Origin of the sequence: Kitasatospora sp. NPDC089797 (assembly GCF_040684795.1) — a bacterium.
Taxonomy (GTDB): domain Bacteria; phylum Actinomycetota; class Actinomycetes; order Streptomycetales; family Streptomycetaceae; genus Kitasatospora.
In genome coordinates, this window is sequence record NZ_JBFBGS010000017.1 from 43,218 (window position 1) to 99,490 (window position 56,273).

45 protein-coding genes and 2 pseudogenes (1 of these 47 only partly in view) are annotated in these 56,273 nt (G+C 74.2%); 18 read left to right on the forward strand and 29 right to left on the reverse strand.

The window, feature by feature from the left end; all coding sequences use genetic code 11:
- Nucleotides 1-169: 169 nt before the first annotated feature.
- The 3 genes from AB0O91_RS15615 to AB0O91_RS15625 all read right to left on the reverse strand — a co-directional run bounded on the left by AB0O91_RS15615 (nucleotide 170) and on the right by AB0O91_RS15625 (nucleotide 3,486).
- A complete protein-coding gene (locus AB0O91_RS15615; protein ID WP_363432507.1) occupies nucleotides 170-1,948 on the reverse strand; it encodes a glycoside hydrolase family 3 N-terminal domain-containing protein in 1,779 nt (592 codons plus the stop codon).
- Nucleotides 1,945-2,721, reverse strand: coding sequence for a tyrosine-protein phosphatase (locus AB0O91_RS15620; protein WP_363432509.1), 777 nt, complete (start codon nucleotides 2,719-2,721; stop codon nucleotides 1,945-1,947). Before AB0O91_RS15620 ends, AB0O91_RS15615 begins: the two co-directional genes overlap by 4 nt.
- Before the next feature lie 153 nt (nucleotides 2,722-2,874).
- Nucleotides 2,875-3,486 carry a TetR family transcriptional regulator gene (locus AB0O91_RS15625; protein WP_363432511.1) on the reverse strand — a complete coding sequence of 204 codons (612 nt, stop codon included), beginning with the start codon at nucleotides 3,484-3,486 and terminating at the stop codon, nucleotides 2,875-2,877.
- Between the two features lie 241 nt (nucleotides 3,487-3,727).
- Here AB0O91_RS15625 and AB0O91_RS15630 point away from each other — a divergent pair, with 241 nt between their 5' ends.
- The 5 genes from AB0O91_RS15630 to AB0O91_RS15650 are packed head-to-tail and all read left to right on the forward strand — an operon-like array spanning nucleotide 3,728 to nucleotide 9,125.
- Nucleotides 3,728-5,296, forward strand: a complete 1,569-nt coding sequence (locus AB0O91_RS15630) for an ABC transporter substrate-binding protein (protein WP_363432513.1) — start codon at nucleotides 3,728-3,730, stop codon at nucleotides 5,294-5,296.
- Complete coding sequence (locus AB0O91_RS15635) at nucleotides 5,293-6,315, forward strand: ABC transporter permease (protein WP_363432516.1); 1,023 nt, start codon at nucleotides 5,293-5,295, stop codon at nucleotides 6,313-6,315. The genes AB0O91_RS15630 and AB0O91_RS15635 overlap by 4 nt, the downstream gene beginning before the upstream one ends.
- A complete protein-coding gene (locus tag AB0O91_RS15640; RefSeq protein WP_363432519.1) occupies nucleotides 6,302-7,183 on the forward strand; it encodes an ABC transporter permease in 882 nt (293 codons plus the stop codon). Before AB0O91_RS15635 ends, AB0O91_RS15640 begins: the two co-directional genes overlap by 14 nt.
- Entirely contained in the window at nucleotides 7,180-8,175 is a 996-nt protein-coding gene (locus AB0O91_RS15645; RefSeq protein WP_363432522.1) for an ABC transporter ATP-binding protein, read from the forward strand. Before AB0O91_RS15640 ends, AB0O91_RS15645 begins: the two co-directional genes overlap by 4 nt.
- The gene (locus tag AB0O91_RS15650) at nucleotides 8,172-9,125 is read left to right on the forward strand and encodes an ABC transporter ATP-binding protein (RefSeq protein ID WP_363432524.1); all 954 of its coding nucleotides are present in this window, start codon (nucleotides 8,172-8,174) and stop codon (nucleotides 9,123-9,125) included. Before AB0O91_RS15645 ends, AB0O91_RS15650 begins: the two co-directional genes overlap by 4 nt.
- A gap of 88 nt (nucleotides 9,126-9,213) precedes the next feature.
- Here AB0O91_RS15650 and AB0O91_RS15655 read toward each other — a convergent pair whose 3' ends face one another.
- Nucleotides 9,214-10,182, reverse strand: a complete 969-nt coding sequence (locus AB0O91_RS15655) for an NADP-dependent oxidoreductase (RefSeq protein ID WP_363432526.1) — start codon at nucleotides 10,180-10,182, stop codon at nucleotides 9,214-9,216.
- Between the two features lie 140 nt (nucleotides 10,183-10,322).
- Between AB0O91_RS15655 and AB0O91_RS15660 the strand changes: the two genes are divergently transcribed.
- Nucleotides 10,323-10,700: a helix-turn-helix domain-containing protein gene (locus AB0O91_RS15660; RefSeq protein WP_363432529.1), complete on the forward strand. Its 378-nt coding sequence runs from the start codon at nucleotides 10,323-10,325 to the stop codon at nucleotides 10,698-10,700.
- Nucleotides 10,701-10,776: 76 nt separating this feature from the next.
- Here the strand turns inward: AB0O91_RS15660 and AB0O91_RS15665 are convergent, their stop codons facing one another.
- The 4 genes from AB0O91_RS15665 to AB0O91_RS15680 form a co-directional block, all read right to left on the reverse strand.
- Nucleotides 10,777-11,646, reverse strand: coding sequence for a hypothetical protein (locus AB0O91_RS15665; protein ID WP_363432532.1), 870 nt, complete (start codon nucleotides 11,644-11,646; stop codon nucleotides 10,777-10,779).
- 11 nt (nucleotides 11,647-11,657) lie between these two features.
- Nucleotides 11,658-12,233 carry a papain-like cysteine protease family protein gene (locus AB0O91_RS15670; protein WP_363432535.1) on the reverse strand — a complete coding sequence of 192 codons (576 nt, stop codon included), beginning with the start codon at nucleotides 12,231-12,233 and terminating at the stop codon, nucleotides 11,658-11,660.
- Nucleotides 12,234-12,389: 156 nt separating this feature from the next.
- Nucleotides 12,390-13,100: a VC0807 family protein gene (locus AB0O91_RS15675; protein WP_363432537.1), complete on the reverse strand. Its 711-nt coding sequence runs from the start codon at nucleotides 13,098-13,100 to the stop codon at nucleotides 12,390-12,392.
- A gap of 234 nt (nucleotides 13,101-13,334) precedes the next feature.
- Nucleotides 13,335-14,786, reverse strand: a complete 1,452-nt coding sequence (locus AB0O91_RS15680; RefSeq protein ID WP_363432540.1) for an amidase — start codon at nucleotides 14,784-14,786, stop codon at nucleotides 13,335-13,337.
- A 148-nt stretch (nucleotides 14,787-14,934) separates the two neighbouring features.
- Here AB0O91_RS15680 and AB0O91_RS15685 point away from each other — a divergent pair, with 148 nt between their 5' ends.
- Nucleotides 14,935-15,528, forward strand: a complete 594-nt coding sequence (locus AB0O91_RS15685; protein WP_363432767.1) for a helix-turn-helix domain-containing protein — start codon at nucleotides 14,935-14,937, stop codon at nucleotides 15,526-15,528.
- Nucleotides 15,529-15,588: 60 nt separating this feature from the next.
- On the opposite strand, the gene AB0O91_RS15690 is transcribed toward AB0O91_RS15685, so the two are convergent.
- Entirely contained in the window at nucleotides 15,589-16,158 is a 570-nt protein-coding gene (locus AB0O91_RS15690; RefSeq protein WP_363432543.1) for a WHG domain-containing protein, read from the reverse strand.
- Between the two features lie 72 nt (nucleotides 16,159-16,230).
- Between AB0O91_RS15690 and AB0O91_RS15695 the strand changes: the two genes are divergently transcribed.
- Nucleotides 16,231-16,716, forward strand: coding sequence for an FBP domain-containing protein (locus AB0O91_RS15695; protein ID WP_363432545.1), 486 nt, complete (start codon nucleotides 16,231-16,233; stop codon nucleotides 16,714-16,716).
- 64 nt (nucleotides 16,717-16,780) lie between these two features.
- Here AB0O91_RS15695 and AB0O91_RS15700 read toward each other — a convergent pair whose 3' ends face one another.
- From AB0O91_RS15700 to AB0O91_RS15725, 6 genes are all read right to left on the reverse strand, one after another.
- Nucleotides 16,781-17,275 carry a hypothetical protein gene (locus tag AB0O91_RS15700; protein ID WP_363432548.1) on the reverse strand — a complete coding sequence of 165 codons (495 nt, stop codon included), beginning with the start codon at nucleotides 17,273-17,275 and terminating at the stop codon, nucleotides 16,781-16,783.
- Between the two features lie 241 nt (nucleotides 17,276-17,516).
- Nucleotides 17,517-24,662: a hypothetical protein gene (locus AB0O91_RS15705; protein ID WP_363432550.1), complete on the reverse strand. Its 7,146-nt coding sequence runs from the start codon at nucleotides 24,660-24,662 to the stop codon at nucleotides 17,517-17,519.
- A gap of 493 nt (nucleotides 24,663-25,155) precedes the next feature.
- Entirely contained in the window at nucleotides 25,156-25,533 is a 378-nt protein-coding gene (locus AB0O91_RS15710) for a hypothetical protein (RefSeq protein WP_363432553.1), read from the reverse strand.
- 235 nt (nucleotides 25,534-25,768) lie between these two features.
- Nucleotides 25,769-26,686 (reverse strand): SigB/SigF/SigG family RNA polymerase sigma factor, encoded by a 918-nt coding sequence (locus AB0O91_RS15715; protein WP_363432556.1) that lies wholly within the window; start codon nucleotides 26,684-26,686, stop codon nucleotides 25,769-25,771.
- 251 nt (nucleotides 26,687-26,937) lie between these two features.
- Nucleotides 26,938-27,399 carry an ATP-binding protein gene (locus AB0O91_RS15720; RefSeq protein ID WP_363432559.1) on the reverse strand — a complete coding sequence of 154 codons (462 nt, stop codon included), beginning with the start codon at nucleotides 27,397-27,399 and terminating at the stop codon, nucleotides 26,938-26,940.
- Nucleotides 27,400-27,409: 10 nt separating this feature from the next.
- The gene (locus tag AB0O91_RS15725) at nucleotides 27,410-27,871 is read right to left on the reverse strand and encodes an STAS domain-containing protein (RefSeq protein WP_363432562.1); all 462 of its coding nucleotides are present in this window, start codon (nucleotides 27,869-27,871) and stop codon (nucleotides 27,410-27,412) included.
- A 266-nt stretch (nucleotides 27,872-28,137) separates the two neighbouring features.
- Here AB0O91_RS15725 and AB0O91_RS15730 point away from each other — a divergent pair, with 266 nt between their 5' ends.
- A complete protein-coding gene (locus AB0O91_RS15730; RefSeq protein WP_363432565.1) occupies nucleotides 28,138-28,311 on the forward strand; it encodes a CsbD family protein in 174 nt (57 codons plus the stop codon).
- A 91-nt stretch (nucleotides 28,312-28,402) separates the two neighbouring features.
- Here AB0O91_RS15730 and AB0O91_RS15735 read toward each other — a convergent pair whose 3' ends face one another.
- The 6 genes from AB0O91_RS15735 to AB0O91_RS15760 form a co-directional block, all read right to left on the reverse strand.
- The gene (locus AB0O91_RS15735; RefSeq protein WP_363432567.1) at nucleotides 28,403-29,467 is read right to left on the reverse strand and encodes an NAD(+)/NADH kinase; all 1,065 of its coding nucleotides are present in this window, start codon (nucleotides 29,465-29,467) and stop codon (nucleotides 28,403-28,405) included.
- An 85-nt stretch (nucleotides 29,468-29,552) separates the two neighbouring features.
- The gene (locus tag AB0O91_RS15740) at nucleotides 29,553-30,383 is read right to left on the reverse strand and encodes an alpha/beta hydrolase (RefSeq protein WP_363432569.1); all 831 of its coding nucleotides are present in this window, start codon (nucleotides 30,381-30,383) and stop codon (nucleotides 29,553-29,555) included.
- A gap of 125 nt (nucleotides 30,384-30,508) precedes the next feature.
- A complete protein-coding gene (locus AB0O91_RS15745) occupies nucleotides 30,509-32,194 on the reverse strand; it encodes an ABC transporter family substrate-binding protein (protein WP_363432572.1) in 1,686 nt (561 codons plus the stop codon).
- Between the two features lie 74 nt (nucleotides 32,195-32,268).
- Entirely contained in the window at nucleotides 32,269-34,377 is a 2,109-nt protein-coding gene (locus AB0O91_RS15750) for an ABC transporter ATP-binding protein (protein WP_363432574.1), read from the reverse strand.
- Nucleotides 34,374-35,309, reverse strand: coding sequence for an ABC transporter permease (locus AB0O91_RS15755; protein WP_363432576.1), 936 nt, complete (start codon nucleotides 35,307-35,309; stop codon nucleotides 34,374-34,376). The genes AB0O91_RS15750 and AB0O91_RS15755 overlap by 4 nt, the downstream gene beginning before the upstream one ends.
- 1 nt (nucleotide 35,310) lies before the next feature.
- On the reverse strand, nucleotides 35,311-36,294 hold the full coding sequence (locus AB0O91_RS15760) for an ABC transporter permease (protein ID WP_363432579.1): 984 nt from the start codon (nucleotides 36,292-36,294) through the stop codon (nucleotides 35,311-35,313).
- Between the two features lie 394 nt (nucleotides 36,295-36,688).
- On the opposite strand from AB0O91_RS15760, the gene AB0O91_RS15765 reads away from it, so the two are divergent.
- The 3 genes from AB0O91_RS15765 (at nucleotide 36,689) to AB0O91_RS15775 (ending at nucleotide 40,070) form a co-directional block, all read left to right on the forward strand.
- Nucleotides 36,689-38,233: an MFS transporter gene (locus AB0O91_RS15765; RefSeq protein WP_363432581.1), complete on the forward strand. Its 1,545-nt coding sequence runs from the start codon at nucleotides 36,689-36,691 to the stop codon at nucleotides 38,231-38,233.
- 121 nt (nucleotides 38,234-38,354) lie between these two features.
- Nucleotides 38,355-38,744, forward strand: coding sequence for an SCO5389 family protein (locus AB0O91_RS15770; RefSeq protein ID WP_363432584.1), 390 nt, complete (start codon nucleotides 38,355-38,357; stop codon nucleotides 38,742-38,744).
- A gap of 222 nt (nucleotides 38,745-38,966) precedes the next feature.
- A complete protein-coding gene (locus AB0O91_RS15775) occupies nucleotides 38,967-40,070 on the forward strand; it encodes an LLM class flavin-dependent oxidoreductase (protein WP_363432587.1) in 1,104 nt (367 codons plus the stop codon).
- Nucleotides 40,071-40,213: 143 nt separating this feature from the next.
- Here the strand turns inward: AB0O91_RS15775 and AB0O91_RS15780 are convergent, their stop codons facing one another.
- Complete coding sequence (locus AB0O91_RS15780) at nucleotides 40,214-41,677, reverse strand: carboxylesterase family protein (protein ID WP_363432590.1); 1,464 nt, start codon at nucleotides 41,675-41,677, stop codon at nucleotides 40,214-40,216.
- A 142-nt stretch (nucleotides 41,678-41,819) separates the two neighbouring features.
- Here AB0O91_RS15780 and AB0O91_RS15785 point away from each other — a divergent pair, with 142 nt between their 5' ends.
- A complete protein-coding gene (locus AB0O91_RS15785) occupies nucleotides 41,820-42,791 on the forward strand; it encodes an Lrp/AsnC family transcriptional regulator (protein WP_363432592.1) in 972 nt (323 codons plus the stop codon).
- 53 nt (nucleotides 42,792-42,844) lie between these two features.
- Nucleotides 42,845-43,312 carry a nuclear transport factor 2 family protein gene (locus AB0O91_RS15790; RefSeq protein WP_363432595.1) on the forward strand — a complete coding sequence of 156 codons (468 nt, stop codon included), beginning with the start codon at nucleotides 42,845-42,847 and terminating at the stop codon, nucleotides 43,310-43,312.
- 130 nt (nucleotides 43,313-43,442) lie between these two features.
- Here the strand turns inward: AB0O91_RS15790 and AB0O91_RS15795 are convergent, their stop codons facing one another.
- On the reverse strand, nucleotides 43,443-44,450 hold the full coding sequence (locus tag AB0O91_RS15795; protein ID WP_363432597.1) for a LacI family DNA-binding transcriptional regulator: 1,008 nt from the start codon (nucleotides 44,448-44,450) through the stop codon (nucleotides 43,443-43,445).
- A 218-nt stretch (nucleotides 44,451-44,668) separates the two neighbouring features.
- Between AB0O91_RS15795 and AB0O91_RS15800 the strand changes: the two genes are divergently transcribed.
- A complete protein-coding gene (locus tag AB0O91_RS15800; RefSeq protein WP_363432599.1) occupies nucleotides 44,669-46,405 on the forward strand; it encodes an amidase in 1,737 nt (578 codons plus the stop codon).
- A gap of 103 nt (nucleotides 46,406-46,508) precedes the next feature.
- Here AB0O91_RS15800 and AB0O91_RS15805 read toward each other — a convergent pair whose 3' ends face one another.
- The 3 genes from AB0O91_RS15805 to AB0O91_RS15815 all read right to left on the reverse strand — a co-directional run bounded on the left by AB0O91_RS15805 (nucleotide 46,509) and on the right by AB0O91_RS15815 (nucleotide 50,177).
- Nucleotides 46,509-47,351 (reverse strand): siderophore-interacting protein, encoded by an 843-nt coding sequence (locus AB0O91_RS15805; RefSeq protein ID WP_363432602.1) that lies wholly within the window; start codon nucleotides 47,349-47,351, stop codon nucleotides 46,509-46,511.
- Between the two features lie 99 nt (nucleotides 47,352-47,450).
- Nucleotides 47,451-49,229, reverse strand: coding sequence for a gamma-glutamyltransferase (locus AB0O91_RS15810; protein ID WP_363432605.1), 1,779 nt, complete (start codon nucleotides 49,227-49,229; stop codon nucleotides 47,451-47,453).
- A gap of 108 nt (nucleotides 49,230-49,337) precedes the next feature.
- Entirely contained in the window at nucleotides 49,338-50,177 is an 840-nt protein-coding gene (locus AB0O91_RS15815; RefSeq protein WP_363432770.1) for a helix-turn-helix transcriptional regulator, read from the reverse strand.
- A gap of 128 nt (nucleotides 50,178-50,305) precedes the next feature.
- Here AB0O91_RS15815 and AB0O91_RS15820 point away from each other — a divergent pair, with 128 nt between their 5' ends.
- Nucleotides 50,306-51,013 (forward strand): SDR family NAD(P)-dependent oxidoreductase, encoded by a 708-nt coding sequence (locus tag AB0O91_RS15820; RefSeq protein WP_363432608.1) that lies wholly within the window; start codon nucleotides 50,306-50,308, stop codon nucleotides 51,011-51,013.
- Nucleotides 51,014-51,031: 18 nt separating this feature from the next.
- On the opposite strand, the gene AB0O91_RS15825 is transcribed toward AB0O91_RS15820, so the two are convergent.
- Nucleotides 51,032-52,234 (reverse strand): FAD-dependent monooxygenase, encoded by a 1,203-nt coding sequence (locus AB0O91_RS15825; protein WP_363432611.1) that lies wholly within the window; start codon nucleotides 52,232-52,234, stop codon nucleotides 51,032-51,034.
- A 262-nt stretch (nucleotides 52,235-52,496) separates the two neighbouring features.
- On the opposite strand from AB0O91_RS15825, the gene AB0O91_RS15830 reads away from it, so the two are divergent.
- Nucleotides 52,497-53,555: an NAD-dependent epimerase/dehydratase family protein gene (locus tag AB0O91_RS15830; RefSeq protein WP_363432613.1), complete on the forward strand. Its 1,059-nt coding sequence runs from the start codon at nucleotides 52,497-52,499 to the stop codon at nucleotides 53,553-53,555.
- 39 nt (nucleotides 53,556-53,594) lie between these two features.
- Here AB0O91_RS15830 and AB0O91_RS15835 read toward each other — a convergent pair.
- A pseudogene (locus AB0O91_RS15835) lies at nucleotides 53,595-54,744 on the reverse strand (HAMP domain-containing sensor histidine kinase).
- The gene (locus tag AB0O91_RS15840) at nucleotides 54,741-55,505 is read right to left on the reverse strand and encodes a response regulator transcription factor (protein WP_363432615.1); all 765 of its coding nucleotides are present in this window, start codon (nucleotides 55,503-55,505) and stop codon (nucleotides 54,741-54,743) included. Before AB0O91_RS15840 ends, AB0O91_RS15835 begins: the two are co-directional and overlap by 4 nt.
- Nucleotides 55,506-55,667: 162 nt before the next feature.
- Here AB0O91_RS15840 and AB0O91_RS15845 point away from each other — a divergent pair.
- Nucleotides 55,668-56,273: pseudogene (locus AB0O91_RS15845) on the forward strand (glycosyltransferase family 2 protein) (its annotated part continues 72 nt past the right edge of the window); the annotation flags it as partial.

Here is a 56,273-nt window from a genome sequence, read left to right on the forward strand (position 1 = left end):
GCGGTGGCCAGGATCCGCCCGGCCTCCTCACCGCTCTCGGTGCGCACCTGGTCGGACTTCACCCGGCGGAAGTTGCCGAAGATCTCGGCGGCACCCGTGGGGGGTGCGCACCGACAGCCGACAGCCGACAGCCGACAACCGACCATCGACAACGGACGGCCGACGGCCGTCAGGCCGGCCCGGCCGCCCGGTGCCCGTAGCGGAACAGCGGGTCGCGGGTGTCGAAGGGCACGTCCTCCCGGGCGGCGGCGACGGCCAGGTCGGAGCGGGGCAGGTCGAACGGAAGGCTGCCGGTCATCGCCGTCCGCCCGAGCGCGGCCGACAGCACCACCTCGTCCTCCGCCCCGAACTCGCCCAGCAGCAGCGCCGCGTGGGGAGCCAGCGGGGTGAGCACGGCGGGCCGCTCCAGGTGGACGGCGAACACGGTCGGCACCGCGGCCGCCAACGCGGTCAGCCGTTCGACCTCGGCCGCGGGGAACTCCAGCGAGCCGCTGTGGAAGTGCTGTTCGAGCAGTCCCTCGCGCTGTTCGTACGGCGCGCGCAGCCGGACCACGGCCAGGTCGGCCTCCTCCGGGGTGTCGACCACCGTGCCGAAGCGCGCCGCCACCGCCGGGTCCACCCCCTCGACGTGCAGCCGGGTGCCGGTCGGCGGCTGTCCGGCCAGGTGGACCAGCGAGCGCCGCTGCACCTCGCGGCCGAGCGCGCGGCCCGGCGCCGTGCCGACCACCCGCTCGGCCTCGTCGGGGTCGACGTACGGGTCGTCGAAGAGCCCGAGGCGGAACTTGTCGCGCAGGATCCGGCGGGCCGACGCGTCGATCCGCTCCTCGTCCACCGCGCCGGAGGCGACGGCGGCGAGGATCAGCCCCGGGTCGGTCTCGCCGCCGAGCTGGTCGGCGCCGGCGTCCAGGGTGAGCACCACCTGCTCGGCCACCGAGAGGTGTTCGACCCCCCAGTGCCGCGGCGGCAGGCTCACCACCCCGGGGACCTCCATGCCCGTGATGGCGTTGAAGTCGGTGCACACCACGCCGTCGAAGCCGTACCTCCCGCGCAGCAGGCCGGTGATGACGTGGTGGTTGAAGTTGGCTCCGACCTCGGCCGGGCCGCGACCGGAGGGGATCGCGTAGGCCGGCATGATCTGCGCGGTGCCGGCGGCGAAGGCGGCCTCGAAGGGGCGCAGGTGGGTCTCGAACTCCCCGCCGGGGTAGACCAGGCGCCGCCCGGCGGCGAAGTGCGAGTCCTCGCCGTGCTCCTGCGGACCGCCGCCGGGGAAGTGCTTGGTCATGCAGGCGACGCTGCCGGGCCCGATCCGCTCGCCCTGGAGGCCCCGGATGTAGGCGTCGATCATCCGGGAAGCGCGCTCCGGATCCTCGCCGAAGGTGCCGCTGATCCGCGCCCAGCGGGGCTCGGTGGCCAGGTCGGCCATCGGGTGGATGGCGACCCGGATGCCGACGGCGCACAGCTCACGGCCGATCAGCGCGGCGTACTCGTGCACCAGGGCCGGGTCGTCGGTGGCGGCCAGGCCGATCGGCTCCGGGCCGGTGCTGAATCCCCCGCCGGTGTGCGCGGTGGCCGGGTTGGCGGCGAAGCCGTGCCGCGGGTCGGAGGAGAGGGTGACCGGGATCCCGAGCCGCCCGGCGGCGGCGAGGTCCTGGACGTGGTTGTTCCACTGCGCCATCGTGCGGGCGTCAGGCACCGCCATCATGGCGAAGTGGGTGAGTCCGCGCTCGGGGATCAGCTGCGCGCCGGAGGGGAACGGCGGGTGCTCGCCGGGCAGCATCCGGCCGTGGCACATCAGCGCGGCCTTCTCCGGCAGGGTCATCCGGGCGAGCAGGTCCTCGACCCGCTGGTCGACCGGCAGCCGCGGGTCCTCGTAGGGCTCCATGGTGCCGTTGTGGTTGAGGTCGCGGAAGGGCGTGCCGTCGGTGTGGCGGAGCCGGGCCGTGCTCATGCGGCACCGCCCGCGACGTTCTCCGCACCGGCGACGTCCCCGGCCCGCGCGGCGTTCTTGGCCCGCACGGCGGCCAGCGTCGCGGCCGGGGCCCCGCAGTGGTCGAGGAAGCCGGCCGCGCTGCCGTAACGCGCCCGGACGAGGTCGAGGAAGGCGCTCATCGCCTCGGCGGGGGCGGCCAGCAGCGGGGCGGGGACCTTCAGGGCGCCGCTCTCCACCTGGTTGAGGGCGGCCGGGTTGCGCTCGGCCAGCCCGGCGAAGATCTGCGGCAGGGCGTCGGCGGTGCGCGCGTAGTCGGCGACGATCTCCTGGACCGGTACGGCGAGCAGGTCGAGCAGCAGCGCGACGAGCAGACCGGTCCGGTCCTTCCCCGCGGCGCAGTGCAGCAGGACGGCGCCGGGCCGGGCGGCGGCCTCGACGGCGGCGGCCACCCCGGCGGGGGCGGACTCGGCCATCAGCAGGTAGAAGGCACCGAGGTCGGCCCCGGTCTCCATGGTCCGCATGGCCTGTTCGAGCGCCTCGTTGACCGGCTCGATCGGCGCCCGGACGACGTCGATCCCGGCCTCCTCGACGGCGGTCCAGTCCCCCTCGCGGATCTCGGCACCGCCCCGGAGGTCGATCACGGTGCGGATGCCGTGGGCGGCGAGCAGTTCGACGGTCCCGGCGTCGGCGGCCGGGAAGGGCTGGGCGGAGCGGAAGAGGAGGCCGTGGCGGACCAGTCGGGCTGCCGGGTCGGCGAGTGCCGCGGGGTCGCGGAAGTTGACCAGGGACATGGGGGGCCTTTCGGGCTGGTGCGGTGGTTCCGGGCAGGTGGCATCGCCCGCGCGGCGCTGTCGCGGCGCGGGGAGGCGTGAGCCGGGGGTCGACGGGGTCGGGAGAGGGCGGCCCGGGCGGCAACAGCCCTGGGCCGAGCTGGACGTGAGGGATCAGTGGGCGAAGGTCCGGGCCGCGCCGAGCACGTCCCGGTAGGCGTCCGCCCAGGCGGTGAGCGTGCTGCCGTCCTGGGCGACCAGGACGTGCCGGCGCACGAGCCCGGTGAACAGCGCGGCGAAGGCGGCCGGGCGCAGGTCGGCGATCGGGTCGACCCCCAGGCGGGCGGCGGCCAGGTCGGCGGTGCGCTGGGCGAACACGTCGATGACGACCAGGGCGTAGTTGTGCACGGACTGCACGTCGAGGAAGTCGCGGCGCAGCCTGCGGCGGCGGGCCGTGTGTTCGACCGGCTCCTCCCACTGGCCGTCCGTGGCGGTCAGCGCGTGGTCGAGGGCGGCCCAGAGGTCGAGCTCGGGCGGGGCTGCGGCGAAGGCGTCCAGCACCAACTGGCCGAAGTCCCAGCCGAAGAGCAGCGCCTCCTTGGTCGGGTAGTAGCGGAAGAAGGTGCGGTGGGCGACGTCGGCCCGGTGGCAGATCTGCTGCAGGGTGGTCTTCTCGAAGCCCTGTTCCTCGAAGAGGTCGAACGCGGCGGTCCGGATGCTGTCCCGGGTGCGGGCCTTCTTGCGGTCGCGCATGCCCTGTTCGGTCGCCTCGTCGATGTCCGCCATCGGTGGTGTTCCGCTCCCTGTCGTGCCGTGTCCTCCGGTGACGGCCGGTGCACCGTCACGACCGGTAGCGAACCATGCCGGGCAAGGCCCGCTCAAGCGGCGGCCGAAGTCTTCGGCGGCTCGTCATCCAAACTTTGCACAACTGCCTTTTGGCAGTAGTGCCACTTCCGCGAAGGTATCGGCGGCGGCCGCCCCAGGCGGTCCGCGCCCACTCCCCCGCTCCGAGGAACACCGAGGAACCATGAAGCGGCACACCCACGTTCTGGCATCGGCGATCTGCGCGACCGCCCTGACGCTCACCGCAGGGGCCTGCTCGGCCTCCGACGACGCGCTCTCCGGCGGCCCCGCAGCCGGCCCGGCGTCCGGCCAGGACGGCCCCGCGGTGGACGGCGGCACCCTGCGGATCGGCCTGGACCGGGCCTTCACCAGACTCGACCCCGCCGACAGCACCCTGACCTCCGAACCGATGCTGGTGCTGGCCAACGCGCTCTACGACCCGCTGATGACCAACGGCGACGACGGCACCGTCCAGCCCTACCTGGCCAAGGAGTTCACCCCCAACGCCGACGCCACCGGCTGGACCCTGCGACTGCGCGACGGCGTGCGGTTCAGCGACGGCAAGCCGCTCGACGCCCAGGCGGTGATCGACCACGTCACCCGCCTGTCCAAGCCCGAGAGCAAGTGCTCGTGCGCGGCCGACGCCGCGGCCATCGGCTCGATGGCCGCCCCCGCCGCCGACACCGTCGTCTTCACCCTCAAGGCCCCCAACTCCGTCTTCCCCAACGCCTTCACCCGCTCGCTCGGCTACGTCTCCGAGGCGCCCGGCGCCGACGGCACCGCGATCGGCTCCGGCCCGTACGTCCTCGCCGGCGCGCAGAGCGGCGTCTCGGCCGAACTCACCCGCAACCCCGCCTACTGGGGCGCCAAGGGCCACGCCGACAAGCTCGCCTTCCGGGTGCTCCCCGACACCGACAGCCGCTACCAGTCGCTGCGCTCCGGCGACACCGACCTGATCTGGGCCGAGAGCCCCGCCCAGTTCAAGCAGGCGCCCGCCGACGGACTGCGGGTCGCCGCCGGCCCCGGCTCCACCTCCACCGTCCTGATCAACACCAGGACGGCCCCCTTCGACGACCCCCGGGTCCGGCAGGCCCTGCAGTACGCGATCGACCGGGAGGCCGTGGAGAAGGTCGTCGGCCTCGGCCAGGGACGGGCCGCCGACGGCCCGATCGGCACGCACTCGGCCTACCGCGCGGCCGACCCGGCCCCCGGGTACCCCGCCCACGACCCGGCCAGGGCGCGGCAGTTGCTCGAGGAGGCGGGCCGTCCCCAGATCGCCTTCGACTACCTGGTCGACAGCCGCCCGGAGTCCCAGCAACGCGCCACGGTGATCCAGCAGATGCTCGGCGAGGCCGGCATCAGGATGACCGTCAAGCCCGTGGACGCCGCCGCCCAGGGCACCGCGCTGATGCAGCACTCCTTCCAGGTCATGGACTTCATCACCAGCATGTTCGGCGACACCGACGCGGCGCTCACCGCGCTCTACCCGAGCGCCTCCCCGATGAACTTCACCGGCTACCGCAACCCCGCCGTGGACCGCTCCCTCGCCGAGGGCCGGGCCGCCCTCGACCCGGGCGCGCGCGCCGCCGCCTACCACGACGCCGCCCGGCAGATCGTCGCCGACGCCCCGATGCTCTTCCTCACCGAGAACTCCAACGGCTTCCTCGCCTCCTCCCGGGTCGGCGGCCTGCCCGACCTGTCCCGCCGCACCGTCATCAGCCTGTCCCCCGCCGCGCTGTGGAGCACGAAGTGACGCCCCGCCACGACCCGGCCCGGCACGACCAGGCCCGCCAGGCCACGGCCCGCTCCGTCCAGGCCCGCCGCCTGCTGCGCGCCGGCGGCCGGCTGGCCCGGGCCGCCGCCGTCCTGCTGGTGGTCGTCGCGGCCGCGGTCTGGCTGCCGCACCTGCTGCCCGGTTCCCCGGCCGCCGCGGCGCTCGGCCCCACCGCGACCCCCGAGCAGATCGCCGCCTACGAGTCCCACCTCGGCCTGGACCAGAGCCTGCCCGCCGCCGCCTGGCACTGGCTCGACCAGCTGGCCCACGGCGACCTCGGCCACTCCCTCGCCAGCGGACGGAACGTCACCGACGAGCTCGCCGACCGGGTTCCCGTCACCCTGGAACTCTTCCTGGCCGGCCAACTGGTGGCCCTCCTGCTGGCCGTGCCGCTCGCCCTGGCCTCGGCCTGGCGGCCCGGCGGCGCGGTGGACCGGATCGCCACCGCCGGGGCCTTCGTCTGGCTCGCCGTCCCCGGCTTCGTCCTCGGCCTGCTGCTGATCTGGCTGGCCGCCGTGCAACTGCGGGTCCTGCCCGCCACCGGGTGGACCCCGTTCACCCGGGATCCGGTGCAGAACCTGCGGCACCTGGTGCTCCCCGCGCTCACCCTCGGCCTCACCGAGGCGGCCGTCTTCACCCGCACCCTGCGCTCCCAACTGCTGGAGACCCTCGACCAGACCTACATCGCCGCCGCCCGGGGGCGCGGCATGGGCACCGCCCGCCTGCTGCTGCGCCGCGCCCTGCGCCCCTCCTCGCTGCCGCTGGTCACCCTGGTCGGCATCGGCGTCGGCACCTCGCTCGGCGGCTCGGTACTGGTCGAGACGCTCTTCGCGGTGCCCGGCATCGGCAGCCTGGCCTCGGCGGCCATCGCCGGGCGCGACTTCCCCGTCGTCCAGGCCGTGGTGGTGCTCGGCGCCGCCGGGGTCGTGACCGCCACCCTCGCCGTGGACCTGCTCTACCGCGCGCTCGACCCGAGGATCGCCCATGACCACCGCTGAACCGCCCGCCGTCGCCGTCCCCGCGCACCCCGCCGCCCCGGCCGCCGACCGCCGACGCCGCCGCCCGTCCACCGGCACCCTGGTCGCGGCCGGCTGGCTCGCCCTGCTCGCCCTCACCGTCCTGGTGCTGCCCCTGCTGCCCGGATTCGACCCGCTGCACGGCGACTTCGCCCACCCCGCGGCCCCGCCCGCCCCCGGGCACTGGCTCGGCACCGACGCCTCCGGCCGGGACGTGCTCCAGCGCACCGTCGCCGGCGCCCGGGCCTCCGCCGCCGTCGCCGCGCTCACCGCCACCGTCGGCCTGCTCGGCGGCGGCGCCCTGGGCCTGGCCGCCGGCTGGTTCCGCGGCCCGGTCGACCGGCTGATCGGCTTCACCACCGACGTCCTGATGTCCGTCCCCTCGCTGGTCCTGGTGATGATCGCGGTCTCGCTGCGCGGCCCGAGCCTGCCCGTGATCGGCGTGCTGATCGGCCTGCTCACCGTGCCGCACTTCACCCGGGTGGTGCGCGCCGTGGTGCTGTCGCTCAACGAGCGCGGCTTCGTCCAGGCCGCCCGGATGCTCGGCACCGCCCCCGCCCGCATCCTGCGCCGCGAGATCCTCCCGCACGTCGCCCCCGCCGCCGTCGGCTTCGCCTTCACCGCCACCACGGTCGCCATCGTGGCCGAGGGCTCGCTCAGCTTCCTCGGCTTCGGACTGCGCCCGCCCGCCCCCTCCTGGGGCGGCATCATCGCCGAGGGACGCACCAACCTCGGCAGCGCGCCGTGGATCTCCCTCGCCCCGGCCGCCGTGCTCTGCCTGACCGTCCTCGCCGTCAACTACCTCGGCGAGCGGCTCCGTTCGCCCGCCCCGAAGGGAGCCGCCCGATGACCGGCCCCGTCCTGGACGTGCGCTCGCTCGACACCGTCCTGCACACCCCCGACGGCCGGGCCCTGCCGGTGCTGCGCGGCATCGACCTCACCGTCGGGCCCGGCGAGTGCCTCGGCGTGGTCGGCGAGTCCGGCTCTGGGAAGTCCGTGCTCGCCCGCACCGTCCTCGGCGTGCACCCGCGCGGCACCCGGGCGGTGTCCACCGGCACCGTCCTGCTCGACGGCGAGGACCTGCTCACCGCCCCGGCCCGCCGCCGGGCCGCCCTCCTCGGCACCGGGATCGCCATGGTCCACCAGGACCCGATGACCTCGCTCAACCCGGTGGTGCGGATCGCCGACCAGGTCACCGAGGCCCTCACCAACCGGCGCCGGCTCACCCGCGCCGCCCGGCTCCGCACCGCCGCCGCGCTGCTGGCCGCCGTCGACGTCCCCGACCCCGCCCGCCGCGCCCGCGCCTACCCGCACGAACTCTCCGGCGGACTGCGCCAACGCGTGGGCATCGCCGCCGCCCTGGCCGGCGAACCCCGCCTGCTGCTCGCCGACGAACCCACCACCGCCCTGGACGTCACCGTCCAGCGCACCGTCCTGGACCTGCTCGACCACCACCGCCGCACCCGCGGCTTGGCCACCCTGCTGATCACCCACGACATCGGGCTGCTCTACGGCCGCGCCGCCCGGATCGCCGTCATGTACGGCGGCCGGATCGTCGAGACCGGCCCCACCGAGGCCGTCACCGACCGCCCCGCCCACCCCTACACCGCCGCCCTGCTGCGCTCCGTACCGCGCGTCACCGGCCCGCTGCGCCGCATCCTGCCCGCCATCCCCGGCTCCCCGCCCGACCCGGCCCGCCCCACCGCCGGCTGCCCCTTCGCCCCGCGCTGCGCCGACGCCCGGGAGCGCTGCGCCGTCGAGGCACCGCCCGTCCACCGGCCCGCCCCCGGACGGTCCGTCAGCTGCCACTACCCGCTCGGCACCCCGGAGAGCACCCCATGACCGCCGTCCTCGAGGCCACCGGCCTCACCGTGGTGCACCGCACCCGCTCCGGCCCGCTGCACGCCGTCTCCGACGTCGCGCTGACCCTGCACCGCCACCGCACCCTCGCCCTGGTCGGCGAGTCCGGCTCCGGCAAGAGCAGCGTCGCCAAGGCCCTGCTGCACCTGCCGCCGCCCACCGCCGGGACCGTCACCCTGGACGGCACCGACCTCGCCGCCCTCTCCCCGCGCGCCCTGCGGGTCCTGCGCCCGCGCCTCCAGATGGTCTTCCAGGACCCGCTCTCCTCGCTCAACCCCCGCCGCCGGGTCCGCGACCTGGTCGCCGAACCCCTGGACGCCCACCCCCGGCCCGGCACCGACCGCGAGTCCACCGTGCACCAGCAGTTGGAGGCGGTCGGCCTACCGGTCTCCTTCGCCGACCGCCACCCCGGCCAGCTCTCCGGCGGCCAGGCCCAACGGGTCGCCCTGGCAAGGGCGTTGACCGCCGAGCCGCAGGTGCTGATCGCCGACGAGGCGGTCTCCGCGCTCGACGTCTCCGCCCAGGCCACCGTGCTCAACCTGCTCCGCCGCCTCACCGAGGAACGCGGCCTGGCCGGCCTCTTCATCTCGCACGACCTCGGCGTGGTGCGCGCGGTGAGCGACGAGGTCGCGGTGCTCCAACTCGGCCGGATCTGCGAACGGGGCCCGACCGAGGAGGTGTTGGCCGCCCCCGCCCACCCCTACACCAGGGCGCTGCTCGCCGCCGTCCCCGAGCCCGGACGCCCGCTCGGCGACTCCGGCCTGCTGCCCACCGACCCGCCCTCCCCGCTCGACCCGCCCTCGGGCTGCCGCTTCCGCACCCGCTGCCCGCTGGCCGACGACCGCTGCGCCGCCGAGACCCCGGCGCTGCTCCCGCTCACCCCCACCCGGGCGGTGGCCTGCCACCGCCCCCTGGTCGACCGGCAGGGCTGACCGCCCCCGGGGCCGCCGCACCACCGGGCGGCCCCGGGCCGCGGCGCCGCACCCACGGCGCCGCCGCCCGCGATCGGCCGGGTGGGGGTCAGTCGCCGACGGTCAGGACGAGCTTGCCCCGGGTGCGACCGGTCTCCCCGTGGGCGTGCGCCTCGGCGGCGCGCTCCAGCGGGAAGGTCCGCTCCACCTCGACGACCACCGAGCCCGCGTCGATCAGCCCGGCGATCGTGGCCAGCGCGGCGCCGTCCGGCTCGACCAGGAACGGCGTCACCCGCACCCCCGCGGCCTCGGCAGCCGCCGCCAGCTCCGGGGAGACCCCGGCCGGGACGGCGATCAGCAGTCCGCCGGGCCGCAGCACCTTCAACGCCCGGGTGCTGCTGTCGTCCTGGCCGTCACCGACCAGGTCGAGGACGACGTCGACCCCGGCGACGGCCTCCTCGAACCGGGTGGTGGTGTAGTCGACCACCTCGGCCGCGCCGAGCTCCTTGAGCCAGGCGTGGCGGGCGGCACCGGCGGTGGCGATCACCTGGGCGCCCAGGGTCCGGGCGAACTGGACCGCGAAGTGGCCGACGCCACCGGCCGCGGCGGTGATCAGCACCCGCTGCCCGGCCGTGACCCGCGCGGTGTCGACCACGGCCTGCCAGGCCGTCAGCGCGGCCAGCGGTACGGCCGCGGCCTGCACGTGGTCGACGGTGGCGGGCTTGCGGGCGAACTGCCGGGCGGGCGCGGTGACGTACTCCGCGTAGGCGTTGGCGGCGTGCGGGAACCGCGGCATCCCGTAGACCTCGTCGCCCGGCTTCAGGACGGTCACGCCGAAGCCGACCTCCTCGACCACCCCGGACACGTCCCAGCCGAGGGTGAACGGCGGTGCGCCGATCAGGTCGGCCATGCCGGAACCGGTCCGGGTCTTCCAGTCCACCGGGTTGACCCCGGCGGCCCGCACCCGCACCAGCACCTCGGTGGGCAGCGGCACCGGCCGCGCCACCCGCTCGACCCGGAGCCGCTCCGCTCCTCCGAAGCCGTCCTGGACCACTGCGCGCATCGTCTCTGCGGACATCCGAAAACTCCTCGTCCATGGTTCCCGGGAGGGCCGTCCGCGGCCCTCCCCTCGACGTCGGCGACGCTACCCCCGGGGATGTGGTTACCATCAAGGACCACTACTTCCCTTTGGGAAGCAAACAGGCGAGGAGCGCCCCCATGGTCATGCCCTGCCCCAGCGGACAGCACGGCGAACACGACGTCTACGCCGCCCAGTGCCGCTGCCGCCCCCTGCTGGACCTGCTCGCCAACAAGTGGTCCGCCCTCGCCATCGGCGCCCTGGAGGACGGCCCGCGTCGCTTCGGCGAGATCCAGCGCAGGCTCCAGGGCGTCAGCCCCAAGGTGCTCACCCAGACCCTGCGCCGCCTGGAGGAGTTCGGCTTCCTCGACCGGACCGTCTACCCGGCCGTCCCGCTGCACGTCGAGTACGCCCTCACCGACCTCGGCCGCAGCGCCGCCGTCCCGCTCAACCACCTGCGCAGCTGGGTCGAACAGAACCTGGACCAGGCGGTCCGCGCCGAGCCCGTCGCGCACTGACCGCGCCGGGCCCACCGCACGGCCCCGGCCCCGGATCCGCGCCGGGGCCGGGGCCGGGAACGCACGGGCGCCGACCTCAGTCGGCGGTGCGCCGCCGGCGGCGGACGACGAACACGGCGCCCGCGAGCCCGACCGCCGCACCCGCACCCGCGCCGCCGACGAGCGCGGGCGTCGAGGACGGAGCCGCCGCCGGCGCGCTGCCGTAGCCGCTGGACATACCCGCGGTGTCGTACGCCGAACCGGGCTGCTTGTCGGCGTAACGGGCCTTGACCAGCTTCTGGTAGTCGCCCAGCGGGACCGAGTCCTGGCCGTTCAGCCCTTGCCGCGCCTGGTCGTTGAGCGGCTGGACGCTGGTGAGGCCCAACTGGTACCAGCCGCGGATCTGCGGCTCGCTGAACACCGGCGCCCCCGGCGTGGCCTTTCCCGCGTACGCGGCGTCGCCGTCCCCGTCCCGCACGGCGGCCAGGTGCCAGCCACCGCCGTCCGTCGGGGCGAGCATGACGGTGGCCTTGCGTCCGTTCACCGGGGCGTTCAACCCGGAGACCAGACCGCTCAGTTGAACGACCGAGGCCGGGATCGGCGGGAGCGTCCCGGCGACGAAGCCGGGGGCGAGCTCGTTCAGGGCCAGCGGGTCGTTGACGGTGAACGCCGGGACGCCCTGGCACGGATCGGCCTGGTCGGGGATCCGCTGAACATCCCCGGCCGCGTTCCCCTGCGGCAGGGGAACGCTGAGGAAGCGGCAGACGGCGTCGTGGACGTCGGCGGACTTCACCAGATCGAGGGCGGCCTGGTAGTCCGGGATGTCCCTCGGGAGCGGTCCCCCGGCCGGGGCCGCGTGGACAGGACCGGCCAGCGCCAGCAGCGCGGCGGCGCCGACAGCCAGGACGGTGGCCGGGCGGGAGGGGCGGGCCGTCGCCCGCCCGCCGGTCGTGCGGGTCTCGTGCATGCCGCCCTGCCTCATTTGGAGATGCCGATCCGGGAGTGGGTCCACTTGAACGAGCTGTTGCTGACGTAGTCGGCGTAGTTCCACCAGGTGTAGGTGGCGGTGTCCGGCCACGGGTCGGCGACGGCGACGGTCTTCTTGTCGGTGTCGTAGCCGTAGACCACGTTCATGTGGCCGCCGCCGGCGGTCCAGCCGATCCGGGCGGCGACCGGCCGGGACGCCTTGACGTCGGTGTAGACCTGGTCGAACGTCGCCGCGCTGTTCAGGCCCGTGCCGGTCCGGGTCATCCCGAGGCTGCCCCACCCCCGGGCCATGTCCCCGAGCGTGGCGGGCTGGTTGTTGCAGCCGTTGGAAGGCTGAGCGCGGGTGCAGAAGTCCGTCTGCGTGCTGCCGAAGCCCTGGAACTTGGCGATGGTCAGCCCGGAGGCGACCCAGCACCACTGGGTCTTCTCCTGCTTCAGCATGGTGATGCCGTTCTGCTGCGTCTCGGCGCGGGCCTGGCCCGCCGCAACGCCGAGCAACGTCGAAGCGGCCAGGCCGACGGCTGTCGCCGTGGCCGTGGCCGCGCATCCGGTTCTGGATCTGCCCATGGATCCGCCTTCCCGCACGAGTGCGATGGGTGCCGGGGAATTCCGCAGAGCCATGACAACATGCGACGAAGCGATCACCGGGTGTGCACGAAGGAACTCCACCTGGACGGGCCAACCGCCCGGGCGGGCCGACGCCGGGCGCCGACCCGCCGGTGGTCACCGGTCCGTGTCCAGGACCGCCGCTCCGACCGGCCCCGCCCCGACCGCCCCGGCGGGGGCAGCGGCCTCGAACGCGGCCCGCATCCGCCGCCGGTAGCGCCGCGTCCACAGCACCAGGCCCGCCACCACCACGAGTTCGACGACCGTCGAGAGGCCGTTCACCACCGTCACCGGCAGCGTGAAGACCAGCACCATCCGCACCAGCGCCTCGGCCAGCAGGCCGGTCCCCCAGAGCGCGGTCGACAGCAGCCGGCCGCGCCGCACGGCCGGGGTGTCCGGGAGCCGCTCCGGCAGCCGCCGGGCCAGGTAGGCCATGGCCGGGGTCCGGGTGGCACAACTGGCCAGGAACACCAGGCCGGCCAGGGCGCTGGTCGCGGGGTCCCGGAGCAGCAGCAGCCGCGCGTCGTGGGTCGGCAGGGCGATGGCCAGTCCGAGGACGTAGGCGGCGAGCACCAGCCCGGTCACCGCGTCCAGGCGCCGGTTGCGGACGATGTTCCACAGCAACCGGGCACCGGCCACCCCGGTGGCGGCCAGCAGCGAGACGGTGATCGAGCAGCCGGCCGCCTGGCAGCCGTAGAAGGTGGCGGGCGACAGCCCGATGTCATAGGCGAGGCCGATCTTCCGGGCCCGCGCGGAGGGAGCGGCTTCGGGACGGGACGCCCGGCGTACCTTCGCCGGAGCCGGGTGGGTGCTCTGGTGAGTGCTCATGCCCCTGACGCTACGGAGCGGCCGCCGGGGCGGGATCGGCCCGCGGGCGGAGCGCCGGGTGGAGGTTCCCCGGCCGCGCCCTCCACCCCCGACGAGCGACGCACCGCCGCTGTGCGCCCCCCAGGACGCCCCGGACCTGCGCCGCCCGGCCCGGCCGCGGCACCCCGGACACCCGCGCGCTCCTCCCCCGGGTGGAGGCGCGGGCCCGCCGCACACGGGCCCGGTCGGCGGCGGTCAGGCGCCGCCCTGACCGCCCGCCCACACGGTCGGGGTCCGCCCCATCCACGGAGCCGCCCGCTCCAGCTGACCGGCGAGGCGGAAGAGGACGTCCTCGCGCCCGTAGCCCGCCGCGAACTGCACACCGATCGGGAGTCCGGTGGCGGGATCGGTCTCCAGCGGGACGGACATGGCCGGGGTCCCCGCGACGTTGAACACGGCGGTGAACGGCGAACGGTGGAAGAGCTGCCCGAGCCAGCCCAAGCCGTCAGCGCCCTCGGCGCCTTCGGCGTACCTGCCCAGGGGGACGGGCAGTTCGGGCAGCGTCGGGGTGAGCAGCAGGTCGTAGTCGGTGAAGTAGCGGCCGATCGCGCGCGCGACGCTGTTGCGCATCGCGAGCGCGTGGACGAACTCGGCCCCGGTGACCTGCCGTCCGTAGGCGTAACTGGCCAGCATCTCGGGTTCCACGGTGGTGGCGTCGACGGGGCGCCCGAAGGCTGCGGCGAAACCGTCGATCCACGTCACCAGGTTGGTGCTCCAGAGCCGGGCGTTCGCCAGGACGAACTCCTCCCAGCCGACGCCGAGTCCGACCCGGACCTCCTCCACCCGGTGCCCCAGGGACTCGGCGAGCCGCGCCGAGCGGAGCGTGGCGTCGACGACCGTGCGGTCCACCGCCCGGCCGCCCCAGGGCCGGGTGAGGAGCCCGATCCGCAGGCTGCCCGGGGAACGGGTGACCTCCTGCGCATAGGGCCGTTCCGGTCGCCGGGCGGCATAGGGGTCGCCGGCCTCGGGGCCGTGGACGAGGTCCAGCAGCACGGCGCTGTCGCGGACCGAGCGGCTGAGCGCGCCGTGGACGGCGAGCCCGTTGAAGACCTCGTCCGCCTCGGGGCCCATGGATATCCGGCCGCGGGTCGGCTTCAGCCCGAACAGGCCGTTGGCGGCCGCGGGGACGCGGATGGACCCGGCCGCGTCGGTGGCGTGCGCGATCGGGACGATGCCCGCGGCGACGGCGGCTCCCGCACCGCCGCTGGAGCCGCCGGGGCTGCGGGTCGGGTCCCAGGGGTTGCGGGTGGCACCGTACAGGGCCCCCTCCGTGGTGGTGCTGTAGGCGAACTCCGGGGTCGCGGTGCGTCCGAGGGTCACCAGCCCCGCGCGGCGGAAGCGTGTCATGAGCGACGAGTCGGCTCCGGCCACGTTCCCCGCGGCCATCCGGCTGCCCAGTTCCACCCGCTTGCCGGCCATCGCGACGGCGATGTCCTTGATCAGGAACGGCACCCCCGCCAGGGGTGTGCTGCCCGGAGCCGGCGCGTCCTGGGCGGGCCAGGTCTCGACGACGGCGTTGATCCGCGGGTTCACCGCGTCGGAGGCCGCCTGGGCCGTCGAGGCCAGTTCCGCGGCGGTCACCTGCCCACGGGCGACCAGGTCGGCCAGGCCGACGCCGTCGTAGGTCACGTACTCGGAGAGCTTCATCTTCGTCCGTTCAGGAGGATGGGCGGCGACCGGTAGACCGATCGGTATCTCATGAGACCGATCGGTATCACTCAGGACCGATCGGTACCGTAGCATTGCGACCGGGCGGTGCACCGCCCGCGGGCCGACGAAGGGCGACGTGGCGGACATGGACAGGGCCGGCAGGCAGAGCAGGGTGGCCACACTGCCGCCCCGGGAACGGATCCTCGACGCCGCGGAGGAACTCTTCTCACGCGAGGGGATCAGGGCGGTGGGCGTCCAGGCGATCGCCGACCGGGCCGCGACCACCAAGATGGCGCTGTACCGCCACTTCGCGACCAAGGACGCGCTGGTCGAGGAATGGCTCCGGATCGTCGCGGCCGACTACACCGCCGCGTTCGACCGACTGGAGACCGCACACCCCGACGACCCGCGGGCACAGATCCTCGGGATCGCCCGGTTCATCGCCGACGGACTCCCCGGGATCTCCCACCGGGGCTGCCCGTTCATCAACTCCCTCGCGGAACTGCCCGACCGCACCCACCCCGCGCGCCGGCTGATCGAGGCCCACAAGGCCGGCCAGTTGCGCCGGCTGACCGACCTCTGCACCCGCGGCGGACTGCCCGATCCGCCCGAGGCGGCCGCGGAGATCACCTTCCTCCTCGAAGGAGCCCAGGTGAGCGCCCAGAACGGGAGCATCGAGCCCGCGGGCGGGCGGCTCCTGCGGATCGTCGAGGCCGTTCTGGACCGCTCCGCCCCGTGACCGGGCACCGCGCCCGGTAACACCCTTCTCCCTCCGTCAGACCTTCTGCCAGACCTTCCGTCAGGCCTTCGGCCAGTTGCGCAGCAGGGCGTCGAGGGCGTCCAGGATGCGCTCCCAGGTCTGCTCCGTGGTGCGCGGCGTGTGCTGGAAGCCGCCTCCCCGCTCCAGGGCCACGTAGCCGTGGAAGGTGCTGCCGAGCAGCCGGACGGCGTCGGTCTCGTCGGGTTCGGCGAGGTGATAGCCGCGCAGGATCGCGCGGGTCATCTGCGAGTGCCGGACGGCGGCGCTCCCCAGCGCGGTCTCGTAGTCGAGTTCGAGCTGGGCGGCGGCGTAGCGGCCCGGGTGTTCACGGGCGTAGTCGCGGTAGGCGTTGGCGAAGGCGGCCAGGGCGTCCTTGCCGGCCCGCCCGGCCAGCGCGGCGGCGACCCGGTCGGCGAGTTCCTCCAGGGCGAGCAGCGCGATCCGGGTCTTGAGGTCCTGGGAGTTCTTGACGTGCGAGTACAGGCTCGCGTCCTTCACGCCGAAGCGCCGGGCCAGCGCGGAGACGGTGACCTTGTCGAAGCCGACCTCGTCGGCCAGTTCCGCCCCTGCCCGGGTGAGTCGTTCCGTGTTCAGCCCTACGCGCGCCATGTGCAGCCCTTCGATCGCCTCGGGCCCACTATACATTTGCCTAATACCTCTAGGTAATTTACGTTGCTCCCTATGAAGCCGTTGACCGAACCCGAGATCCGCTCCGCCTTCGTGAACTGCAGCAAGGGCGAGGCCAAGCGTCTGCACCTCCCCCGCGACCTGGCCGAACAGCCCTGGGACGACCTGGACTTCCTCGGCTGGCGCGACCCGCAGGCCCCCGACCGCAGCTATCTCGCCGCCGAGCTGGACGGCCGCACGGTGGCCGTCGCCCTGCGCGCCTCCAGCGGCGCGTCCTGGCAGGCCCGTCGCAGCATCTGCTCGCTCTGCGTCACCACCCACACCGGGGGCGTCTCCCTGCTGGTCGCCCCGCTCGCCGGGAAGGCCGGCAAGCAGGGCAACTCCGTCGGCGCGTACATGTGCGCCGACCTCGCCTGCTCGCTCTACGTGCGTGGCAAGCGGGAGGTCGGCACCCGGCTGCACGAGTCGCTGACCGTCGAGGAGAAGATCCGCCGCACGGTGGCCAACCTGGCCGCCTTCGTCGCGAAGGTCACCGCATGACGCCCCGGCCGGCGGGCGCCGAGCCCCTCCGGTAGCCCCCGGCCGGAACCGGGACCTCGATCACCTACGCGACGCCGCGGAGGACGCAGAGCGTCCCCTGGGGGGCGTGGAAGGCCTGCCGCGCCTCCCACTCACCGCTCTGCCCCGGCTTGACCTTGACGCTGGTGTTGGCGGTCGCGAGCACCGTGGCCCCCGCCGAGGTGAAGTAGACGACGATCCCGTAGTTCGCCTCCTCGGTACCGGGGTTGCGTGCGGTGCCGGTCGCCCGCCAGCCGTCCTTGGTCGCCTCGCAGCCGGTGATGGTGACCTGCTTGCGCTTCTCCGTGTCGTTGGCGACGGACGAGGGCGGCGGAAGCGTCGGCTGCTCGGCCGCGACGACCCCGTCGGGGCCCGTCGCAGCCGCCGTGGCCGTAGCGGGCGCGGCCGCCGCCGTGCGCCGCCCGTCCTGACTGTCGCCACCACCGGCACCACCGCAGCCGGACAGCGCGGCGAGGGTGAGCAGAGCGAGGCCGAGGGCGGCACCCGGCCGGGCCCCGGCCCGGTACTTCGTTTCACGCATCTCTTTCTTCCTTCACCTGTCGGCGGTGCAGGGACGGTCACCCCGGTGGCACCGCGGAGGAACGGGCCCGTCCTACCGCGTCGGCCAGGTCGGCGCGGCCCGGCGAGTCCCGGCGGCGGCCGAGGTTCACCCGTTCGGCCGGTCGGAGCGGACCGATCACGGACGGGCGACGAGCGGGCGACGGAAAGCGGCGGTCCCCGGAGCCTGAGCTCCGGGGACCGCCGCCGGTCAGACCGTCGTGCTAGCCGCGACGACGGAGGCGGCGCGTCACGAGCGCCAACCCGCCGCCCAGGAGCAGCAGGCCCCCGGCCAGGCCGGCGAGCCGGCCGTTCGCACCGGTGCTCGGCAGGTGCCCGTGCTTCTTCTCCGTGGTCACCGAGGCACTGGACGGCGGGGAGGTCACCGGCGGGCCGGACGGCGGAGTACCCGTCGCCGTCGCCGTGTTGGTGATCTTCCCACCGTTCAGGTCACTCTGAGTGACCGTATAGGCGGCCGTGCAGGTCACCGACGCACCCGGCGCGAGCGAGGCCGCAGCGGCCGGACAGGAGACGACCGGCGGGGTGCCGGTGCCCGAGAACGCCGTCTCGTTCACCGTCACGTTCATCAGCGTCACGTTCCCGGTGTTCGTCACCAGGAAGCTGTAGTCGATGGTCTCTCCCACGGTGGTGACCTTGGTCGGCGAGGCCGACTTCACCACGGTGAGCGCCGGGGCCGGGCTCTTCGGGACGGTGGTCGAGGACGGCGGGGAGGTCACCGGCGGGCCGGACGGCGGAGTACCCGTCGCCGTCGCGGTGTTGGCCACCTTCCCGCTGTCGATGTCCGCCTGGGTGACGGTGTAGCTCGCCGTGCACGTCACCGACGCACCCGGCGCCAGCGACGCCGCACCGGCCGGACAGGAGACGACCGGCGCAGTACCGGTACCCGAGAACGCCGTCTCGTTCACCGTCACATTGGTGAGCGTCACGTTCCCGGTGTTCGTCACCAGGAACGAGTAGTGCAACACCTGGCCCGCCGCCGTCAGCTCCGTCGCGTCCACCGACTTCACGACGGTGAGCGCCGGATTGGGCATGGCCGTCACGGTCGCCGTGGACGGCGGGGACATCACCGGCGGACCGGACGGCGGAGTACCCGTCGCCGTCGCCGTGTTCGTGATGCTCCCCGCGTTGATGTCCGCCTGGGTGACGGTGTAGCTCGCCGTACACGTCACCGACGCACCCGGCGCCAGCGACGCCGCACCGGCCGGACACGAGATGACCGGCGCAGTACCGGTACCCGAGAACGCCGTCTCGTTCACCGACACGTTCGTCAGCGTCACGTTCCCCGTGTTGGTCACCAGGAACGAGTAGTCGACCGTCTGCCCGACCGCCGTCACCGTAGCCGGGAGAGCCGACTTCACGACCGTGAGCGCCGGCGCGGGGGTGTTCGGGACGCTGGTCGAGGACGGCGGGGAGGTCACCGGCGGACCGGACGGCGGAGTACCCGTCGCCGTCGCCGTGTTGGTCACCTTCCCGCTGTCGATGTCGGCCTGGGTGACGGTGTAGCTCGCGGTGCAGGTCACCACCGCCCCCGGCGCGAGCGAAGCCGCACCGGCCGGACAGGAGACGACCGGCGGGGTGCCGGTGCCCGAGAACGCCGTCTCGTTCACCGTCACGTTCGTCAGCGTCACGTTCCCGGTGTTCGTCACCAGGAACGAGTAGTGCAACACCTGACCGGCCGCCGTCAGCTCCGTCGCGTCCACCGACTTCACGACGGTGAGCGCCGGATTGGGCGTGGCCGTCACGGTGGCGGTGGACGGCGGGGAGTTCAGCGGCGGCCCGGAGGGCGGAGTGCCGGTCGCGATCGCCGTATTGGTGATCGTGCCGGCGTCAATGTCCGCCTGCGTCACCGTGTAGCTCGCCGTGCACGTCACGGACGCACCCGGCGCGAGCGAAGCCGCACCGGCCGGACAGGTCACGACCGGCGGAGTTCCGGTACCGGAGAACGCCGTCTCGTTGACCGACACGTTCGTCAGGGTCACGTTCCCGGTGTTCGTCACCAGGTACGAGTAGTCGACCGTCTGGCCCGAGGCCGTCACCGTCGTCGGAGACGCCGACTTCACGATCGTCAACGCCGGATTCGCCGTAGCGGTCACGGTGGCGCTGGACGGCGGAGACGTCACCGGCGGGCCGGACGGCGGAGTGCCGGTGGCGGTCGCCGTGTTCGTGATGCTCCCCGCATTGATGTCCGCCTGCGTCACCGCATAGCTCGCCGTGCAGGTGATCGAGGCCCCGGGCGCGAGCGAAGCCGCACCAGCCGGGCAGGAGATGACCGGTGCAGTACCGGTGCCGGAGAACGCCGTCTCGTTCACCGTCACATTGGTGAGGGTGACGTTCCCGGTGTTGGTCACCAGGAACGAATAGTCGACCGTCTGCCCCACCGCGGAAACCGTCGTCGGAGACGCCGACTTCACAATCGTCAACGCCGGGTTGGGCGTAGCCGTCACGGTGGCGGTGGACGGCGGCGACGTCACCGGCGGACCGGACGGCGGAGTACCCGTCGCCGTCGCCGTATTCGTGATCGTGCCGGCGTCGATATCGGCCTGGGTGACGGTGTAGCTCGCCGTGCAGGTGATCGAGGCGCCGGGCGCCAGCGAAGCGGCACCAGCCGGGCAGGAGATAGCCGGTGGGGTGCCCGTGCCCGAGAACGCCGTCTCGTTGACCGACACGTTCGTCAGCGTGACATTCCCGGTGTTCGTCACCAGGTACGAGTAGTCGACCGTCTGACCCGAGGCCGTCACCGTCGTCGGAGACGCCGACTTCACGATCGTCAACGCCGGGTTGGGCGTAGCCGTCACCGTCGCACTCGACGGCGGCGACGTCACCGGCGGACCCGACGGCGGAGTACCCGTCGCCGTCGCCGTATTCGTGATCGTGCCGGCGTCGATGTCAGCCTGCGTCACTGCATAACTCGCCGTACACGTCACCGACGCACCCGGCGCGAGCGACGCCGCACCAGCCGGACAGGTCACGACCGGCGGAGTCCCGGTGCCGGAGAACGCCGTCTCGTTCACCGTGACATTGGTGAGCGTCACATTCCCGGTGTTGGTCACCAGGAACGAATAGTCGACCGTCTGACCCGAGGCCGTCACCGTGGTCGGAGACGCCGACTTCACGATCGTCAACGCCGGGTTGGGCGTAGCCGTCACCGTCGCACTCGACGGCGGCGACGTGACCGGCGGACCGGACGGCGGAGTGCCGGTGGCGGTCGCCGTGTTCGTGATCGTGCCGGCATCGATGTCCGCCTGGGTCACCGCGTAGCTCGCCGTGCAGGTGATCGAGGCACCGGGCGCCAGCGAAGCCGCACCAGCCGGGCAGGAGATAGCCGGCGGGGTGCCGGTACCGGAGAACGCCGTCTCGTTCACCGTGACATTGGTGAGCGTCACATTCCCGGTGTTGGTCACCAGGAACGAATAGTCGACCGTCTGACCCGAGGCCGTCACCGTGGTCGGAGACGCCGACTTCACAATGGTCAGCGCCGGGTTGGGCGTAGCCGTCACCGTCGCACTCGACGGCGGCGACGTGACCGGCGGACCGGACGGCGGAGTACCGGTCGCGGTTGCCGTGTTCGTGATCGTGCCGGCGTCGATATCGGCCTGGGTCACCGTGTAGCTCGCTGTACAGGTCACCGACGCCCCCGGCGCGAGCGACGCCGCACCAGCCGGGCAGGAGATAGCCGGCGGGGTCCCGGTACCGGAGAACGCCGTCTCGTTGACCGACACGTTCGTCAGCGTCACGTTCCCGGTGTTCGTGACCAGGAACGAGTAGTCGACCGTCTGCCCCACAGCGGAAACCGTCGTCGGAGACGCCGACTTCACAATCGTCAACGCCGGATTCGGCGTGGCCGTCACGGTGGCGCTGGAGGGCGGCGACGTCACCGGCGGACCCGACGGCGGAGTACCCGTCGCCGTCGCCGTATTCGTGATGCTCCCCGCATTGATGTCCGCCTGCGTCACCGCATAACTCGCCGTGCAGGTGATCGAGGCCCCGGGCGCCAGCGAAGCCGCACCAGCCGGGCAGGAGATGACCGGTGCAGTACCGGTGCCGGAGAACGCCGTCTCGTTCACCGTCACATTGGTGAGGGTGACGTTCCCGGTGTTCGTCACCAGGAACGAATAGGCGACCGTCTGCCCCGAGGCCGTCACCGTCGTCGGAGACGCCGACTTCACAATCGTCAACGCCGGATTCGGCGTAGCCGTCACCGTCGCACTCGACGGCGGCGACGTCACCGGCGGACCCGACGGCGGAGTACCCGTCGCCGTCGCCGTATTCGTGATGCTCCCCGCATTGATGTCCGCCTGCGTCACCGCATAACTCGCCGTACACGTCACCGACGCACCCGGCGCCAGCGAGGCCGCACCGGCCGGACACGAGATGACCGGCGCAGTCCCAGTGCCGGAGAACGCCGTCTCGTTCACCGTCACATTGGTGAGGGTGACGTTCCCGGTGTTCGTCACCAGGAACGAGTAGCCAACCGTCTGCCCCGAAGCCGTCACCGTCGTCGGAGACGCCGACTTCACAATCGTCAACGCCGGATTCGGCGTAGCCGTCACCGTCGCACTCGACGGCGGCGACGTCACCGGCGGACCCGACGGCGGAGTACCCGTCGCCGTCGCCGTATTCGTGATGCTCCCCGCGTTGATGTCCGCCTGCGTCACCGCATAACTCGCCGTACACGTCACCGACGCACCTGGCGCGAGCGAAGCCGCACCAGCCGGACAGGTCACGACCGGCGCAGTACCGGTACCCGAGAACGCCGTCTCGTTCACCGTCACGTTCGTCAGCGTCACGTTCCCGGTGTTCGTCACCAGGAACGAGTAGCCGACCGTCTGGCCCGAAGCCGTCACCGTCGTCGGAGACGCCGACTTCACGATCGTCAACGCCGGGCTCGGCGTGGCCGTCACGGTCGCCGTGGACGGCGGAGACGTCACCGGCGGACCCGACGGCGGAGTACCCGTCGCCGTCGCCGTATTCGTGATGCTCCCCGCATTGATGTCCGCCTGCGTCACCGCATAACTCGCCGTACACGTCACCGACGCACCCGGAGCCAGCGAAGCCGCACCCGCCGGACACGAGATGACCGGCGCAGTACCGGTACCCGAGAACGCCGTCTCGTTCACCGTCACATTGGTCAGGGTGACATTCCCGGTGTTCGTCACCAGGAACGAGTAGCCAACCGTCTGCCCCACCGCCGAAACCGTGGTCGGAGACGCCGACTTCACGATCGTCAACGCCGGATTGGCGGGGATCGGGGTGTTCGTGAAGGTGCAGAGCACCATCGGGCTGTTCTGGTCCTCGACTGTCGGTGGGAACGGCAGGTTGAAGCTGGTCACTCCGCTGCCCGAGGCGACCGGAGCGTTGCCGTTGGCCGTGTCGACGCAGTTGTAGGTGGTGGTGTAGTGGGAGAGGCTGCCGGAGGCCGCGGTCTCGGTGAGGGTGTAGACGGTGTTGGACAGGGCGATGACCGGCCCGGCGGGGGGCGACTGGACGCCCGTGCTGGTGCCGGTGGTGGTCGCGGTGTTGCCCCTGGTGATGCCACCGCCGGTGATCGCCAGGTTGAACTGGTCGTTGGAGGAGGTGGATTCGGCGAACCGGCCGACGATGTTCTTCTGCAGCGCCAGGGTCGGGTTGGTGGAGCAGGCGCCGAGGTCCACGGAGAGGAAGGCGTTGTTGGAGTACGGGGTGGGACCGGCCGTGATGGCGCCGGTGTTCGGGTTGAGCTGCTCCAGGTAGGTGGTGCTCCCCGAGGCGAACTCGATGTAGAGGTTGCCGGCGTTGTCGAAGGCGGCGCCGTTGAAGGAGTTCCCCGCCGGGTTGGACAGGGTGCTCAGCGGCGTGCTGGTCAGCGGCACGCCGGTGGCCGAGCCCGTGGTGGGGATCGGTCCGACGATCCGGCCGATGGCGGCAGCGGTGCCGACGGAGGAGAGGGTGTAGAGGTTGCCGGCCGCGTCGAAGGTGATGTCGCCGTTGGGACCGCCGGCAGCGGTGACCGGCAGGCTGTAGGTGGCGATCACACCGGGGATCGCGGTGTTGGTGGCGGTGTTGAACCCGTAGAGGGTGGCCGTTCCGGGCGTGGTGGCGGTGCCGGACGCGAAGCTGGCGTAGTAGAAGATGCCGTTGGCCGGGTCGACCGCGCCGGCGACGAAGGAGTCGCTGGTGGAGCCCGCGGAACCGGTGTAGACGGTCCAGGCGCCGGTGGTCGCGTTGTAGCCGTACACGTTCACGGAGCCGTTGACGGTCGGCGTCTGGTCGACCACGTAAGCGGCGGTGCCGCCGTCCGTGACACCGAGGGCGTTGGTGAAGCCGGACCCGGCGGGGAGCGTGCTCACCGTCGTGGCGGTCACCGTGGAGCCGCCGACGTTGCCGGTGGACAGGGCCAGCAGGGTGCCGGTGCCGGCGGTCGAGGAGCCACGTTGGATGGCGTAGATCGTCCGGCCGCTGCAGTCCAGCAGACCGGGCGCCCGACGGGCGGGGGTCGTGGCCGGGACCGACGGGGACGCGGGGCTGCTCGGCGCGGACGGTGCGGCCGACGGTGCGGCCGACGGGGAGGGCGTCGCGGTCGCGGACGGCGTCGGCGAGGCGCTGCCCTGCTCGGGGGCCGCCTTCGCCGCGGCCGAGGCCGCGTCCGGGGCGTGCCACTCCAGCACCACGAGGCCGTCGTGTCCGTCGCGGCCGTCCGGCTTCCCGGCGTCGGCGGTGCGGCCCGGGTCGGCGGTGCGGCCCGCGCCGCCTCCGTCGCCCGGGTTGACCGAGGGCGCCGCATGGGCGGCCCTGCCGTCGCCGGGAAGCCCGGCACCCGCCGCGCCCGTCGAGGACGGCGCGACGCCGCCGAAGCCCGCCCCGGCGACGTACTGGCGCTCGGTCACGTGCGGTGCCAGGCCGGCCGGCACATCACCGTCGGAGGCGACGGCCGCGCCGCGCGCGCTCGGGGCGAGGCCGCCGTCGGCCGTCAGCAGGGTGTGGCCCGGGGCCTGCGACTCGTCGGACCGGACGCTGGAGGCCCCACCGCTGCGGGCCGCCCCCGCCGCCGGGGAGAGCGGGTCGTCGGAGCGTGCCCGCCCGCCCGCGCCCGGCGTCACGGTCAGTTGCTGTCCCGGTGTCACGTCCAGCAGTGCGGTGGCGAAGGCGCCGGCGGCGCCCGAGCGGCCGTCGGCGTCGGCGGCCGCACCCGCGCCCCAGGCCTTCGCCCGGAGCGAGGAGACGCCGGCCGGCACGGTGAAGTCCTGGTCCCGGCCGGTGGGGGTGAAGGAGAGGCAGTCGGTGAAGCCCTCGTCCGGCGGACACGCCTGGGCGGCGTGCGCGGCGGGGGCGGCCATCAGCGGAACGAGTGGCAGCGGCGCCAGCAGCAGCACGGCCGACAGGATTCCGGACCAGCCGCGCCGCTTCGAAGCGACGTTCTGCGACGGACGGGCCGGGGCTCTACCGCCCCGTGATCCGAGGGCCGGGATCAAGCCCCGGCGACGTCGGGCTTCAGGCATCGAGGACTCTCCAGGGTGTGCACAGGACTCTGGACGACGGGACACAACACGCCATAGGGTGATGAACTGACTATGCGGTCTCCGCCATCCGGGTCTCGGCCCGGCGCGCTGGTGATGTCATCCCTGTGGCCCAGACCAGCGGGCTGACCACCCGACAATCCGCCCGCCGCTGTGACCCCCCGACGTGCCTCCCGCCCCGGACACGGGAAGCGGGGACCGACCTGGAGGGGTCGGTCCCCGCTTCCCGTCAGCGCGACGGCACCACCGGCGGCTCCGCCGTCGGACGGGAGGGAGGCCGCGGGCCGGACCGTCCGGGCGCGCCTCCCTCATTCACCGGCTGGTGGGAGTCCGTGGACTCCGGGGGTTCTCAGTGGCCGAACAGGTGCCGTCTCCGGCCCGTGCTCGGGGGTGCGGTCGGGATCCCGGCCGCTCGGCCGCCCTGCTCGGCGGCCCGTTCCGCGGACGCCGTGGGCCCGTCCGACCGCACCGGCTCCGCCGCGCGGTGGGCGGTCCTCCGGGAGCCGCCGCGGCCGCGGCGCCCGATCCGCCCCATCATCGCCAGGCCGAGGCAGAACAGCAGGGCGAGACCGAGGCCGGACAGGAAGATGCCCAGGCTGTCGACGGTCGCCAGGGAGGTGCCCAGGATCGTCACCTGGTACGAGGGGCCGCCGGCGAGGTTGTCCGCGATCAGCAGTCCGGCGAAGGCGCCGGAGGCCGCCATCAGCAGAAGTCCTAGCAGCAACATGGGAACTCCTTCCGTCCGTGGTCCGCCCCCACGGCCGGGCGCCTACCCGACCCTGCCCGCCGCTAACGCCGCCCCCGGGCCGCGGCGCTACTCGGGGCCTGGGCCTGCACGGCGACCAGGCAGGTGTCGTCCTCGGTGCCGTCCGGGCCGAGCTCCAGCAGCCGGTCCGGGTCGTGCCCCAGCTCCGGGCCCGGCGGTCCGCCGGGCCCGGGGGGTTCAGTCCGGAGTCGGGGGTTCAGTCCGGGGCCGGGGGGTCGTCCTGCCAGCCGGGGGCGTCCGCGTCGTCGAGCTGCACCCGCAGGCGGGCCAGGGTGGCGCTGAGCAGCCGGGACACGTGCATCTGGGAGACGCCGATCCGGTCGGCGATCTCGGACTGGGTCAGGCCGTCCCAGAAGCGGAGCTTGAGCACGGTCTGCTCGCGCTCGGGGAGCTCGGCGAGGAGGGGCCGGACGGCCGTGCGGAAGTCGGCGAGTTCGATGCCCGGGTCGCGCTCGCCGAGGCGGTCCAGCATCGCGCTGCCGCTCTCGTCGGTGTCCTGCTCCCGCAGCGCGTCCAGCGAGTCGGAGCGGTACACCCGGCCCGCGACCAGCCCCTGGGTGGCCTGTTCGACGGTGAGGTGCAGGTCGTCCGCGATCTCCTCCGGGTGCGGGAAGCGGCCGAGCCGCTGCTCCAGCCGGTCGGAGCCGCGGGCCACGGTCAGGTACAGCTCCTGCATGCTGCGCGGGACCCGCACCGGCCAGGAGGTGTCCCGGAAGAACCGCTTGACCTCGCCCGCGATGGTCGGGATGGCATAGGTGACGAACTCGACGCCGCGCTGCGGGTCGTACCCGTCGACGGCCTTGATCAGGCCGATCGTGCCGACCTGGAGGATGTCCTCCAGGTCCGCGGCGCGGTGCCGGAAGCGGGCGGCGATGAACCGCACCAGGGGCATGTTGAGTTCGATGATCGTGCCGCGGACGTAGCTGTAGGCGCGCGTCTCCCGGGGGAGTCCGGCCAGCCGCGCGAACAGCGCGTCGCTGAGTTCGCGGGCCTCCGTCTTGCCCATCGCGCGCAGCTCGGCCCCGGTGGGCCTCGGCGGCAGGTCGGACGGCTCGGGCGCGGGCCCGGCGCGCACGCGGCGGGCGTCCTGGACGGTCGGCGACGGAGTGGACACGGGATACTCCTCGGCATGGCGGTGAGCACCCGGCGGCGCCGACGGCTCGGGCCGGCACGGCGGGCTTCTTCCCGAGGACCTGTGCCTGGTTTCGTCAAGCGCGGTCCCGGTGGCACCCGGCGGGGTGCGGGGCGGTCGGCCCGTGGCGGGCGACCGCCGCACGGGTGTTCTACCCGACATACGACGCCGAATTCGTGTTTCGACCGGTTTATTGGCATTCGTCGGGATCGGCCCGCCCGCAGCCTGCGCGGTCAGCCCGGGCTGCGGACGTGACGGCCGAGCGGGGACGGCACCTCCAGCCAGACCCGCTTCCCGCCGTCCTCGGGGTCACAGCCCCAGGCCCGGGCCAGCCGGTCCACCACCCGCAGCCCGTGCCCGCCGGGCGAACCCGGGTCGGCACCCCGCCGCAGCCTGGCCGGCACCGGACTGCCGTCCCGCACCTCCACCCTCAACCGGACGCCGTCCCAGTCCAGCCGCAGCTCGCGCGGGCCCCCGGGGGCGTGCAGGCAGGCGTTGGTGACCAGTTCCGACACCATCAGCAGGACGTCCTCGGCGACCGCCCGCTGTTCCGCGTCGACGGTCGGCAGCCACCGCCAGGAGCGCAACGCCTCCTGGCTGAACGCGCGGCTGCGCCGCACCGCGCCCTCGTTGCCGGTGAAGGCGAGCCGACGGGCCCGGCCGGCCGGCTGCGGGGTCTGCTCGGGACGGTCCATGGCCGGCCCCTCACGCCTGCCCCGGTCCGGGCCCACCGGCCTCCCCCAGGGCCGATCCGAGATCGGGGTGGACGCGCAGCACGCCGTCCGCCCCGGTGACGGCGAACAGCCGCACCACCATCGGGCTCGGCGCCGCCAGTTCCAACCGGAGACCGGCCGCCTCCGCCTCGGCCCGGGCCTGCAGGAAGAGGTTCAGGCCGGTCGAGTCGCAGAACCACAGCCCGCCGAGGTCGACGACGATCCGCTCCAGGCCGTCCTCCGCGCCGCCCTCCGCGCTGTCCTTCCGGCCGCCCTTCCGGCCGTCCGGCGATCCGTGCACCAGCGCATGGCGCAGCCCGTCCGCGGTGTCGCGGTCCAGTTCGCCGACGACGGTGACGATCCGGGCCGTTCCCCGGCGGGTGACCCGCACGGACAGGCCACCGTCCTCGTGCTCCCCTCCGGTCTCAGCGGGGCCGTCGACTGACCGTGGCATGGCGGACTCCCGGGCCGGTGGATACGGCGACGCGCCGTGCCCACCATTGTGCCGCCGGGCCCCGTCGGCCGCGCGCACGAGCCGTGCCCGCGCCGATGCCCCGACGGCGTTCCGCAGTGCCGTCCGCTGGTCCATGCCCCGCGTGTGCCCCGCCGCCCCGCCGCCACACGCGCCGTCGGACGTCCGTGCATGGAACCGCCGTTCCCGGGCAGGCGCCGCATCGGGCGGGCCGCCTCCCGCCCCGGACGAGGAGAGGAGCACGGCTGATGGGCACCCAGGACAAGCTGCGCAACATGGCCGAGAAGGCCGCCGGCAAGGCCAAGGAAGCCGCCGGCAAGGCCACCGGTGACCGCACCATGGCGGCCGAGGGGCGTGGCAAGCAGGCGAAGAGCGACCTGAAGCAGGCCGTCGAGAAGGTCAAGGACGTGGGGAAGGACTGAGCCACTGAGCCCGTCCCCGACACCCGGCGGCCGCCGTGCGCGGCCGCCGGCCCCGGTCCGCAGCGGGCCGGGCCCTCGCGGCCGGGGGCCCTCAGCGCGCCGCGCTGGGCGGCGGCAGCCGCAGGCCCGCCAGGTCCGGGGGGACGCAGGAGTCGGGGCGGAAGAAGGTGGCGGCCGCGCCGTCGGTGGCCGTGGCGGGGGCGTCGGTGAGGTGGAAGCGCTCCCGCAGCCGGCCGTAGAAGTCGGTCGGGCGCAGCCGGATCAGCCGCACCCGCTGCGGGGCGCGGTAGACGCCGATCCAGTCGCCGGGGTCGAGGACGCCCCGGAGCCGGCCGTCGACGCTGACGGCGGCGGGGCCGGAGTGCGGCAGGATGCGCAGGGCGACCGGCTCGTCGGGGGCGGCGACCACGGTGCGGTCGAAGGTCATGTGGGCGGCGACCGGGGTGAACACGACGGCCTCCATGTGCGGCGAGAGCACCGGGCCGCCGGCCGCGAAGCTGTAGGCGGTCGAGCCGGTGGGGGTGGCGACCACGAAGGCGTCGGCGGAGTAGGCGGCCAGCAGCCGGCCGGAGACGTAGACCCCGGCGCTGACCTGGTGGTCCCGGGCGAGCTTCTCCACCACGACGTCGTTGAGGGCGTTGACGTCCAGCGCCAGGCCCCAGCCGTCGCCGACGGTGCTCTCCGGCCGTACCGGCGGGGGCGGCAGGGCGGGTCCGCGCCCGTAGCGGAGGAAGGCCTCCAGTTCGGTGGGCACCCCCGGCGGCCGGGAGGCCCGCATGGTCAGGGTCATCCGCTCCTCGACCGGGGCGCTCCCGGCGTGGACGGCGTCGAGGGCCGGGGTGAGGTCGCGGACCGGCACCTCGGTGAGGAAGCCGACCTTGCCCAGGTCGACACCGAGCACGCTGGCGCCGGTCTTCACGGCGATCCGGGCGCCGCGCAGGAAGGTCCCGTCCCCGCCGAGGGTGACGACCAGGTCCGGGTCCCCGGCGGCGTGGGCCTCCTCGCGCCCGGAGCGGCGCCCGTGGTCCGGCGCCGAGACGTCGATCTCGGTGCACCGGACGTCCCGCTCCGCGCACCAGGCCCGCACGGTGCGCGCCGCCTCCCGGGCGGCGTCACGGCCCTGGTGGACGACCAGTCCGACGCGGTGCACTGCCATGGCCGGCCTCGTCTCGCCCCGGTCCCGTTGCTGTCCCGTCCATGGTGGCGCCTCGGCGGACGATCGGCCCGCCGGGCCGGGGCGGTCAGGCCAGGAACGCCAGCAGGTGCTCGTTGACCTCGTCGGCGTACGTCCAGCACAGGCCGTGGTCGGCGCCCTCGACGGCCACGAAGCGGCTGTCCTTGATGAGTTCGTGACTGCGCGGGCCGCAGGCCTCGATCGGCAGGACGCGGTCCTCGGTGCCGTGCAGGATCAGCACCGGGACGTCGATCTTGGGCAGGTCGGCGCGGAAGTCGGTGTGCCAGGTGGCGACGCAGGCGATCACGCCGGCCGGGGAGGCTCCGACGGCCGTGTTCCAGGCGTCCTGCACGGCCTCGGGGCTGATCCGGCTGCCGAGCGTGCGGTCGAGGTTGTAGAAGTTCTTGTTCCACTCGGTGAAGAAGGCGGGCCGGTCGGCGGTGAGCCCGGCCGCGATGTCGTCGAACACCTGCTGGGGGACGCCCTGGGGCGTCTCCTCGGTCTTCAGCAGGTAGGGCGGCACCCCGGAGACGATGACCGCGCGGCGGATCCGCTCGGAGCCGTAGCCGCCGAGGTAGCGGACGACCTCGCCACCGCCCATGGAGTGGCCGACCAGGTCGGCGTCCCGCAGGTCGAGCGTGGTCAGCAGGGTGTCCAGGTCGGCGGCGAAGGTGTCGTAGTCGTAGCCGGTGGTCGGCTGCCCGGAGCGGCCGAAACCGCGCCGGTCGTAGGTGATCACCCGGCGCCCGGCGGCCAGCAGCGCCCGCTCCTGGCGCTCCCAGGCGCGGCCGCTGAGCGGGAAGCCGTGGATCAGCACGACGGGCCGCCCCTGGCCGTGGTCCTCGTAGTACAGCTCGATCGGGGCCGAGTTCTCCTGGCCGACGGTGACGAAGGGCATGATCGGACTCCTCGGGGTGGACGGGCAGCCCTCGCTGCGCCTCGTCACCAATCAAGCACACTCCGGAGTCGCACGACACCGCGGGTGCTCCCGGCGCCCCTGGGCCCCGGGAGCACCCGGGGGTGCTACTTCTGCCAGCCGATGGTCTCGGGCAGCGGGCTGTAGAAGATGGTGGCGCCGACGTTGGCGAGGCCCTTCTTGATGCCGTAGGTGGAGGGGCCGCTGTAGAGCGGCAGGAAGGCGTACTGCTGGAGGGCCTTCTGCTCGACCTTGTTGACGGCCGCGATCTGCTGGTCGCGGTCGGCGATGTCGCCGGTGGCGCGGATCTCCTGGTCCAGCTCGGGGGTGCCGGCCCCGGTGATGTTGGAGTCGCGGTCCGAGCAGTAGAAGTCGCACAGGTACCGCGCGCCGAAGGGGTCCAGCGAGCGGTTGCCGGAGATGAAGAGGTCGAAGCGGCGGTCGCTGAGCACCTTGGAGAAGTCGTTCTCGGACACCTTGTTGATGTCCAGCTTCACGCCGACGGCCTTGAGCATCGCGGTGAACGCCCCGGCGGTGGCCTTCTCGATCGGGTCGTCGCCGAGCACCGTGTAACCGAGCGCGAGCTGCTTGCCGTCCTTGCTGCGGATGCCGTCGGCCCCGGGCTTCCAGCCGGCCGCGTCCAGGGTCTTCCGCGCCTCCTCCGGGTCGTACTTGAGCACGGCGGCGACGTTGTCCTGGTAGCCGTGCTGGAAGCTGTAGAGCACCGCCGAGCCGGGCAGCGACTCGGTGTAGTCCAGGCCCTGGAACCGGATCTTCGCTATCTGCGGACGGTCGATGCTCTCCTGCACCGCCTTGCGGACCTGGGCGTCACCGAGCAGCGGGGACTTGGTGTTGAGGTAGAGGGCGTACTCGAAGGGGCTGCCGCCGCTGCGGATCTCGGTGTCCTTGACCGTCTTCACCTGCTTGAGGTTCTCCGCGGTCCCGACGGGGGCGTAGTCGGTCTCGCCGTTCTTGAAGGCGTTGATCGAGGCGGCGCTCTCCAGGTTGACGTAGACGCGCTTGTCGAGCTTGCCCTTCCGGCCCCACCAGGAGGGGTTGCGCACGAAGGTGATGTTCCCGGAGTGGTCGTCCCAGCTGCCCACGGTGTACGGGCCGGTGCCCCACTCGGGGTGGGCCGTCTTGACGTACGCCTTGTTGAAGTTGTCGACGGTGGCGGCCTGGGGGTGCAGGAAGGTGGTGAACAGCGCCGACCAGGAGGCGTTGACGCCCTTGAAGGCGATGACCGCCTGCTTGTCGTCCGCGCCCCGGGTGACGGAGGTGATGCGGTCGTAGCCGTCGGTGGAGTTGGCCGCGAAGTCCTTGTTCGAGCCGTTGTTGGCCTTCCAGGTCGCCTCGATGGCCCGCCAGTCGATGGGGGTGCCGTCGTTGAACACGGCCTTGGGGTTGAGGGTGATGACCACCTTCTGGTCGCCGCCCTCGACGGAGACCTTCACGTCGCTGTAGTAGTCCGGGTTGTACTGGACGTCGCCGGTGGGCGAGTAGGTGATGGCGTCGGCGTTGTACCAGGACCAGATCCGCGTGGCGTTGAGGGTGCTGTTGACGTTGAAGGGGTTGCCCTGCTCGTCGAAGGTGCCCGCGGTGGTGTAGGTGCCCCCGTCCTTGAGGTTCTCGTACGGCTGGGGGTTGTAGTCGGTGACCGAGGACGCGACCTTGGCGGCGTTCTTGGCGTCCTGCCCGGAGGAGCCTCCGGAGGGGGACGAGGAGGAGCACGCGGTGGCGGCGACCGACACGGCCGCGACGAGCGCGAGGGGCAGCACGAAGTTCCTACGCATGAAAGGTCCTTGCTGGGAGTCCGGGGGTCCGGGAATCGGGGTGGAGGGGGTGGCGCAGGGGGACGGGAGGGCCGTCAGACCGCGTGGCAGGCGTACCGGTGGTCCGCGCCGTCCGGGGCGTCGACGGTCACCGGGCGTTCGGTGCGGCAGCGGGTCCGTACGTCCTCGTCGGCCACCCGGTACAGCGGGCAGCGGTCGACGAACACGCAGCCCTCCGGCAGCCGGGTGGCGCTGGGCTGTTCGCCCGCGAGCACGACGCGCTCGCGCTGCCGCTCGCGCCGCGGGTCGGGCACCGGGATCGCCGACAGCAGGGCCTTGGTGTACGGGTGCCGGGGCCGGGCGAAGATCTCCTCGGTGGCACCGGACTCGACGATGTGCCCGAGGTACATCACCGCGATGCGGTCGGAGACGTAGCGCACCACGGCCAGGTCGTGGGCCACCACTAGGTAGGCCAGGCCCAGTTCGCGCTTCAGCCGGGCGAGCAGGTTGATGATCTCGGCCTGCACCGAGACGTCCAGCGCGGACAGCGGCTCGTCCAGGGCCAGCAGCTTCGGCTCGCGGGCCAGCGCCCGGGCGATGCCGACCCGTTGGCGCTGGCCGCCGGAGAGGGCGGCGGGGAAGCGGTCGCCCATGGTGCGGTCCAGGCCCACCAGGTCCAGGAGCTCGGTGACCCGGGCCCGGACGGCCGCCCGGTCGGCCCCCACGGCCTGGAGCGGTTCGGCCAGCAGGTCGAAGACGGTCAGCCGGGGGTCCAGGGCGTCCGTCGGGTCCTGGAGGACGATCTGGACGTCGCGCCGCAGCTCGCGCACCTCGGCCGCCGAGCGCAGCGTGGCGACGTCGGTGCCGGCCACCTCGATCCGGCCGCCCTCGGGGGCGCGCAGCCGCAGCACCTCGCGCAGCGTGGTGGTCTTGCCGCTGCCGGACTCCCCCACCAGGCCCAGGGTCTCCCCCGCGCGCAGTTCGAAGCTGACGCGGTTGACCGCGTGCAGGGTGCCCACCCGGCGCTTGAGCAGGGCCCCCTTGGTGACGGGGAAGGTCTTCACCAGGTCCTCGACGCGCAGCACCACCTCGCCAGCGGTCCGCTCGCCGGAGCGGGCCGGTGGCACCGGGACGGCTTCCCCGCCGGGGTCGAGCGTCCCGTCGGCGATCTCCTGCGCCCGGTGGCAGGCGACCTGGGCGGTCGTCCCGTCGAGCACGGTCAGGTCCGGTTCGGCGGTCCGGCAGACGTCCCGGGCCACCGCGCAGCGCGGGGCGAAGGGGCAGCCGCCGGGCAGTCCGACCAGGGACGGCGGTTCGCCGCCGACCGGGATCAGCGGCCGTTCGACGCCGCTGTCCACGGTGGGGACGCTCGCGAGCAGGCGGGCGGTGTAGGGCATCGTCGGACGGCGGAAGAGCGCGTCGACGCCCGCGTGTTCGACGATCCGCCCGGCGTACATGACGGCGACCTCGTCGGCGTGGCCGGCCACCACGCCCAGGTCGTGGGTGATCAGGACGAGCCCCGCCCCGGTCTCCCGCTGGGCCAGGCGCAGTACGTCGAGGATCTGCGCCTGGACGGTGACGTCGAGCGCCGTGGTGGGCTCGTCGGCGACCAGGACCGCGGGCTTGTTGGCGATGGCCAGGGCGATGACGACGCGTTGGCGCATGCCGCCGGAGAACTCGTGCGGGAACGCCTTGGCGCGTTCGCGCGGGTCGGGGATGCCGACCAGGTCGAGCAGTTCCACCGCCTGCTCCCAGGCGGCCCGCTTCGACAGGTCCCGGTGCACCCGCAGCGCCTCGGAGAGCAGTCGGCCGACGCTGAAGATGGGCGTGAGCGCGGACATCGGGTCCTGGAAGACCATGCCGATGGACTTGCCGCGCACCCGGGAGAGCGCCTTGTCGTCCATCGCCGCCAGGTCGCGGCCGCCGAGGAGGATCTCGCCGCCGAGGCGCGCGGTCGTCGGCAGCAGGCCCATCACGGCGAGCGCGGTGGCCGACTTGCCCGAGCCCGATTCGCCGACGATGCCCAGGGTGCGCCCGGGCAGCAGGTCGAAGTCGACGCCGCGCACGGCCTCCACCGGCCCGGCCTCGGAGGGGAAGGTGACGCGCAGGTCGCGGACGGACAGGACGGGTGCGGGCCCGGCGGGTTCGACGGGTTCTGCGGGCCCGGCCGTGGGCCCGGTGCGGCGGGCGGGTGCGAAGGTCATCGTCGGGCTCCTACCGCGCCGGTGGTGGAGGTGGGGTCGAGGGCGTCGCGCAGGCCGTCGCCGACGAAGGTCATCGAGACGGTGAGCAGGACGGTCAGCCCCGCGGGGAAGGCGAAGAGCCAGGGGGCGCTGGTGATGGTGCCCGCGCCGTCGGCGAGCATCGTGCCCAGCGACACGTCCGGGGTCTGCACGCCGAAGCCGAGGAAGGACAGCGCGGTCTCGCTGAGCACGGTGGAGACCACGCCCAGGGTGAGGTTGACGATGAGCAGGGAGCCCAGGTTCGGGATGATGTGGCGCACCACGATGCGCAGCGGGCGCACGCCCATGTACTCCGCGGCGCGCACGTACTCGCGCTCGCGCAGGGAGGTCGACACCGACCAGACCACGCGCGCGGTGGACATCCAGCCGAACACGGTCAGGACGAGGATGAGGACCCGCCAGTCGCCCGCCAGGCGGTGCGAGACCAGGGCGAGGACGAGGAAGGAGGGCACGATCAGCAGGAAGTGGATGACGGCCAGGGTGGCCTTCTCCACCCGGCCCCCGAAGTAGGCGGCGCCCGCGCCCACGACGGCGGCGATGGTGACGGTCAGCGCGGACACGCTCACCGCGATCACCAGCGAGCGCTGGAGGCCGTGCACGGCCGCGGCGTAGACGTCGTTGCCGCCCTGGTTGGTGCCGAACCAGTGCTCGGCGCTGGGGGCCTGGGTCAGCGCCGAGAAGTCGGCGTCCGCGTAGCCGTACGGGGTGAAGAGGTCGCCGAGCGCGCTGAACAGCACGAGCAGCAGGAAGATCACCACGCCGGCGACGGCGGTCCGGTTGCGCAGGAAGCGGCGCAGGTAGAGCCGGCGCCGGCCGAGGTAGCGCCCGGCCGGGTCGGGAGTCGTGCCGGTGGTCGGTGCGGGGGTCGGCGCGGTCCTCACGGAGGTGCCCATCTCAGCTCACCCGCACTCTCGGGTCGAGGAACACGGTGGCGATGTCCGCGAGGATCGCGCCGACCGCGGTCAGGGCGGCGGCGAAGGCGGCGGTCGCCACGGTGCCGTGCACGTCGTTCTTGCTGATGGTCTGGATGAAGTACTGGCCCATGCCGTTCCAGCCGAAGATCGTCTCGGTGAGGACCGCACCGGTGAAGACCGCCGGGATGCCGAAGGCCACGGACTGCGCGGTGGGGATCAGCGCGGTGCGCAGGGCGTGCCGGCGGATCGCCTGGGCGCGGGTGAGCCCGGTGGCCCGGGCGGTGCGCACGAAGTCGGAGCCGATGACGTCCAGCAGCAGGGAGCGCTGGGTGAGGTGGTAGCCCACGTACCCCATCAGGGTGAGGGTCAGGGTCGGCAGGATCAGGTGCAGCAGCCGGTCCCCGACCGTCGCCCAGAACCCTTCCACGTCGGGCGAGTTCTCCCCCGCGACGTACAGGAAGTGCCAGCCGGCGTGGTCGTTGAGCTGGATGGCCAGCAGCACCAGCGCGAGCGCGGCGATCGACACCGGGACGTTGAAGAGCGCCATCGAGACGGCCTGGGCGGCCCGGTCCCGCCAGCCGTACTGGCGCGAGGCGGTGTGGACCGCGAGGGCGACGCCGAGGACGACGGACAGCACCGTCGCGCCGATCACCAGCTCGGCGCTGACCAGGGAGCGGTAACCGATCTCCCCGTTCACCTGGACCCCGACCGGGGAGCGGCCCCAGTCGAAGTGCAGGAGCACCCCGGTCAGCCAGTCCCACCAGCGGTGCAGCAGCGGCTCGTGCGGGTCCAGGTTGTAGGGGGCCAGGGCCCGGGAGATCTGCTCCTCGGTGCGGACCGGGCGCAGCTCCTTGAAGTTCGAGCGCGGGTCGAGGAACCAACTGGCCAGGAAGTACGTGGCGTTGGTGGCCACGGCGATCACCAGCAGCCAGCCCGCCGCCCGGCGGGTCACGTACCGGAGCACGGACGCCACCTCCCCGCCGGGTGCGGAGGGTGCGGCCGGTGGGCGCCGGGTCTGGGAGATCTGGACATGCCGGTGGAACTTCCTCGATCCAAGGGGGTGTTGCACGACCGTGCAGGGGCCAGTCTGAGCGCGGGTCACCCCCGGCACCAGGGATCGGGGCGTTTGGACACGAACCCGCAACACCCCCGCAGCACTAGGGGATGTTCACGTCACATTCCGTCGAATGCGCAGGTGGGAGCGGTCGGCGGTCGGGCCGCCGGGCCGGGAATTCCGATCCGGCCCGGTACGCCCGTAATGAACGGTTGTGTTCTCTATTTCCCAGGACTACCGTCGGTGGTGGTGAACGTGTCCGCCCCCGCCCCCGTTCACCCCCGAAACCATTGGGGGACCAGCCATGGCTTCTTCGCGCGCCCTGGCCGAGGCTCCGCCCGCGACCGCACGTCGGGGCCAGCACCCAGGGATAGCCCTCACCGTCATCGCGGCCACCCAGCTGATGGTGGTCCTGGACATCACGATCGTGAACATCGCCCTGCCGCACATCCAGCAGGCCCTGAGCTTCTCCACCACCGGTCTGTCCTGGGTGATCAACGCCTACACCCTGACGTTCGGCGGGCTGCTGCTGCTCGGCGGGCGCGCCGGGGACATCCTCGGGCGCCGGCGGGTGTTCATCGTCGGCGTGCTGCTGTTCAGCTTCGCCTCGCTGCTCGGCGGTGTCGCCCAGTCCTCCGGCTGGCTGCTGGCGGCCCGGGCGCTCCAGGGCCTGGGCGGGGCGATCGCCTCGCCGACCGCGCTGGCGCTGATCGCCACCAACTTCAAGGAGGGCCCGGATCGCAACCGGGCCTTCGGCGTCTACTCCGCCGTCGCCGGGGCGGGCGGCGCGGTCGGACTGCTGCTCGGCGGCATGCTGACCTCCTGGCTGTCCTGGCGCTGGGTGCTGTTCGTCAATGTACCGATCGGCATCGTGATCGCCCTGCTGGCGCCGCTCTACATCAACGAGTCCGAGCGGCACCCCGGCCGCTTCGACCTGCCCGGCGCGTTCAGCGCCACGGCGGGCGTGGTCTCCCTGGTGTACGGCTTCATCCGGGCCTCCGACCACGGCTGGACCGACGCCGTCACCCTCGCCTCCTTCGGCCTGGCCGTCCTGCTGCTGGCCGTGTTCCTGTTCATCGAACGGCGGGCGCCGCAGCCGATCACCCCGCTCCACCTGCTGCGCAGCCGCAACCGCTCGGGCGCGTTCGGGCTGATGCTGTGCGTGGCCGCGACCATGTTCAGCATCTTCTTCTTCATCACCCTCTTCGTGCAGGAGGTGCTCGGCTACAGCCCGCTGCGGGCCGGCTTCGCCTTCCTGCCGATCAGTGTCGCCATCGTCGCGGCCGCCCAGTTCGCCGCCCGCAACCAGATCCGCTTCGGCCCCAAGCCCTTCTTCGTGGCCGGGTCGCTGCTGGTGCTGGGCGGGGTCCTGTGGGCGACCCGGATCGACGTCCACAGCGACTACCCGGGCGGCGTCCTCGGCCCCACCCTGCTGTTCGGCCTCGGCATGGGCTCGATCTTCGTCCCGGCCACGCTGACCGTGGTGTCCCGGGTCGCCCCGCACGAGACCGGCGCGGCCACCGGGATGCTCAACACGATGCAGCAGGTCGGCGGTTCGCTCGGGCTGTCGATCCTGGTGACGGTGTACGGCACGGCGAGCCGCAACGCGGCCGGGCCGCAGGTCCGGGCGTTCCTCCGGCAGGCCACCCCGGCGCAGCTCGCCGAGTTCCGGGCGAGCGGGCGGCTGCCCGCGCCGTACTCCTCGGAGGTGCTGGTGCACGGCATCGCGACCGCCTTCCAGCTGGGGCTGGTGTTCGCCGGGCTGGCGGTGCTGATCGCGGTGTTCGTCATCCGGACGCGCCGGGTGCCGGCGACCGCGGACGTCGGCCCTTCGGGGGGCGGTACTTGACAGGCCGTCGGGGAGTCCAGGAGAGTCCTTCACGCAAATGGTTTTCATCTTCGTTAGCCGTTCCGCCGTGACCCCCCGTTCCCCGACCGCGCCCCCGCGCGCCCCGCGAAAGAGGACCCCCATGTCGCTCGACGTCTCCCCCGCCCTGCTCGACCAGGCCCGCAACGGCCGCGTGGACGAGGCCGACTTCCTCGACACCGTCCGCGCCTCGCTCCCGTACGCCTACCAGGTGGTCGCCGGGCTCAGCACCGAACTCGCCGCCGGTGACGCCGAGTTCGCCACGGACAACACCACGCCCAGCGACCAGCAGCGCGCCGAGCTGCTGCGCGCGCTGGCCAGCAACGCCATCCGCGGCAGCCTGGAGGACCACTTCGGCGTCAAGCTCGCCTTCGTCAACTGCCACCGCGTCGGCGCCTTCCGGCCCGGCTCCGAGGACAGCGCGGCCTACCGGGAGTTCACCTCGCTGCACAACCAGATCCGCAACCAGAGCCCGGAACTGCGCAGCTGCTGACCCGGCCGCGTCGGGTCCCGCCCGCCCGGGCGGGCGGGACCCCGCACCTGGCCCCGGCGCTGCCCCGGGTGGCCGGATGTTGCGCCGTGTTGCGGCACGTGTCGCCGCCTTGTCCGGATCGCGCCCCGATCTTGTCGAACCGCGGGACGTCTGCGTACGTTCGACGGGCACCACCCGTCCGGCCCCACCAGGGGCCGCAAGATGCCACGCGGAGTCGCCACCATGCCGACCACCCCCCGCCCGCTGCGGAGACTCGGCTTCCTCACCATCGGGCTCTTCGACGAGGCCGACCCGCGCCGGGGGCACGAGTCGACCCTCGACCTGATCACCCTCGGTGAGCAGCTCGGCTTCGACAGCGCGTGGCTGCGCCACCGCCACCTCCAGTACGGCATCTCCTCCCCCGTCGCCGTCCTCGCCGCCGCCAGCCAGCGCACCAGCCGGATCCACCTCGGCACCGCCGTCACGCCGCTCGGCTGGGAGAACCCGCTGCGGCTCGCCGAGGACCTCGCCACCGTCGACCTGCTCTCCGGCGGCCGGCTCAACCCCGGCTTCAGCGCCGGCCCGCCGACCCACTGGGAGCACGTGCGCGACGCGCTCTACCCCGACACCGCCGACCGGGAGGAGTTCGGCCACCGCCGCGCCGAACGGCTGCTCGCCCTGGTCCGCGGCGAGGACGCCTCCGACTTCGCCGGCACCGAGGGCATCGAGGTGTACTCGCGCCGCGTCCAGCCGCACTCCCCCGGCCTGGCCGACCGGCTCTGGTACGGCGCCGGCAGCCTGCGCTCCGCCCGCTGGGCCGGTGAGCACGGCCTCAACCTGCTCACCAGCAGCGTGGTCAAGCCCGAGCCCGGGCCCGGCCCCGGATCCGCCGACGCCGGATCGGCCGCGGTCGGCTCGGCCGACGCCGAACCGGCCACCGCCGCAGCGGACTTCGCCGTGATCCAGGCCCGGCAGATCCGCGCCTTCCGCGCCCTGCACCCGGACGGCGAGCGGGCCCGGGTCTCCCAGGGCCTGGTGGTCATCCCCACCGACAGCGCCACCCCCGAACAGCGTGCCAAGTACCGGGCGTACGCCCAGGCCCGTGCACCGCGCACGCTCGCCCCGCAGGGCCCGGCCGGGCTGCTCTTCGCGCCCGACCTGGTCGGCAGCTCCGCGGAGCTCGCCGAGCGGCTGCACGCCCACGCGGGCTTCCGGGAGGTGGACGAGGTCGCCTTCGCCCTGCCGTTCACCTTCGAACCCGAGGACTACGTGCAGATCCTCACCGACCTCGCCACCCGCCTCGGGCCCGCCCTCGGCTGGTCCCGCTCGACCCCCGGGCGGGACTGAGCGGCCGACCCGCCGGTGCGGCGGCCGCGCAGCGGCACCGGCCGCCGCCCGCACCCCACCGGCCGGCGCCGCTCCGCCCGCCCGGGCCCGCCCGGCGCGGCGGCCGCCGGCACCGTTCGGGCCCGCGACCGCCGCCCTGCGGGTCAGCCGAACTGCCGGACGCTCGACGGGCTTTCGGCCTCGTACGGCCGCCAGCCGTCCGCCGCGGGCCGGCCGGTGGCGACGAAGCCCGCCACCGCACGGGAGAAGGCCCCGCCGAGGGCGCGGGCCGCCGGGGTGACGGCACCGAGCATGGGACTGTCGGGGTAGGCGTCCAAGGTGTCGAAGAAGAAGGGGAGTTCGACGCAGTGCGCGGCACCGAGGCGGGCCGGGTCGTCGGCCGGGGCGTGGTCGAACCGGTAGACGTAGGCCGGGTTCCCGGCGGCGGCGTGGTGGCCGGCGAGGGCGAGGGTGTCGTCGCGGAAGAGGAACTCCGTGGCGACAGCGGTCAGTACCTCGCCCGGGGCGGCGCCCGGGAGCCGGGCGGCGGTGCGGTCGAACCGCCGCGCGCCGTCGGCGCGTTGCCCGGCCGCGATGGCGCGGGCCCGGTCGGCGGTGAGGGCCCGGATCCGCGGGTCGAAGGCGAAGAACGCGGTCATCTCGTCCCGGGTGGTGCCGGTCAGCAGCTCCTTGCCGTCGAGGCGGCCGGCGGCCAGGGCCTGCGGCCAGGTTGTCGGCATCCCGGCCCCGCCGAGGACGGGGTACATCGGCGGGGCCACCGCACCGGGGCGGGAGAGGTCCTGGGACAGCCGGTCGTAGGCGGCCAGCAGCCGCTCGACCGGCAGGGCGCGCAGCGCGGCGAGCGGGTCCGGGCTGCCGTCCAGCCCGAGCAGGCCGAGGTAGCGGCGGGCGTGCTCGGCGGCCTCCGCCGGGTCCTGCGGGGCGAGGCCGAACGGTCCGCTCTGGGCGATCAGGCGCTTGACGGACGGGCCGGTGACCGGGGAGAGGGCGAGGTAGAGGGCGGAGAACGCACCGGCGGACTGGCCGCCGACGGTGAGGGTGTCCGGGTCCCCGCCGAAGGAGGCGATGTTGCGCCGCACCCAGTCGAGGGCCGCGGCCTGGTCCCGGGTGCCCGGGTTGTCGACGCCGTGCTCCGGCAGGTGGAGGTAACCGAGCGGGCCCAGGCGGTAGTTGGCGGTGACCACGACGACCTGCCCGGCGGCGGCCGACCGACCGCCGTCGTACCAGTCCCAGCCGCCGGAGCCGCTGGTGAACCCGCCGCCGTGGAACCAGAGCAGGACGGGCAGGGCGGCCGGGGCGGCGCCGCCGGCCGGCAGCCGCGGGGTCCACACGTTCAGGGTCAGTGAGCCCTCCTCGTTCCAGTCGGGCGTGCGCGGGCCCATCACCGCCTCCAGCCGGGACGGGCGCTGCGGGACGGCCGGGCCGGGGCGGTCCGCCTCCCGCACGGCGGGCCAGGCCGGGTGGGGTTCGGGGGCGGCGAACCGCCGCTCCCCCACCGGCGAGGCGGCGTAGGGGATGCCGCGGAAGGCGGCGACGCCATCGTGCACGGTTCCCCGGACCCGGCCCGACCCGGTGGTCACGACCGGGCGCTCGATCGACTGCTCCATGACGGTCCGCCTTCCTCCCCGGCTCCTGGCCGGTCCCGCTCCCTGCGGGAACGGCTCAGGTCTATCGCCGATCGGCGGAAAGCGGCGACCCTCGGCGTCCTGCTGCGGAATGTGCGCCGCAGAGCATGGAATCCTGCCGGATATGGGACAAGCGAGAGCCGAACTCGACGAGACCGAGCGCCGGATCGCCGCGGTGCTGATGGCGTCCCCGCGCGCCTCCTGGCGCACGGTCGCCGACACCCTCGGCCTGTCCGAACGCACCGTGGTGCGCCGCGCGACGCCGCTGCTGCACGACGGCACCCTGCGGCCCACCGCCGTGCGCAACCCCGACCGCTTCCCGCGCCTGATCCCGATGGCCCTGCGGATCCGCTGCCGCCCCGGCCGGATCCGGGCGATCGCCGCCGGGCTCGCGCGCCGCCCCGACACCGTGTGGATCGACGTCCTCGGCGGCGGCGACGAGATCTGCACCGTGCTCTTCCTCGACGGCCCCGAGAGCCGCACCGCCCTCCTGCTGCGCGACCTCCCCGCCACCCCGGACGTCCGGTCCTGGGACGCCTACGACCTGATGAAGGTCTTCCCGGCGGGCTTCGTCTGGAGCGCCGGACTGCTGACCGCCGCCCAGTTCGAATCCCTGGCCCCGCTGCTGCGCGAGCCCGCCCCCGCGCCCGCGCTCCGGCCGCTGGACGAGGCCCTGATCGACCGGCTGACCGTGGACGCCCGCACGGGGTACGGCGAACTGGCCGCCGGGTTGGGCACCTCCGCCTCGACCGTGCGCCGCCGCCTGGACCAGCTCACCGCGGGCCACCTGCTGCGCCTCGCCTGCGAACTGGACCTGAGGCTGCTCGGCATCGGGACGGAGGCCCTGCTCTGGATCGCCACCGGCCCCGGCAGCCTGGAGGCGGTCGGCCACCGGCTGAGCCGCCACCCCCAGGTGCGCTTCGCCGCGGCGACCACCGGCGCGGCGAACCTGCTGGTCGCCGTCGCGGCCGAGGACCTCGGCGGGCTCTACGCCTTCCTGACCGGCACCGTGGGGGCGATCGACGACGTCCGGAGCCTGGAGGTGACCCGGATCCTCAGCACGGTCAAGCGCACCGGACTGGTCCGCCCGGCCTAGGCTGATGACCGTTTCCTCCCGCTATCCACCCCTTCACCGCCGAAGGAGCCGCCATGGCCCCCCACGCCGCGCTCTCCCCCCAGGAGGCCGCCGACCGGCTCGCCATCCGCGAGCTGGTCGACGCCTACGCGCACTGCGCCGACCGCCGCGACGCCGAAGGGCAGCTGGCGCTGTTCACCGAGGACACCCGGTTCCTGGTCTTCGAGGACGCCACCACGACCGAGCCCACCCGGGACCTGCACGGCCGGCAGGCGCTGGCCCCGGTCTTCGCCCAGCTGAACACCTACCAGGCCACCACCCACTTCAACGGCCAGAGCACCGTCGTGCTGGACGGCGAGCGCGCGACCGGGGAGAGCTACTGCCTGGCCCACCACCTCGCCGCCGCCCCGGGCGGCGCGCGGACCATCATGGTCGCGGCCATCCGCTACCTCGACGCGTTCGTCAAACAGGACGGCCGGTGGCTCTTCGCCGAACGCCGGCTGCTGGTCGACTGGACCGAGAGCCGCCTCTGCCGGCCCTGAGCAGCACCGGGCCGCCCGGCCGCTCCCGCTCCACCGGCCCGTCAGGGCCGACGCGGGTCCAGCACGGCGAACACCCTTTCGTGCTCACTCCGGGAGCCTGGCCACCGTCACATCGGGCCTGCCGTCGCCGTCACGCGGTGCGCCGGCCGGCCGTGGACGCCCGGACCTTCAGGGCCCAGTCGTGCCGACGCACCGCCCCGGGCTCGACCGCGCCCGCCAGCAGGTCGCTGAGCAGGGCCGCGCACGCCCGTCCGTACTCCGAGGGGCGCAGGTCGACCGCGGTGACCTGGGGGCCCGAGCCGCGCGCCGCCGCTCCGTCGACGCAGGCCGCCACCAGCAGGTCGGTGCCGACCCGCCGGCCGGCCCGGGCCGCGGCCGCCAGCACGCCCGGAACCGCGCCGTCGGGGGCGCACACCACCGCGTCCGCGTCGACGGGACCGCCGAGCAGCTCGGCGGTGGCCGCCTCGGCCTCGACCGGGGTCGCCGCGAACGGCACCGTCCGCACCGCCACCTCGACGCCCTCGCGCCGGCTCCAGGCACCGGCCGCCGCCCGGAGCGCGGCGGCCCAGTCGGAGCCGGGGTCGGGGGCGAGCAGGGCCGGGCGCCGGGCGCCGCGCTCCGCGAGGTGGTCCAGCAGGGCGATCAGCGAGGCGGCGTTGTCGCACACCACGGCACCGCTCGGCGCGACGCCCCCGCCCAGGTACCGCTCCCCGGTGACCACCGGGACCCCCGCGTCCAGCAGGTCGGGGACCTCCGGGTCGTCGACCTCGGGATCGATCACCAGCAGGCCGTCCACCCGCGCGGCCAGCCCGCCGCCGGCCACCGAGCCGGGGGCGAGCAGGACGAGGTCCAGCCCGTCCTCGCGCGCCCGCTCGACCGCCCCGAACGCCAGGTTCATGTAGTAGTCCAGGCGGGTCGCGGTGCGCGGCAGGTGGAGTCCGATCGCGCCGGTGCTGGCCCGGCGCAGGCTGCGCGCCGCGCTGTTCGGCCGGTAGCCGAGCTGCCGGGCCACGTCCTGGATGTGCGCCCGGGTGGCCTCGGAGACCCGGCCGGAGCCGCCGAGCGCGTTGGAGGCGGTGCTCTTGGACACCCCGGCCGCCCGGGCCACGTCGATCAGGGTCACGGAGCGGCTGGTCACAGCCCGGAAGTCTAGACGCAGCGCGACCCGATCTCCCCCTGCGGTCGACACTTCCTTGCTGGATCGTTCCAGCACACTTAGGATGCCGCCTGCTGGAACGATCCAGCACGGCCGCCGGCACCGACCGGCCCGTACGGCTGGCAGCGTGACCGCCGGGACCGGGCCGTCCGGCCCGACGGCGGCGCCCCTGCCGCCCCGACCACCTGGGAGACACCCGTATGACGCGCGGATTCGATGTCGTGGAGACCGGTCTCGCCGACCTGCGCGCGGCGCTGGAGGACGGCCGGACCACCGCGGTCGGGCTGCTCGACGCCTACCTCGCCCGGATCGCCGCCTACGACGCGCCCGGCACCGCCACCGCGCTCAACGCGCTGGTCGTGCTCAACCCGGACGCCCGCGCCGACGCCGAGGCCTCCGACGCCCGCCGGGCGCGCGGCGAGACCCTCGGCCCGCTCGACGGCATCCCGTACACCGCCAAGGACAGCTACCTCGCCAAGGGGCTCACCGCGGCCGCCGGTTCACCGGCCTTCGAGCACCTGGTCGCCCAGCGCGACGCCTTCGCCATCGAGCGGCTGCGCGCGGGCGGGGCCGTCCTGATCGGCCTCACCAACATGCCGCCGATGGCCAACGGCGGCATGCAGCGCGGCGTCTACGGCCGCGCGGAGAGCCCCTACAGCGCCGACTGGCTCACCAGCGCCTACGGCTCCGGCTCGTCCAACGGCTCCGGCACGGCCACGGCGGCGTCCTTCGGCGCCTTCGGCCTCGGCGAGGAGACCTGGTCCTCGGGCCGGGCGCCCGCCTCCAACAACGCGCTGTGCGCCTACACGCCCAGCCGCGGCGTGATCTCGGTGCGCGGCAACTGGCCGCTGGTCCCGACCATGGACGTCGTGGTGCCGCACACCCGCACCATGGCCGACCTGCTCGAACTGCTCGACGTCATCGTGGCCGACGACCCGGAGACCCGCGGCGACCTGTGGCGCGCGCAGCCCTGGGTGGCCCTGCCCGCCTCCTCCGAGGTGCGCCCGGCCTCCTACCCGGCGCTCGCCCCGGCCGACCCCGCGGCAGCCCGGGCCGCGCTGGCCGGCCGGCGCGTCGGCGTCCCCCGGATGTACATCAACGCCGACCCCGACGCGGGCAGCAACCCGGACGGCGGCATCGGCGGCCAGACCGGGCAGCGGGTCGACACCCGCCCGTCGGTGCTCGCCCTGTGGGAGGCCGCGCGCCGCGACCTGGAGGCGGCCGGTGCCGAGGTCGTCGAAGTCGACTTCCCGGTCGTGTCGAACTACGAGTCCGACCGCCCCGGCGCGCCCTCCCTGCTCACCCGGGGCCTGGTCGGCCGCGACTTCCTCACCGTCGAGATCGAGGACCTCTCCGCCTGGGCCTGGGACGACTTCCTGCGCGCCAACGGCGACCCCCGGCTGAGCACCCTGACCGAGGTCGACGGCGACCGGATCTGGCCCAAGCACGAGGGCGAACTCCCCGACCGCTACCCCGGGTTCGACGACTCGATCGTCGACTACCCGCGCTTCGTGCGCGAGCGGCCCCACGCGTCCTTCACCGACATGCCGCACCTGGCGGAGGGCCTGCGCGGGCTGGAGGAGACCCGCCGGGTCGACCTGGAGCTCTGGATGGACGAACTCGGCCTGGACGCCGTGGTGTTCCCGACCGTCGCCGACGTCGGCCCGGCGGACATGGACGTGAACGAGGCCTCCGCCGACCTCGGCTGGCGCAACGGCGTCTGGGTCGCCAACGGCAACCTGGTGCCCCGCCACCTCGGCATCCCGACCGTGACCGTGCCCATGGGCACGATGGCCGACATCGGCATGCCGGTCGGCCTGACCTTCGCCGGCCGCGCCTACGACGACAACGCCCTGCTCACCCTCGCCGCGGCCTTCGAGGCGACCGGGAACCGGCGGACCGAGCCGACCCGCACGCCGCGCCTCCCGGCGGAGTGACCAGGACGGGGTGATCACCGCGGAGTGACCACGACGGCGGCGTGCGGCACCGGGCAGGACGGTGCCGCACGCCGCCGTCACCGGGCGCTGCGGGGCGGGCGGATCAGGCGCTCTGCTCCTGCTCGGCCTCCACCTGGGCGTTCCACTCGCGCTTGGCCGCCCGCCAGGCCTCGTCGTCCTGGCCGAACCGCCAGTAGCCCGAGATCGACAGCCGCTCGCGCGGGATGCCGCGCTCCACCCGCAGCAGCCGGCGCAGTTCCTTCACGAAGCCCGCCTCGCCGTGCACGAACGCGGACGCCGTGCCGGCCGGGAACTCCAGGGCGCCGACCGCCTCGATCAGCGCCTCGCCGACCGGGCGCGCGCCGCGGTGCAGCCAGGTGACCTCGACCCCGGCGGGCGAGGCGATCTTCTGCTCCTCCGCGGCGTCCGAGACCTCGACGAAGGCGTGCACCACGGCATCGGCCGGCATCCGCTCCAGCGCCGCGGCGATCGCGGGCAGTGCGCTCTCGTCCCCCGCCAGCAGGTGCCAGTCGGCGTCCGACTCGGGCGCGTAGCCACCGCCGGGGCCCAGGAAGCGCACCGTCTCACCGGGCTGTGCGCGGGCCGCCCACGGCCCGGCCAGCCCCTCGTCGCCGTGCACCACGAAGTCGACGACCAGTTCGCGCAACTCCGGGTCCCAGGCCCGCACGGTGTACGTCCGGGTCACCGGCCACTGCTCGGGCGCGAACTCCTCACGGATCCGGGCGATGTCGAAGGGCTCCGGGTAGCTCACGCCCGCAGGCGCGAAGAGCACCTTGATGTAGTGGTCGGTGAACTCGGCCGCGTCGAAGTCGTCCAGCCCGGCACCGCCGAGCACCAGGCGCACCATGTGCGGCGTGATCCGCTCGGTGCGCAGTACCTGTGCTTCGCGGGCCCGCGGTGTCCGGCGGGTCGGTCGGTCTGCCATGGCATCCCCCTGGGCGGCCTGATCGTGCATCATGGTTAGGTTTGCCTAACCTAGCACCTCCCGGGACGGCGTGGCACGCCTGCCACCTCCCGCACCGGCTCAGCGGCCGGCCGCGTAGCCCTGCATGCCGCGCGGGTTGGCGCCCGCCGACAGCACCCCGGTCTCCGGGTCGCGGGCGACGGCGCACAGCCGCCCCTCCGACCACGGTGCCCCGACGGTGACCTCGTGTCCGCGTCGGCGCAGCCGCTCGACGGTGCCCGGGTCGAACCGGGCTTCCAGACAGAGGCTGCCGGGCCGGCTGCGGCGGGGGTGGAAGGAGCTGGGGAAGCCCTCGGTGTGCCAGTTCGGCGCGTCGACGGCGCCCTGGAGGTCGAGCCCGCCGCGCACCGGCGGGCGCAGCGCCACGGCGAGGAAGAAGTGCAGGCTCCACTGGTCCTGCTGGTCGCCGCCCGGGGTGCCGAAGGCCAGCACCGGCCGGTCGCCGCGCAGCGCGAGCGAGGGCGACAGGGTGGTGCGGGGGCGGCGCCCGGGGGTGAGGGTGCCCGGCAGTCCGGGGGTCAGCGAGGTCATCTGGAGCCGGGTGCCGAGCGGGAAGCCGAGGCCGGGGACGACCGGGTTGGACTGGAGCCAGCCGCCGCTGGGGGTGGCGGAGACCAGGTTGCCCCAGCGGTCGACCACGTCCAGGTGGCAGGTGTCGCCCCGGGTGGCGCCGTCGCTCCCGACGGTCGGCTCACCGGCCCCGGGCGCGTCCGCCACGTCCTCCCCGGGCAGCACGTACTCCGCGAGGCGGGGTTCCCGCCCCTCTGGGCTGCCGGGCCTGAGGTCGTACGACGCCTGGTCCCCGATCAGGCCGCGCCGGGCGTCGTTGTACGAGGGCGACAGCAGCGCCCCGAGCGGCACCTCGGCCGCGTCGCCGTACCAGGCCTCGCGGTCGGCCATCGCGAGCTTGGTGCCCTCGACCAGGACGTGGACGTACTCGTCCTCGTCGAGCGACCCCAAGTCCTCCGGCAGCAGGGCGAGTTGCTGGAGGAACGCCGGGCCCTGGCTCCACGGCCCGGGCTTGGCGACCGTCCAGCCGTTCCAGCTGTACGTCACCGGCTCCTCGTAGTGCGCGCTGAACGACGCCAGGTCGTCCCCGGTCAGGGTGCCCGCGTGGCGCTCGCCGGAGGTGTCCAGCGCGGGCCGGGCGGCGAAGCCGGCGAGGGCCTCGGCGACGAAGCCCTCCCGCCAGATCCGCCGGGCGGCGTCGATCTGCGTCTCGCGGCCGGTTCCGGCCGCCTCGGCCTCCCGGAGCAGCCGCCGCCAGGTCGCGGCGAGGGCCGGGTTGGTGAGCAGCGCGCCGGGCCGCGGCGGCCGCCCGTCCGGCAGGTAGACCTCCGCCGAGCTGGTCCACTCCTTCTCGAACAGCTCCTGGACGGTCTCGACGGTGCGTCCGACCCCCTCCACCGCCGGGTGCCCGTGCGCGGCGTAGCCGATCGCGAAGCGCAGCACGTCGGCGAGCCGCCTGGTGCCGTGGTCGCGCAGCAGCAGGAGCCAGGCGTCGACGGCTCCGGGCACGGCGGCCGCCAGCGGGCCCGTCCCGGGAACCAGCGAGAGGCCGAGCGCCCGGTAGTGCCCGACGCTCGCCCCGGCCGGGGCCGGGCCCTGTCCGCAGAGCACCCGCACCGGCCCGTCCGCCGGTGCCAGGATGATCGGCACCTCCCCGGCGGGCCCGTTCAGGTGCGGCTCGACCACCTGGAGGGTGAACCCGGCGGCCACCGCCGCGTCGAAGGCGTTCCCGCCGTCCTCCAGCACCGCCATCCCGGCCGCCGACGCCAGCCAGTGCGTGGACGACACCATCCCGAAGGTCCCCTGCAGCGTCGGCCGGGTCGTGAACATCGCTTCCCCCTCCGTGCCCGTGCAATTCCGTGCCCGTGCGATCGGAAGGAATCCTGGCCGTTCACGGGCGGTTTGTCACCACCACCGCGGCGGCGGGCGGCACGGCCGTCACCCGGTGAACGCCTGGGTCCCGAGCACGGTGAGCAGGGCGAGCCGCTCGGCGGCCTCGGTGCCGGGCTCGGCGGTGTAGACCATGATGCGCAGGTCGCGGCCCGCCACGGTCAGCACGTCGCAGTCCAGCGTCAGCGGGCCGACCTGCGGATGGTCGATGGTCTTGTGCGCGGCCTCGTGCCGCCCGACCGTCCCGGAGTCCCACAGCTCGGCGAACCGCTCGCTGCCCGCGTGCAGTTCCCCGACCAGTTGCCGCAGGCGCCGGTCGGCCGGGTAGCGGTCGGCGGCCGCGCGCAGGTCGGCGACCAGGGCGGCCTCGAAGGCGCGCCGGGACTCCGGCGTGTGCCGGGCCCGGCTGCCGGGGCCGAGGAAGTGCCGCCACACGCCGTTGCGTTCGCTGCCGCGCCAGCCGGACGGATCGCCCATCAGCGCCGCGTACGGCGGGTTGGCGGTCAGCAGGGTCCAGGTGGCGTCGTAGACCGCCACCGGTGTCCCGGCCAGCCGGTCCAGCAGCCGCTGGACGCTCGGGCCGACGTGGGTGGGCACCGTCTCCGGGCCCGGCGGCGCCAGCCCGGCCAGCCGGAACAGGCGGTCGCGCTCGTCGTCCGACAGCCGCAGCGCCCGGGCCAGGGCACCGACCACCTGGGCCGAGGGGTTGGCGGCGCGCCCCTGTTCGAGCCGGGTGACGTAGTCGGCGGAGATGCCCGCCAGCAGCGCCAGCTCCTCCCGGCGCAGCCCTGCGGCCCGCCGGTGCCCACCGCTCGGCAGCCCGGCGGCCTCCGGTGCGCACCGGTCCCGCCAGCGCCGCACCGCCCGTCCGAACTCCGCGTCCGCCATTGCTGCCATGCCCGCCAGTCTGCCCTCCGCACGGACCGGTCCGCCTGGTACCGCTGGTCCCAGTCAGAGCTGATCCCAGGACTGACGGACGGCTGGCTGCCCGCGCCGCACCGGCGAATGCTGGAGCCATGACGACAACACTGATCACCGGGGCCAACAAGGGCCTGGGCTACGAGACCGCCCGCCGGCTCCTCGCCGCCGGCCACACCGTCTACCTCGGATGCCGGGACGCCGAACGCGGCCGCCGGGCCGCCGAGGAACTCGGCGCCCGGTTGGTGCTGCTCGACGTCACCGACGACGCGTCGGTGGCCGCGGCAGCGCGGGCGGTCGAGGCCGACGGCGGGCTGGACGTCCTGGTCAACAACGCCGGCATCGAGGCCCGGACCGGGGACAACGCCGTGGTCGGCGCCGCGGACGTCACCGGCGAGCTGATGCGGCGGGTCTTCGACACCAACGTCTTCGGCCCGGTGCGCGTCCTGCACGCCTTCCTCCCGCTGCTGCTGCGCTCCGCGTCGCCCGTCGTGGTGAACATCAGCAGCGGCCTGGCCTCGCTGACCCGGGTCAGTGAGCCCGGCACGCCGACCCACGCCTACCCGGGGGTCGCCTACCCGGCGTCGAAGGCGGCGGTCAACATGGTCACCGTGCAGTACGCCAAGGCCTTCCCGGCCCTGCGGATCAACGCGGTGGAGCCCGGCTACACGGCGACCGACCTGAACGGGAACACCGGCGTGCAGTCCGTGGCGGAGGGCGCGGAGATCATCGTCCGGATGGCCCAGCTGGGCCCGGACGGCCCCACCGGCGGCTACTTCGACATCCACGGCCGCCTCCCCTGGTGAGTCCGGGCCCGGGCCCGGCTACACCGCGTCGGCGGGCAGCCGGTCCTGGCCGACCAGGCGGTGGCCGCGTTCCGCCGACTCCCGGACGGCGGCGAAGCCGTAGCCGCGCATCTCCTCCTCGTAGTCCCGCAGCGCGGCGGTGAGCGGGCGGCCCCCGGCGGCCTCGGTCAGCCGGGCGGTGAGCACCCGGGCGTCGCGCAGGGCGGTGTTGGCGCCGACGCCGAGGGTCGGGCTCATGGTGTGGACGGCGTCGCCGAGCAGGGTGACCGGGCCGGTCGGCCAGGCCGGGACGGGGACGCTGCTGCGGACCGTGACCGGGAAGACCGAGGCCGGGTCCTGGCGGGCGACCAGCTCGGCGAGCGCCGGGTGCCAGCCGTCCAGCAGGGAGAGCGTCAGCGCCTGCCGCCCGGCCCCGTCGAGTCCGAACAACTGCTCGTCGGTGCAGGGCAGTTGTTCCCGTCGGGCGCCGAACACGCAGGCCAGGTAGTCGGTGTCCGGGCTGAGCGCGATCCCCGGGGCCAGCCGGGCGGCCGCCTCCTGCTGGGGTTCGCGGTAGCGGACCGGGGCGAGGCCGAGGAAGCGGCGCTGCGGGCCGAGGACGGTGGTCCACAGGCCCAGCAGCTCGGCCGGGAGCAGTTGTTCGGCGTCGGCCAGCGGCACCTTGCCGTACAGCAGCCGCAGTCCGGCGTCGACCACCCGGGCCCCGGGCAGGTGCTGCCTGCGGGTCGCGGAGCTGACCCCGTCGGCGCCGACCAGGACGTCCGCCTCGGCGCTGCTACCGTCCGCGAAGTACGCGGTGACCATACGGCCGCTCTCGTAGCGGGTCAGGGCGCTGCCGTAGTGCACGGCCCCGTCCAGCCCGGCGAGCAGGATCTGCCGCAGCGTCCGGCGGTTGACCGCGAGGTGCCCGCCGCCGGGCAGGTCGGCGGCGGGCGGCTGCTCCTGGGCGTGCAGCAGGCCGAGTCGGTGGTCGTAGGCGGCCGTCCGACGGCCGGGGGTGCCGGCGGTGGCGGCGAACAGCGCGAACGCCGGGGGCGTCAGCACCGCCTTGAGCGCGGCGATGCCGTCGGAGTCGATGCGGATGCGGTAGCCCTGGTCGCGGAACTCGGGGCCCGGGTCCTTCTCGTGGACGGAGAACCCGATCCCCGCCCGCCGGAGCCCTTGCGCGAGGGCCAGGCCGCCCAGGCCGCCCCCGGCGATGATGACATGAAGATCCGACACAGCCGTGTCCCTTCTCGATCGTGAAAACGAGGAAGGGACGCACCGGTTGTGCCGCGACGGGCACGTGTACGAGCGGCGGACCGCCGTCCGGACTACCTACCGGACCGTGGCTTTCGTACGTCCACCGGGACGGTAGCACAACCCCCGTGCCGCGGAGGCCCGTTGCCTCAGCCACCACCTTCGGGGCCGGAGTCTTACCGAAGCGTGACACGCGCCCCGGAGCGGCCGCCCGGGCCGGGGCCGGGCGGTAACGTCGCCGGTCATGAGGATGCTGGTCACCGGCGGTGCCGGGTTCATCGGGTCGGAAGTCGTACGGACGCTGGTGGCGGCGGGCCACCAGGTGCGGGTGCTGGACGCGCTGCTGCCCGCCGTCCACCCGTCCGGGGCGATGCCCGCCCTGCCGGACGGGGTGGAGGCCCGGCACGGGGACGTCCGGGACGCGGCCGCCGTCGAGCGGGCGCTCGACGGGGTGGACGCGGTCTGCCACCAGGCGGCGATGGTCGGCCTCGGGCTGGACCTCGACGACGCACCGGACTACGCGGGTTGCAACGACTTCGGCACCGCCGTGCTGCTCGCCGCGATGGCGCGCGCAGGCGTGCGGGACCTGGTACTCGCCGGGTCGATGGTGGTGTACGGCGAGGGCCGGTACCGGTGCCCGCTGCACGGGGACGTCTCCCCCGGCCCGCGGCGCCCGGAGGACCTGACGGCCGGGCGGTTCGAACCGCCGTGCCCCCGGTGCGGGGCGGAGCTGGCGCCCGGGCTGGTGACGGAGGACGCCCCGGCCGACCCGCGCAACGTGTACGCGGCCACCAAGCTGGCGCAGGAGCACCTGGCCGCCGCCTGGGCCCGCGCCTGCGGGGGCCGGGTCCTGGCGCTGCGCTACCACAACGTCTACGGGCCGGGCATGCCGCGCGACACCCCGTACGCCGGGGTCGCCTCGCTGTTCCGCTCGGCGCTGGCCCGGGGCGTGGCGCCGCGGGTGTTCGAGGACGGCGGCCAGCGCCGGGACTTCGTCCACGTCCGGGACGTGGCCGAGGCCAACCTCGCCGCCCTCGGCGTGCTCGGCGGCCGGCTCCCCGGCAGCGTCCGGGCGTACAACGTGGGCAGCGGCGAGGTGCGCACGATCGGCGAGCTGGCCGCGGCGCTGGCCGCCGCCCACGGCGGGCCGGCGCCGGTGGTGACCGGCGAGTACCGGCTCGGCGACGTCCGGCACATCACCGCGGACTCCACCCGGCTGCGCCGGGAGCTCGGCTGGCGGCCCCGGGTGGCCTTCGCCGACGGGATGGCGGAGTTCGCGACGGCGTCGGCCCAGCCGGTCTGACCTCCGGGGGTACGGCGGCCGCCCGGGCCGGGGCGGCCGTCAGGCCCGGGCGGCGGGCAGCACGATCTCGAAGCAGCAGCCGCCGACCACGTTGTGCACCCGGGCCTGTCCGGCGTGGGCCTCGACGATGCCGCGCACGATGGCGAGCCCCAGGCCGGCGCCGCCCTCGCCCCGCTCCCGCGCGCCGCCCGGCTCGGCCGGGCGCGGGGTGCGGGCGCTGCTGCCGCGCCACCCCGTCTCGAACACCCGGGGCAGGTCCTGCTCCGGGATGCCGCCGCAGCCGTCCGCGACCGAGAGCACCACCGCGTCCGCCTCCCGGCGGGCCGAGACGGCCACCACGCCGTCCTCCGGGGTCGAGCGGATCGCGTTGACCAGCAGGTTGCCCGAGCACCCGGGTGATCTCCCCGGCGTCCACCTCGACCGGCTCGGCGGCGACCTGCCGCCCCTCCAGCCGGACGCCGCGCTGGCGGGCCAGCGGATGGGCCCCGGCGAGCGCGTCGTCGACCAGGTCGAAGACGGACACCCGGGACAGCGAGAGGGACAGCGCGCCCGCCTGGATCCGGGACAGCTCGAACAGGTCGTCCACCATCCCGGTGAGCCGCTCGACCTCGGTCCGCATCCGCTGGAGGTACTGCTGCGGGTGTTCGGCCACGCCGTCCTCCAGCGCCTCCGCCATCGCGCGCAGGCCCGCCAGCGGGGTGCGCAGATCGTGCGAGATCCAGGCGATCAGCTCCCGGCGGGAGGTGTCCAGCGCCTGGGCGCGGGCCCGGGACTCGGCCAACCGGGCGCTGGTGGCGGCGAGTTCGGCACTGAGCTGGGCCAGCTCCAGGCCGAGCGGGTGCTCCGGGGCGGAGAAGCCGGTGTCGCTGCCGACCGTCCGGGCGGCCTCGGTCAGCGCCCGGCTGCCGGACACCACCTGACGGCCCAGCAGGGCGGCGGTCAGCAGCGACACCACCGAGGCCATCCCCAGCACCGTGATCACCACCCCGAGGTCGTGCCGGGACAGGAACATCGCCTGGGCGACGGCGAAGGTCCCGGAGGTGACCGCCAGCACGGTGACGGCGGCGACGCAGAACAGCGAGAGCGCGAGCGAGCGCCGCCGGACCAGCCGGACGGCCGCCCAGCCGAGCAGGCCGGCCCCGCCGGCGCCGAGCGCGGCGAACAGCGCGATCAGCAACAGGTCCTTCACGCCGCCCCGCCCTCCTCGGCCGCGGTCTCCGGCGTCGGGTCGAGCCGGTAGCCGACGCCCCAGACGGTGGTGATCAGCGCCGGTACGGCCGGGTCGTGCTCGATCTTCTCGCGCAGCCGCCGGACGTGGACCGTGACGGTGGACAGGTCGCCGAAGTCCCAGCCCCAGACGCGTTCCATCAGCTCCTGCCGGGAGAACACCGTGCGCGGATTCCGCAGCAGGAACGCCAGCAGGTCGAACTCCCTTATCGTCAGCAGCAGTTGCCGCCCCGAGCGGTGGACGGTCCGGGCCCTGGGGTCGAGCGTGATGTCGCCGCGGACCAGCGGCCCGCCGGAGGCCCGGACGGCCCCGGTGGCCCGGGAGCGGCGCAGCACCGACTGCACCCGCAGGACCAGCTCCCGGGGGCTGAACGGCTTGGTGACGTAGTCGTCCGCGCCCAGTTCCAGACCGAGGATGCGGTCGCTCTCGTCGCCCTTGGCGGTGAGCATCACCACCGGCAGGTCGGCGCCGTCGTCGTCGGCGCGCAGCCGGCGCAGCACCTCCAGGCCGTCGATCCCGGGCAGCATCAGGTCCAGGACCAGCAGGTCCGGGCGCCGGGCGCGGGCCAGGGCGAGGCCCTGCGGGCCGTCGGTGGCCAGCTCGACGTGGTGGCCGGCCCGGGTGAGGTAGCCGGCCACCACCTCGGACACGGTGGGGTCGTCGTCGATCACCAGGACGCGGCCGGGCGGGGGCGCTCCGACGGTGCTGCGGCTGTCGTTCACCTCGCCGAGGATACGGGCCGCCGAGCGGGGTGCGGGCGCCCTCCGGGTCCGACGTCCGCGTTCCGTAAGATCCCCCGGACGGCCCCCCGCCGGAGCGGCGTAGCACTTCCGTAAGGGCGCGGTTCGGCCGCGCCGGGACCACCCGCGGTTAGCGTGACCGGCGTGACTCCTCCCCTCCCTCCCCTTCCGGTCGCCGACGTGGTGCTGCCCTGCCTGGACGAGGCCAAGGCCCTGCCCTGGGTGCTCGGCCGGATCCCGCCCGGCTGGCGGGCGATCGTCGTGGACAACGGCTCCCGGGACGGCTCGGCCGAGCTGGCCCGCTCCCTCGGCGCGACCGTGGTCGAGGAGCCCCGGCGCGGCTTCGGGGCCGCCTGCCACGCCGGGCTGAGCGCCGCCACCGCGGACCTGGTCTGCTTCCTGGACTGCGACGGCTCGCTCGACCCCGCCCAACTCCCCCGGGTCACCGGCCCGGTGCTGGCCGGCACGGCGGACCTGGTGCTCGGCCGCCGCCGCCCGGCCACCCCCGGCGCCTGGCCGCCGCACGCCCGGCTGGCCAACGCCGTCCTCGCCCGCCGGCTGCGGGCCCGCACCGGCGCCCCGCTGCACGACCTCGGCCCGATGCGGGCGGCCCGCCGGGAGCGGCTGCTGGCACTGGGCCTGGGCGACCGGCGCTCCGGCTACCCGCTGGAGATGGTGCTCGCCGCCTCCGCCGCCGGGCTGCGGATCGCCGAGACGCCGGTCGACTACCTGCCGCGCGCGGGGCGCTCC

Bases quoted from the DNA above. Each gene is read 5' to 3' on its own strand.
- AB0O91_RS15615 (WP_363432507.1), bottom strand. From the start codon at position 1,948: ATGAGCACGGCCCGGCTCCGCCACACCGACGGCACGCCCTTCCGCGAC.
- AB0O91_RS15620 (WP_363432509.1), bottom strand. From the start codon at position 2,721: ATGTCCCTGGTCAACTTCCGCGACCCCGCGGCACTCGCCGACCCGGCA.
- AB0O91_RS15625 (WP_363432511.1), bottom strand. From the start codon at position 3,486: ATGGCGGACATCGACGAGGCGACCGAACAGGGCATGCGCGACCGCAAG.
- AB0O91_RS15630 (WP_363432513.1), top strand. From the start codon at position 3,728: ATGAAGCGGCACACCCACGTTCTGGCATCGGCGATCTGCGCGACCGCC.
- AB0O91_RS15640 (WP_363432519.1), top strand. From the start codon at position 6,302: ATGACCACCGCTGAACCGCCCGCCGTCGCCGTCCCCGCGCACCCCGCC.
- AB0O91_RS15645 (WP_363432522.1), top strand. From the start codon at position 7,180: ATGACCGGCCCCGTCCTGGACGTGCGCTCGCTCGACACCGTCCTGCAC.
- AB0O91_RS15650 (WP_363432524.1), top strand. From the start codon at position 8,172: ATGACCGCCGTCCTCGAGGCCACCGGCCTCACCGTGGTGCACCGCACC.
- AB0O91_RS15655 (WP_363432526.1), bottom strand. From the start codon at position 10,182: ATGTCCGCAGAGACGATGCGCGCAGTGGTCCAGGACGGCTTCGGAGGA.
- AB0O91_RS15660 (WP_363432529.1), top strand. From the start codon at position 10,323: ATGGTCATGCCCTGCCCCAGCGGACAGCACGGCGAACACGACGTCTAC.
- AB0O91_RS15665 (WP_363432532.1), bottom strand. From the start codon at position 11,646: ATGCACGAGACCCGCACGACCGGCGGGCGGGCGACGGCCCGCCCCTCC.
- AB0O91_RS15670 (WP_363432535.1), bottom strand. From the start codon at position 12,233: ATGGGCAGATCCAGAACCGGATGCGCGGCCACGGCCACGGCGACAGCC.
- AB0O91_RS15675 (WP_363432537.1), bottom strand. From the start codon at position 13,100: ATGAGCACTCACCAGAGCACCCACCCGGCTCCGGCGAAGGTACGCCGG.
- AB0O91_RS15680 (WP_363432540.1), bottom strand. From the start codon at position 14,786: ATGAAGCTCTCCGAGTACGTGACCTACGACGGCGTCGGCCTGGCCGAC.
- AB0O91_RS15685 (WP_363432767.1), top strand. From the start codon at position 14,935: ATGGACAGGGCCGGCAGGCAGAGCAGGGTGGCCACACTGCCGCCCCGG.
- AB0O91_RS15690 (WP_363432543.1), bottom strand. From the start codon at position 16,158: ATGGCGCGCGTAGGGCTGAACACGGAACGACTCACCCGGGCAGGGGCG.
- AB0O91_RS15695 (WP_363432545.1), top strand. From the start codon at position 16,231: ATGAAGCCGTTGACCGAACCCGAGATCCGCTCCGCCTTCGTGAACTGC.
- AB0O91_RS15700 (WP_363432548.1), bottom strand. From the start codon at position 17,275: ATGCGTGAAACGAAGTACCGGGCCGGGGCCCGGCCGGGTGCCGCCCTC.
- AB0O91_RS15710 (WP_363432553.1), bottom strand. From the start codon at position 25,533: ATGTTGCTGCTAGGACTTCTGCTGATGGCGGCCTCCGGCGCCTTCGCC.
- AB0O91_RS15720 (WP_363432559.1), bottom strand. From the start codon at position 27,399: ATGGACCGTCCCGAGCAGACCCCGCAGCCGGCCGGCCGGGCCCGTCGG.
- AB0O91_RS15725 (WP_363432562.1), bottom strand. From the start codon at position 27,871: ATGCCACGGTCAGTCGACGGCCCCGCTGAGACCGGAGGGGAGCACGAG.
- AB0O91_RS15730 (WP_363432565.1), top strand. From the start codon at position 28,138: ATGGGCACCCAGGACAAGCTGCGCAACATGGCCGAGAAGGCCGCCGGC.
- AB0O91_RS15735 (WP_363432567.1), bottom strand. From the start codon at position 29,467: ATGGCAGTGCACCGCGTCGGACTGGTCGTCCACCAGGGCCGTGACGCC.
- AB0O91_RS15740 (WP_363432569.1), bottom strand. From the start codon at position 30,383: ATGCCCTTCGTCACCGTCGGCCAGGAGAACTCGGCCCCGATCGAGCTG.
- AB0O91_RS15745 (WP_363432572.1), bottom strand. From the start codon at position 32,194: ATGCGTAGGAACTTCGTGCTGCCCCTCGCGCTCGTCGCGGCCGTGTCG.
- AB0O91_RS15750 (WP_363432574.1), bottom strand. From the start codon at position 34,377: ATGACCTTCGCACCCGCCCGCCGCACCGGGCCCACGGCCGGGCCCGCA.
- AB0O91_RS15755 (WP_363432576.1), bottom strand. From the start codon at position 35,309: ATGGGCACCTCCGTGAGGACCGCGCCGACCCCCGCACCGACCACCGGC.
- AB0O91_RS15765 (WP_363432581.1), top strand. From the start codon at position 36,689: ATGGCTTCTTCGCGCGCCCTGGCCGAGGCTCCGCCCGCGACCGCACGT.
- AB0O91_RS15770 (WP_363432584.1), top strand. From the start codon at position 38,355: ATGTCGCTCGACGTCTCCCCCGCCCTGCTCGACCAGGCCCGCAACGGC.
- AB0O91_RS15775 (WP_363432587.1), top strand. From the start codon at position 38,967: ATGCCGACCACCCCCCGCCCGCTGCGGAGACTCGGCTTCCTCACCATC.
- AB0O91_RS15780 (WP_363432590.1), bottom strand. From the start codon at position 41,677: ATGGAGCAGTCGATCGAGCGCCCGGTCGTGACCACCGGGTCGGGCCGG.
- AB0O91_RS15785 (WP_363432592.1), top strand. From the start codon at position 41,820: ATGGGACAAGCGAGAGCCGAACTCGACGAGACCGAGCGCCGGATCGCC.
- AB0O91_RS15790 (WP_363432595.1), top strand. From the start codon at position 42,845: ATGGCCCCCCACGCCGCGCTCTCCCCCCAGGAGGCCGCCGACCGGCTC.
- AB0O91_RS15800 (WP_363432599.1), top strand. From the start codon at position 44,669: ATGACGCGCGGATTCGATGTCGTGGAGACCGGTCTCGCCGACCTGCGC.
- AB0O91_RS15805 (WP_363432602.1), bottom strand. From the start codon at position 47,351: ATGGCAGACCGACCGACCCGCCGGACACCGCGGGCCCGCGAAGCACAG.
- AB0O91_RS15810 (WP_363432605.1), bottom strand. From the start codon at position 49,229: ATGTTCACGACCCGGCCGACGCTGCAGGGGACCTTCGGGATGGTGTCG.
- AB0O91_RS15815 (WP_363432770.1), bottom strand. From the start codon at position 50,177: ATGGCGGACGCGGAGTTCGGACGGGCGGTGCGGCGCTGGCGGGACCGG.
- AB0O91_RS15820 (WP_363432608.1), top strand. From the start codon at position 50,306: ATGACGACAACACTGATCACCGGGGCCAACAAGGGCCTGGGCTACGAG.
- AB0O91_RS15830 (WP_363432613.1), top strand. From the start codon at position 52,497: ATGAGGATGCTGGTCACCGGCGGTGCCGGGTTCATCGGGTCGGAAGTC.